General features: G+C 68.6%; 53 protein-coding genes and 1 pseudogene (1 of these 54 running past the window's edge). 24 read left to right on the top strand and 30 right to left on the bottom strand.

Going from position 1 to position 57671, the window contains the following annotated elements; genetic code table 11:
* Positions 1 to 363, top strand: the final stretch of a protein-coding gene (locus ACFULV_RS29875) for a serine hydrolase domain-containing protein (protein ID WP_378662462.1). Its footprint begins 705 nt before the window's first position; 363 of the gene's 1068 nt are visible here — the last part of the coding sequence; its start codon lies off the left edge, out of view; it ends in the stop codon at positions 361 to 363.
* Between the two features lie 81 nt (positions 364 to 444).
* Here the strand turns inward: ACFULV_RS29875 and pyrF are convergent, their stop codons facing one another.
* The 8 genes from pyrF to ACFULV_RS29835 form a co-directional block, all read right to left on the bottom strand.
* A complete protein-coding gene (pyrF, locus tag ACFULV_RS29870; protein ID WP_378662506.1) occupies positions 445 to 1266 on the bottom strand; it encodes an orotidine-5'-phosphate decarboxylase in 822 nt (273 codons plus the stop codon).
* Position 1267: 1 nt separating this feature from the next.
* Positions 1268 to 4630: a carbamoyl-phosphate synthase large subunit gene (gene carB, locus ACFULV_RS29865; protein WP_378662459.1), complete on the bottom strand. Its 3363-nt coding sequence runs from the start codon at positions 4628 to 4630 to the stop codon at positions 1268 to 1270.
* A complete protein-coding gene (gene carA / locus ACFULV_RS29860) occupies positions 4630 to 5745 on the bottom strand; it encodes a glutamine-hydrolyzing carbamoyl-phosphate synthase small subunit (RefSeq protein WP_378662456.1) in 1116 nt (371 codons plus the stop codon). The genes carB and carA overlap by 1 nt, the downstream gene beginning before the upstream one ends.
* Entirely contained in the window at positions 5742 to 6248 is a 507-nt protein-coding gene (locus tag ACFULV_RS29855) for a transporter (protein WP_378662455.1), read from the bottom strand. The genes carA and ACFULV_RS29855 overlap by 4 nt, the downstream gene beginning before the upstream one ends.
* A 12-nt stretch (positions 6249 to 6260) precedes the next feature.
* Entirely contained in the window at positions 6261 to 7559 is a 1299-nt protein-coding gene (locus ACFULV_RS29850; protein ID WP_378662452.1) for a dihydroorotase, read from the bottom strand.
* The gene (locus tag ACFULV_RS29845) at positions 7556 to 8509 is read right to left on the bottom strand and encodes an aspartate carbamoyltransferase catalytic subunit (protein WP_378662449.1); all 954 of its coding nucleotides are present in this window, start codon (positions 8507 to 8509) and stop codon (positions 7556 to 7558) included. Before ACFULV_RS29845 ends, ACFULV_RS29850 begins: the two co-directional genes overlap by 4 nt.
* A 76-nt stretch (positions 8510 to 8585) precedes the next feature.
* A complete protein-coding gene (gene pyrR / locus ACFULV_RS29840; protein ID WP_378627016.1) occupies positions 8586 to 9221 on the bottom strand; it encodes a bifunctional pyr operon transcriptional regulator/uracil phosphoribosyltransferase PyrR in 636 nt (211 codons plus the stop codon).
* A gap of 307 nt (positions 9222 to 9528) precedes the next feature.
* Positions 9529 to 10377 carry an SAM-dependent methyltransferase gene (locus ACFULV_RS29835; protein ID WP_378662447.1) on the bottom strand — a complete coding sequence of 283 codons (849 nt, stop codon included), beginning with the start codon at positions 10375 to 10377 and terminating at the stop codon, positions 9529 to 9531.
* 99 nt (positions 10378 to 10476) lie between these two features.
* Here ACFULV_RS29835 and ACFULV_RS29830 point away from each other — a divergent pair, with 99 nt between their 5' ends.
* Together ACFULV_RS29830 and ACFULV_RS29825 are read left to right on the top strand one after the other, a co-directional pair.
* The gene (locus ACFULV_RS29830) at positions 10477 to 11034 is read left to right on the top strand and encodes a TetR/AcrR family transcriptional regulator (RefSeq protein ID WP_378627013.1); all 558 of its coding nucleotides are present in this window, start codon (positions 10477 to 10479) and stop codon (positions 11032 to 11034) included.
* A 393-nt stretch (positions 11035 to 11427) separates the two neighbouring features.
* Complete coding sequence (locus ACFULV_RS29825; RefSeq protein WP_378627009.1) at positions 11428 to 11718, top strand: hypothetical protein; 291 nt, start codon at positions 11428 to 11430, stop codon at positions 11716 to 11718.
* Between the two features lie 139 nt (positions 11719 to 11857).
* Here the strand turns inward: ACFULV_RS29825 and ACFULV_RS29820 are convergent, their stop codons facing one another.
* From ACFULV_RS29820 to ACFULV_RS29800, 5 genes are all read right to left on the bottom strand, one after another.
* Positions 11858 to 12769: a DMT family transporter gene (locus tag ACFULV_RS29820; protein WP_378662445.1), complete on the bottom strand. Its 912-nt coding sequence runs from the start codon at positions 12767 to 12769 to the stop codon at positions 11858 to 11860.
* A 140-nt stretch (positions 12770 to 12909) separates the two neighbouring features.
* Positions 12910 to 14442, bottom strand: a complete 1533-nt coding sequence (locus tag ACFULV_RS29815) for an FAD-dependent monooxygenase (RefSeq protein WP_378662442.1) — start codon at positions 14440 to 14442, stop codon at positions 12910 to 12912.
* Positions 14443 to 14593: 151 nt separating this feature from the next.
* Positions 14594 to 15769 (bottom strand): tetratricopeptide repeat protein, encoded by a 1176-nt coding sequence (locus ACFULV_RS29810; protein ID WP_378662440.1) that lies wholly within the window; start codon positions 15767 to 15769, stop codon positions 14594 to 14596.
* Positions 15770 to 15897: 128 nt separating this feature from the next.
* Positions 15898 to 17232: a DoxX family protein gene (locus ACFULV_RS29805; protein ID WP_378662505.1), complete on the bottom strand. Its 1335-nt coding sequence runs from the start codon at positions 17230 to 17232 to the stop codon at positions 15898 to 15900.
* The gene (locus tag ACFULV_RS29800) at positions 17232 to 17825 is read right to left on the bottom strand and encodes a M15 family metallopeptidase (RefSeq protein ID WP_378662437.1); all 594 of its coding nucleotides are present in this window, start codon (positions 17823 to 17825) and stop codon (positions 17232 to 17234) included. The genes ACFULV_RS29805 and ACFULV_RS29800 overlap by 1 nt, the downstream gene beginning before the upstream one ends.
* 90 nt (positions 17826 to 17915) lie before the next feature.
* On the opposite strand from ACFULV_RS29800, the gene ACFULV_RS29795 reads away from it, so the two are divergent.
* Both ACFULV_RS29795 and ACFULV_RS29790 read left to right on the top strand, forming a co-directional pair.
* Positions 17916 to 18590, top strand: coding sequence for a response regulator transcription factor (locus ACFULV_RS29795; RefSeq protein ID WP_378662435.1), 675 nt, complete (start codon positions 17916 to 17918; stop codon positions 18588 to 18590).
* A gap of 10 nt (positions 18591 to 18600) precedes the next feature.
* Positions 18601 to 19686, top strand: coding sequence for a sensor histidine kinase (locus ACFULV_RS29790; protein ID WP_378662432.1), 1086 nt, complete (start codon positions 18601 to 18603; stop codon positions 19684 to 19686).
* 22 nt (positions 19687 to 19708) lie between these two features.
* Here the strand turns inward: ACFULV_RS29790 and ACFULV_RS29785 are convergent, their stop codons facing one another.
* Complete coding sequence (locus tag ACFULV_RS29785) at positions 19709 to 20284, bottom strand: TetR/AcrR family transcriptional regulator (RefSeq protein WP_378662430.1); 576 nt, start codon at positions 20282 to 20284, stop codon at positions 19709 to 19711.
* Between the two features lie 99 nt (positions 20285 to 20383).
* On the opposite strand from ACFULV_RS29785, the gene ACFULV_RS29780 reads away from it, so the two are divergent.
* Complete coding sequence (locus ACFULV_RS29780; protein WP_378662428.1) at positions 20384 to 21349, top strand: zinc-binding alcohol dehydrogenase family protein; 966 nt, start codon at positions 20384 to 20386, stop codon at positions 21347 to 21349.
* A gap of 32 nt (positions 21350 to 21381) precedes the next feature.
* Here ACFULV_RS29780 and ACFULV_RS29775 read toward each other — a convergent pair whose 3' ends face one another.
* Entirely contained in the window at positions 21382 to 21522 is a 141-nt protein-coding gene (locus tag ACFULV_RS29775; protein ID WP_378662425.1) for a hypothetical protein, read from the bottom strand.
* A gap of 24 nt (positions 21523 to 21546) precedes the next feature.
* Here ACFULV_RS29775 and ACFULV_RS29770 point away from each other — a divergent pair, with 24 nt between their 5' ends.
* The 6 genes from ACFULV_RS29770 to ACFULV_RS29745 all read left to right on the top strand — a co-directional run bounded on the left by ACFULV_RS29770 (position 21547) and on the right by ACFULV_RS29745 (position 28883).
* Positions 21547 to 21840, top strand: a complete 294-nt coding sequence (locus tag ACFULV_RS29770) for a hypothetical protein (protein WP_378662423.1) — start codon at positions 21547 to 21549, stop codon at positions 21838 to 21840.
* Positions 21841 to 22088: 248 nt separating this feature from the next.
* Positions 22089 to 22526, top strand: coding sequence for a VOC family protein (locus ACFULV_RS29765; protein WP_378662503.1), 438 nt, complete (start codon positions 22089 to 22091; stop codon positions 22524 to 22526).
* 61 nt (positions 22527 to 22587) lie between these two features.
* Positions 22588 to 23211 (top strand): alpha-ketoglutarate-dependent dioxygenase AlkB, encoded by a 624-nt coding sequence (locus ACFULV_RS29760; protein ID WP_378626992.1) that lies wholly within the window; start codon positions 22588 to 22590, stop codon positions 23209 to 23211.
* 107 nt (positions 23212 to 23318) lie between these two features.
* On the top strand, positions 23319 to 25292 hold the full coding sequence (locus ACFULV_RS29755; protein WP_378662420.1) for a UvrD-helicase domain-containing protein: 1974 nt from the start codon (positions 23319 to 23321) through the stop codon (positions 25290 to 25292).
* A 51-nt stretch (positions 25293 to 25343) separates the two neighbouring features.
* Positions 25344 to 26537 carry a serpin family protein gene (locus ACFULV_RS29750; RefSeq protein WP_378662417.1) on the top strand — a complete coding sequence of 398 codons (1194 nt, stop codon included), beginning with the start codon at positions 25344 to 25346 and terminating at the stop codon, positions 26535 to 26537.
* Positions 26538 to 26648: 111 nt separating this feature from the next.
* Positions 26649 to 28883, top strand: a complete 2235-nt coding sequence (locus ACFULV_RS29745) for an NERD domain-containing protein (protein WP_378662414.1) — start codon at positions 26649 to 26651, stop codon at positions 28881 to 28883.
* 154 nt (positions 28884 to 29037) lie between these two features.
* On the opposite strand, the gene ACFULV_RS29740 is transcribed toward ACFULV_RS29745, so the two are convergent.
* The 5 genes from ACFULV_RS29740 to ACFULV_RS29720 all read right to left on the bottom strand — a co-directional run bounded on the left by ACFULV_RS29740 (position 29038) and on the right by ACFULV_RS29720 (position 32774).
* On the bottom strand, positions 29038 to 29994 hold the full coding sequence (locus tag ACFULV_RS29740) for a hypothetical protein (RefSeq protein WP_378662411.1): 957 nt from the start codon (positions 29992 to 29994) through the stop codon (positions 29038 to 29040).
* Positions 29995 to 30233: 239 nt separating this feature from the next.
* On the bottom strand, positions 30234 to 30500 hold the full coding sequence (locus ACFULV_RS29735) for a YciI family protein (protein WP_378626984.1): 267 nt from the start codon (positions 30498 to 30500) through the stop codon (positions 30234 to 30236).
* A gap of 3 nt (positions 30501 to 30503) precedes the next feature.
* Complete coding sequence (nusB, locus tag ACFULV_RS29730; protein ID WP_378626982.1) at positions 30504 to 31022, bottom strand: transcription antitermination factor NusB; 519 nt, start codon at positions 31020 to 31022, stop codon at positions 30504 to 30506.
* 2 nt (positions 31023 to 31024) lie between these two features.
* Positions 31025 to 31588 carry an elongation factor P gene (gene efp / locus ACFULV_RS29725; protein WP_067452307.1) on the bottom strand — a complete coding sequence of 188 codons (564 nt, stop codon included), beginning with the start codon at positions 31586 to 31588 and terminating at the stop codon, positions 31025 to 31027.
* Positions 31589 to 31652: 64 nt separating this feature from the next.
* The gene (locus ACFULV_RS29720) at positions 31653 to 32774 is read right to left on the bottom strand and encodes a M24 family metallopeptidase (RefSeq protein ID WP_378662410.1); all 1122 of its coding nucleotides are present in this window, start codon (positions 32772 to 32774) and stop codon (positions 31653 to 31655) included.
* Positions 32775 to 32935: 161 nt separating this feature from the next.
* Here ACFULV_RS29720 and ACFULV_RS29715 point away from each other — a divergent pair, with 161 nt between their 5' ends.
* The 4 genes and pseudogenes from ACFULV_RS29715 (at position 32936) to aroB (ending at position 37417) form a co-directional block, all read left to right on the top strand.
* On the top strand, positions 32936 to 33409 hold the full coding sequence (locus ACFULV_RS29715; RefSeq protein WP_378662407.1) for a prepilin peptidase: 474 nt from the start codon (positions 32936 to 32938) through the stop codon (positions 33407 to 33409).
* 182 nt (positions 33410 to 33591) lie between these two features.
* Positions 33592 to 34800 carry a chorismate synthase gene (aroC, locus tag ACFULV_RS29710; protein WP_378662404.1) on the top strand — a complete coding sequence of 403 codons (1209 nt, stop codon included), beginning with the start codon at positions 33592 to 33594 and terminating at the stop codon, positions 34798 to 34800.
* A 116-nt stretch (positions 34801 to 34916) separates the two neighbouring features.
* Positions 34917 to 35414: pseudogene (locus ACFULV_RS29705) on the top strand (shikimate kinase); the annotation flags it as partial.
* Positions 35415 to 36298: 884 nt separating this feature from the next.
* Positions 36299 to 37417 carry a 3-dehydroquinate synthase gene (gene aroB / locus ACFULV_RS29700; RefSeq protein WP_378662401.1) on the top strand — a complete coding sequence of 373 codons (1119 nt, stop codon included), beginning with the start codon at positions 36299 to 36301 and terminating at the stop codon, positions 37415 to 37417.
* Between the two features lie 106 nt (positions 37418 to 37523).
* Here aroB and ACFULV_RS29695 read toward each other — a convergent pair whose 3' ends face one another.
* The 5 genes from ACFULV_RS29695 to alaS all read right to left on the bottom strand — a co-directional run bounded on the left by ACFULV_RS29695 (position 37524) and on the right by alaS (position 43629).
* Positions 37524 to 37967, bottom strand: a complete 444-nt coding sequence (locus ACFULV_RS29695) for a B-4DMT family transporter (RefSeq protein WP_378626976.1) — start codon at positions 37965 to 37967, stop codon at positions 37524 to 37526.
* Positions 37968 to 38074: 107 nt separating this feature from the next.
* Positions 38075 to 38893 (bottom strand): shikimate dehydrogenase, encoded by an 819-nt coding sequence (locus tag ACFULV_RS29690; RefSeq protein ID WP_378662398.1) that lies wholly within the window; start codon positions 38891 to 38893, stop codon positions 38075 to 38077.
* Between the two features lies 1 nt (position 38894).
* Entirely contained in the window at positions 38895 to 40421 is a 1527-nt protein-coding gene (mltG, locus tag ACFULV_RS29685; RefSeq protein WP_378626974.1) for an endolytic transglycosylase MltG, read from the bottom strand.
* Entirely contained in the window at positions 40418 to 40966 is a 549-nt protein-coding gene (gene ruvX / locus ACFULV_RS29680; protein ID WP_378626973.1) for a Holliday junction resolvase RuvX, read from the bottom strand. The genes mltG and ruvX overlap by 4 nt, the downstream gene beginning before the upstream one ends.
* Positions 40966 to 43629 (bottom strand): alanine--tRNA ligase, encoded by a 2664-nt coding sequence (gene alaS, locus ACFULV_RS29675; RefSeq protein WP_378662395.1) that lies wholly within the window; start codon positions 43627 to 43629, stop codon positions 40966 to 40968. Before alaS ends, ruvX begins: the two co-directional genes overlap by 1 nt.
* Before the next feature lie 96 nt (positions 43630 to 43725).
* Between alaS and ACFULV_RS29670 the strand changes: the two genes are divergently transcribed.
* Both ACFULV_RS29670 and ACFULV_RS29665 read left to right on the top strand, forming a co-directional pair.
* Complete coding sequence (locus ACFULV_RS29670) at positions 43726 to 44442, top strand: helix-turn-helix transcriptional regulator (protein ID WP_378662392.1); 717 nt, start codon at positions 43726 to 43728, stop codon at positions 44440 to 44442.
* A 56-nt stretch (positions 44443 to 44498) separates the two neighbouring features.
* On the top strand, positions 44499 to 44894 hold the full coding sequence (locus tag ACFULV_RS29665; protein ID WP_378662390.1) for a hypothetical protein: 396 nt from the start codon (positions 44499 to 44501) through the stop codon (positions 44892 to 44894).
* A gap of 12 nt (positions 44895 to 44906) precedes the next feature.
* Here the strand turns inward: ACFULV_RS29665 and ACFULV_RS29660 are convergent, their stop codons facing one another.
* Positions 44907 to 46283 (bottom strand): replication-associated recombination protein A, encoded by a 1377-nt coding sequence (locus tag ACFULV_RS29660; protein ID WP_378662387.1) that lies wholly within the window; start codon positions 46281 to 46283, stop codon positions 44907 to 44909.
* Between the two features lie 229 nt (positions 46284 to 46512).
* Between ACFULV_RS29660 and ACFULV_RS29655 the strand changes: the two genes are divergently transcribed.
* The 3 genes from ACFULV_RS29655 (at position 46513) to ACFULV_RS29645 (ending at position 49802) form a co-directional block, all read left to right on the top strand.
* Positions 46513 to 48072 (top strand): alkaline phosphatase D family protein, encoded by a 1560-nt coding sequence (locus tag ACFULV_RS29655; protein ID WP_378662502.1) that lies wholly within the window; start codon positions 46513 to 46515, stop codon positions 48070 to 48072.
* Between the two features lie 132 nt (positions 48073 to 48204).
* Positions 48205 to 48558, top strand: a complete 354-nt coding sequence (locus ACFULV_RS29650) for a YciI family protein (RefSeq protein WP_378626966.1) — start codon at positions 48205 to 48207, stop codon at positions 48556 to 48558.
* Positions 48555 to 49802 carry an RNA polymerase sigma factor gene (locus tag ACFULV_RS29645; RefSeq protein ID WP_378662385.1) on the top strand — a complete coding sequence of 416 codons (1248 nt, stop codon included), beginning with the start codon at positions 48555 to 48557 and terminating at the stop codon, positions 49800 to 49802. Before ACFULV_RS29650 ends, ACFULV_RS29645 begins: the two co-directional genes overlap by 4 nt.
* 21 nt (positions 49803 to 49823) lie before the next feature.
* Here ACFULV_RS29645 and ACFULV_RS29640 read toward each other — a convergent pair whose 3' ends face one another.
* Both ACFULV_RS29640 and ACFULV_RS29635 read right to left on the bottom strand, forming a co-directional pair.
* Positions 49824 to 50645, bottom strand: coding sequence for a siderophore-interacting protein (locus ACFULV_RS29640; protein WP_378662382.1), 822 nt, complete (start codon positions 50643 to 50645; stop codon positions 49824 to 49826).
* Positions 50646 to 50721: 76 nt separating this feature from the next.
* The gene (locus ACFULV_RS29635) at positions 50722 to 51891 is read right to left on the bottom strand and encodes a phosphotransferase family protein (protein ID WP_378626962.1); all 1170 of its coding nucleotides are present in this window, start codon (positions 51889 to 51891) and stop codon (positions 50722 to 50724) included.
* A gap of 193 nt (positions 51892 to 52084) precedes the next feature.
* Between ACFULV_RS29635 and ACFULV_RS29630 the strand changes: the two genes are divergently transcribed.
* The gene (locus ACFULV_RS29630; protein ID WP_378626961.1) at positions 52085 to 53095 is read left to right on the top strand and encodes a hypothetical protein; all 1011 of its coding nucleotides are present in this window, start codon (positions 52085 to 52087) and stop codon (positions 53093 to 53095) included.
* A 2-nt stretch (positions 53096 to 53097) separates the two neighbouring features.
* Here the strand turns inward: ACFULV_RS29630 and ACFULV_RS29625 are convergent, their stop codons facing one another.
* On the bottom strand, positions 53098 to 54066 hold the full coding sequence (locus ACFULV_RS29625; RefSeq protein ID WP_378662379.1) for a DUF389 domain-containing protein: 969 nt from the start codon (positions 54064 to 54066) through the stop codon (positions 53098 to 53100).
* A 75-nt stretch (positions 54067 to 54141) separates the two neighbouring features.
* Complete coding sequence (aspS, locus tag ACFULV_RS29620) at positions 54142 to 55956, bottom strand: aspartate--tRNA ligase (protein ID WP_378662377.1); 1815 nt, start codon at positions 55954 to 55956, stop codon at positions 54142 to 54144.
* A 209-nt stretch (positions 55957 to 56165) separates the two neighbouring features.
* On the opposite strand from aspS, the gene ACFULV_RS29615 reads away from it, so the two are divergent.
* On the top strand, positions 56166 to 57092 hold the full coding sequence (locus tag ACFULV_RS29615; protein WP_378626957.1) for a neutral zinc metallopeptidase: 927 nt from the start codon (positions 56166 to 56168) through the stop codon (positions 57090 to 57092).
* Between the two features lie 47 nt (positions 57093 to 57139).
* Positions 57140 to 57634, top strand: coding sequence for a hypothetical protein (locus ACFULV_RS29610; protein ID WP_378626956.1), 495 nt, complete (start codon positions 57140 to 57142; stop codon positions 57632 to 57634).
* Positions 57635 to 57671 lie beyond the last annotated feature (37 nt).

Below are 57671 nucleotides of genomic sequence, written 5' to 3'. Positions count from 1 at the left end.
GATGTGACCGAGATGAACCCCTCACTGGACTGGGCCGCAGGCGAAATGATCTCCACCACAGCCGATCTCGACGCGTTCTTCGCCGCACTGCTCGGTGGGCGCCTGCTGAGCCCCGCGTCGTTGGACCGGATGCGGGAGACGGTCCCGATGGGCATGGGTTTCCACTACGGCCTCGGCCTGCAGCGTTTCGAACCTCCGTGTGGCGCCGACCTGTGGGGACACGGCGGTGAACTGCTCGGCTACGTCTCGTACGCGTTCCGTTCGACCGGCGGCCGGTCGCTGACGATGGTTCTCGGCTCGGCGGCGTCCTCGGACGCACTGTCGCTGTTCGCCACGGTCACCGCCACCTACTGCCTCGCCTGACGGAGTTCTCGCCTCACAGTGGGGCGCGACGACGACGAGGCCGGGGCAGCGTGTCGCTACCCCGGCCCGCGATGGCGTTCATCAGCGCTGCAGGAAGGCGAACTCCTCCTGCAACTGAGCCGTCTTGTCGCACAGCGCCGTCACCGACGGACCCGCGTTGAGAACCTCGCGCGACACCGCGGGGACGGCGGCGGCGAAGTTCGCCTCGGTGACCAGGGCGCGGATGGAGTCAGCCCCCCCGCCCTGAGCGCCGACACCGGGCATCAGGATCGGGCCGTTGAGGGCCGACAGGTCGGGCGCCTCGGTGAGCGTCGCACCGACGACCACGCCGACGGAACCGAAACCGGACCCGGCATTGCGGGCCGCGGCCTCGTCGACCATCGTCTGCGCGATGGTGCGCCCGTCCGCGGCGGTGATCCGCTGCAGTTGCGCCCCTTCGGGATTCGAGGTCGCCGCGAGCACGAAAACCCCGCGGTGATTGTCCTTCGCCAGGCTCAGAGCCGGGTCGAGGGAGCCGAAGCCGAGGTACGGCGACACCGTCACAGCGTCCGAACCCAGCGGTCCGTCGCCGAGCCAGGCATGGGCGTAGGCATCCATGGTGGAGCCGATGTCGCCACGCTTGGCATCGGCCAGCACCAAGGTGCCCGAGGCCCGTAGCACCGAGATGGTGCGCTCGAGCACCGCGATGCCGCCGGACCCGTAGGTCTCGAAGAACGCGACCTGCGGCTTCACCAGGGCGACCCGCCCGTCGAAGGCCTCGACGCAGATCTCGGCGAATGCCTCGAGCCCGTCGACGTCTTCGGTGAGCCCCCACGCCCGCAGCAGCGCGGGGTGGGGGTCGATGCCGACGCACACGGGTCCGAACTGCCGCATGGCGTGCTGCAACCGGTGACCGAAGCTCATGTCAGCCACGCAGTTTCGAGTGCAGTTCCTGCAGCGAGCGCACCCCGATACCGCCGTTGATGCCGGCCTCGATGCCCTGCACCGCCGCGGCAGCGCCCTGCACGGTGGTGATGCACGGGATGTTCGCGCCCACGGCGGCGGTGCGGATCTCGTAGCCGTCCACGCGGGGGCCCGAGTTGCCGTAGGGGGTGTTGAACACGATGTCGATCTCGCCGTCGCGGATCTGCTCCACGATCGAGGCCTCCGGCATGCCGGTGGCCGGATCGGTGGATTCCGGATCCGAGTGCTTGCGTGCCTGTTCGCACGGAATGCCGTTGCGGCGCAGGGTTTCCGCGGTGCCCTCGGTGGCGAGGATGCGGAAGCCCAGGTCGTGCAGACGCTTGATCGGGAACACCATGGCGCGCTTGTCGCGGTTGGCGATCGAGACGAACACGGTGCCCTCGGTCGGCAGCGAGCCGTAGGCGGCGGCCTGGCTCTTGGCGAAGGCGGTGCCGAAGTCGGCGTCGATGCCCATGACCTCACCGGTGGACTTCATCTCCGGGGAGAGCAGCGAGTCGATGCCGGAGCCGTCGGCGCGACGGAACCGGTGGAAGGGCAGCACGGCTTCCTTCACCGCGACCGGCGCGTCCAGCGGCACGTGACCGCCGTCGCCCTCGGGCGGCAGCATGCCTTCCTTGCGCAGGTCGGCGATAGTGGCGCCGAGCATGACGCGCGCACACGCCTTGGCCAGCGGAACCGCGGTGGCCTTGGAGACGAACGGAACCGTCCGGCTCGCCCGGGGATTGGCTTCCAGGACGTAGAGCACGTCGTCCTTGAGGGCGTACTGCACGTTGAGCAGGCCCTTGACGCCGATGCCCTTGGCCAGCGCGATGGTGGAGCGACGAACGGCCTCGATGTCGCTGCGGCCCAAGGTGATCGGGGGCAGCGCGCAGGCGGAGTCACCGGAGTGGATACCGGCCTCCTCGATGTGTTCCATCACGCCGCCGAGGTAGACCTCGTCGCCGTCGCACAGCGCGTCGACGTCGATCTCGATGGCGTCTTCGAGGAATCGGTCGACCAGCACCGGGTGGTCCGGGTTCAGCTCGGTGGCGCGGGAGATGTAGCCCTCGAGGGACTGCTCGTCGTAGACGATCTCCATGCCGCGCCCGCCCAGCACGTAGGACGGGCGGACCAGCACCGGGTAGCCGATCTCGTTCGCGATCTTCTTGGCCTGGGCCACCGTGGTGGCGGTGCCGTACTTGGGCGCGGGCAGTCCGGCGGCGACGAGCACGTCACCGAATTCGCCACGGTCCTCGGCCAGGTCGATCGCGGCCGCGGAGGTGCCGACCACGGGCACGCCGGCGTCGGTGAGCCGCTGCGCCAGACCCAGCGGGGTCTGTCCGCCGAGCTGCACGATCACACCGGCGACGGTGCCCGACTCGGCTTCGGCGTTGTACACCTCGAGGACGTCCTCGAAGGTGAGCGGCTCGAAGTAGAGACGATCGGCGGTGTCGTAGTCGGTGGAGACGGTCTCGGGGTTGCAGTTGACCATCACGGTCTCGTACCCGGCGGCCGACAGGGTCTGTGCCGCGTGCACACACGAGTAGTCGAACTCGATGCCCTGACCGATGCGGTTCGGGCCCGAGCCCAGGATGATGACCTTCTCGCGCTCACGCTGCGGCGCGACCTCGGACTCCGCGCCGGGATCCAGCTCATAGGTGCTGTAGTGGTACGGGGTCTTGGCCTCGAACTCCGCGGCGCAGGTGTCGACGGTCTTGTAGACCGGGCGCACCTGGAGGCGGTGACGCAGCGAGCGCACGCCCGCCTCGCCCGCCAGCTCGGGGCGCAGTGCCGCCAGCTGACGGTCCGACAGGCCGTAGTGCTTGGCGCGACGCAGCAGATCCTCGTCGAGGACGGGCGCGTCGAGAACTTCCAGACGCAGCTCGACCAGGCCGAGCACCTCGGCGACGAACCACGGGTCGACACCGGAGGCCAGCGCGACCTCTTCGACACTCGCGCCGTAGCGCAGTGCGCGTTCGACCTGGTAGATGCGACCTTCGGTGGGCACGCGCAGGTCGGCGAGGATGGCTTCGATCGCCTCGCGCACCGAGGCCGGATCGCTGGGATCGGCCGGGGCCCACTGGCCGTCGTCGGTGGTCCAGAAGCTGGCGGCCTTGGTCTCGAGCGAGCGCAGTACCTTGCCGAGTGCCTCGGAGAAGTTGCGGCCCATCGACATCGCCTCGCCCACCGACTTCATGGTGGTGGTCAGCGTGGCGTCGGCGCCGGGGAACTTCTCGAACGCGAACCGCGGCGCCTTCACCACGACGTAGTCGAGGGTCGGCTCGAACGATGCCGGGGTCTCGCCGGTGATGTCGTTGACGATCTCGTCGAGGGTGTAGCCGATGGCCAGCTTGGCGGCGATCTTGGCGATCGGGAAGCCGGTGGCCTTCGACGCCAGCGCCGAGGAGCGCGAGACGCGCGGGTTCATCTCGATGACGATCAGGCGACCGTCGGCCGGGTCCACCGCGAACTGGATGTTGCAGCCGCCGGTGTCGACGCCGACCTCGCGCAGGATCGCGATGCCCAGATCGCGCATCTTCTGGTACTCGCGGTCGGTGAGGGTCATCGCGGGGGCGACGGTGACCGAGTCACCGGTGTGCACACCCATCGGGTCGACGTTCTCGATCGAGCAGACGATGACCACATTGTCGTTGCGGTCGCGCATGAGCTCGAGCTCGAACTCCTTCCAGCCGAGGATGGATTCCTCGATCAGGACGTTCGCGGTCGGCGAGGCGGACAGGCCGCCACCGGCGATGCGGTCGAGGTCTTCCTCGTTGTAGGCCATGCCCGAGCCGAGGCCACCCATGGTGAACGAGGGACGCACGACCACGGGGTAGCCGAGGTCGGCGACGGTCTCGCGCACCTCGTCCATGGTGTAACAGACGGCGCTGCGAGCACTCTCGCCGCCGACCTTGGCGACGATGTCCTTGAACTTCTGCCGGTCCTCACCGCGCTGGATGGCGTCGAAGTCGGCGCCGATCAGCTCGACGTTGTACTTCTGCAGCACACCGTTCTCGTGCAGCGCGACGGCAGTGTTGAGCGCGGTCTGCCCACCGAGGGTGGCCAGGATGGCGTCGGGGCGTTCCTTCTCGATGACCTTCTCGACGAACTCCGGGGTGATCGGCTCGACGTAGGTGGCGTCGGCGAACTCCGGGTCGGTCATGATGGTCGCCGGGTTGGAGTTCACCAGCGACACGCGCAGTCCCTCGGACCGCAGCACCCGGCACGCCTGGGTACCGGAGTAGTCGAATTCGCACGCCTGGCCGATCACGATCGGGCCAGAGCCGATCACCAGGATGTGCTTCAGATCCTCGCGGCGAGGCATCAGGCTCCTTCCATGAGACCGGCGAAACGGTCGAACAGATATGCGGCGTCGTGCGGGCCTGCGGCGGCCTCGGGGTGGTACTGCACCGAGAAGGCGCGGCCGTCGATCAGCCGGACCCCTTCGACGGTGCCGTCATTGGCGCAGATATGGGAGACCTCGGCCTTGCCGAACGGGGTGTCGAACACCTCGCCGCGCTCGCCCTCGAGGGCGAAGCCGTGGTTCTGGGCGGTGATGGACACGCGGCCCGTGCCCTCTTCGATCACCGGGATGTTGATGCCGCGGTGGCCGAACTTCATCTTGTAGGTGCTGCGGCCCAGTGCCCGGCCCAGGATCTGGTTGCCGAAGCAGATGCCGAACAGCGGGATTCCGCGCTCGAGCACGCCCTGGGTGAGCGCGATGGCGCCGGTCTGGGTGGCCGGGTCGCCGGGGCCGTTGGACAGGAACACGCCGTTGGGGTTCAGCGCGAGAATGTCGTCGAGGGAGGTGTTCGACGGCACCACGTGGGTGCGCACGCCGCGCTCGGCGAACATACGCGGGGTGTTGGTCTTGATGCCCAGGTCGACCGCGACGACAGTGAACCTGTGGTCGCCCACCGGTTCGATCGTGTACATCGCGTCGGTGCTGACCTCTTCGGCGAGGTCGGCGCCCAGCATCGAGGCCTGGCCGTTGACCCGCGCGAGGAGTTCCTCGTCGGCGGCCAGCGCGGCGCCGGAGAAGATGCCCGCCTTCATCGAACCGCGGCTGCGCAGGTGGCGGACCACCGCGCGGGTGTCGATGCCGGCGATGCCGACCACGTCCTGGCGGTCGAGCTCGTCGGTCAGCGTGCCGGTGGCGCGCCAGTTGGAGGAAACCCGCGAGGGGTCGCGCACGGCGTAACCGGCGACCCAGATCTTGGCGGACTCGTCGTCCTCGTCGTTCCAGCCGGTGTTGCCGATCTGCGGGGCCGTGGCCACCACGATCTGACGGGCGTAGCTGGGATCGGTCAGGGTTTCCTGGTACCCGGTCATCGCCGTGCAGAACACGGCCTCACCGAGTGTCTGTCCCTCGGCGCCGAAGGCGGTACCGCGGAATACGCGGCCGTCCTCGAGCACCAAGGCTGCCTTTACTGTGCTCATTCATCGTCTCCCGTCGTCACCCTGGTCGCATCCGCAGTCCATGCCGGGTACACCGTCTTGTCGTCGCCCCGGAAACCGGTATCGATCTCGGTTCCGGTCGGCAGTGTCCAGCGAATTACCAGCACACCATTTTCCGTCATCACTTTGCCCGCGTGCCCACGTTCGGTACGCACGGCTGTCACCGATTCCTGCGGAATCCAGATCACCGTGGCGCCGTCGCGTTCGAGCAGAATTCCGCGTTCGAACCGCGTCAGTTCGGCGGTCGCCCGGAAGCCCAGGTCACCGACCGCGATCCGGTCCTGCCAGCTGGGCGCGATGGTGCTGCCCAGGTACATGCCGGTGGTCGGTTCCAGTAGTTGTGCGCCCAGTTCGGCCGGCACCGTCGGCAGTTCGCCGATCCGTGCCTGCTGTCGCGTGGCCTTCTTCTGCCAAGCCCGGTACATCAGCCACAGGCACACAATGAAAAATGCCAGCAGCCCGACTACCCACAGCGTTCTCTCCACGTCCTGGCCTCCCTAGATCCCGACCGCCTTGCCCTCGCGGGCAGTTACCCGGCCGCGCAGCACAGTGGCTGTGACCTCGGCCGGGAACGTCATGTCCTCGAACGGTGTGTTGTTCGAGATACTCGCCAGTTCGGCGCCGCGCACCGTCCACTCGGCGTCGGGGTCGATCAGCGTGAGGTTGGCCGGCTCGCCGACCGCGATCGGGCGGCCGTGGTCGTCGAGGCCGACGATCGCGGCGGGCTTCTCGCTCATCACCTTCGCGACGCCGCGCCAGTCGAGCAGGCCGGGCTGGACCATCGTCTGCACGATGATCGACAGCGCCGTCTCCAGGCCGAGCATGCCGGGGCGGGCGGCCGCGAATTCGCAGCACTTGTCCTGTTCGGCGTGCGGAGCGTGATCGGTGGCGACACAGTCGATGATGCCGTCGGCCAGGGCCTGGCGCAGGGCTGCCACGTCGGTGGATTCGCGCAGCGGCGGGTTCACCTTGTTGACCGCGTCGTAGGTCTCCAGGCGCGAGTCATCGAGCAGCAGGTGGTGCGGGGTGACCTCGGCGGTGATCGAGATGCCCTGGGACTTGGCCCATTTCACCAGTTCGACGGTGCCCGCGGTGGAGGCGTGGCAGATGTGCACGCGGGCGTTCGCGTCGCGGGCCAGCAGTGCGTCACGCGCGACGATCGACTCCTCGGCGGCGCGCGGCCAGCCGTGCAGTCCGAGGCGCGCGGCGTTGGGGCCTTCGTGCGCGATGGCGTTCTTGGTCAGGCGCGGTTCCTCGGCGTGCTGGGCGATGAGCACTCCCAGCGAGTTCGCGTATTCGAGGGCGCGACGCATGATCAGCGGGTCGTCGACGCAGTGGCCGTCGTCGGAGAACATCCTGACCTGGCCGATACCGGCGGCCATGGTGCCCATCTCGGCGAGCTGTTTGCCCTGGAGGCCGACCGTGACGGCACCGACCGGAAACACGTCGACGAGGCCGACTTCCTGGCCGCGGCGCCACACGTGGTCGGTGATGACGACCGAGTCGGCGACCGGGCTGGTGTTGGCCATCGCGAACACCGCGGTGTAACCGCCCAGTGCGGCGGCGGCGGAACCGGTTTCGATGGTCTCGGTGTCTTCGCGGCCGGGTTCCCGCAGGTGCGTGTGCAGGTCGACGAAGCCGGGCAGCAGGATCTGGCCGTTGCCCTCGATCACCTCGGCATCGTCGGACGCCGTCAGACCGGTGCCGATATCGGCGATGCGGGTGTCGCGCACCAGGACGTCGACGGGGTCGCCTTCACCGTAGGGCTTGACGTTCTTGATCAGCAGCTCACTCATACCGTTTCCTCCTGACCGACGAGCAGCCGGAACAACACGGCCATCCGCATGTGCACTCCGTTCGAGACCTGCTGCAGCACAGCAGACTTCGGCGAATCCGCGACCGCGGAGGCGATTTCCATACCGCGCAGCATCGGGCCGGGGTGCAGGACCACCGCGTCGTCGCCGAGCAGGGCGAGCCTGCGCTCGGACAGTCCGTAATTGATCGAATATTCGCGGGCCGACGGGAAGAACCCGCCGTTCATCCGCTCCGCCTGCACCCGAAGCATCATTACCGCGTCGGCGCCGGGCAGTTCCGCGTCCAGCGAGGACGAGACCCGGCAGGGCCAGGCCTCCACGCCGACCGGCAGCAGCGTGCGCGGCGCCACCAGGACCACTTCGGCACCGAGGGTGTTGAGCAGGGAGACGTTCGAGCGGGCGACCCGGCTGTGCAGGATGTCGCCGACCAGCACGATCCGCTTGCCCTCGACGTCGCCGAGGCGCTGGCGCAGAGTGAGGGCGTCGAGCAGGGCCTGAGTGGGGTGCTGGTGGGTGCCGTCACCCGCGTTGATGATCGACGGGGCGACGCGGTTCTCCTCGCGCGCCCACTGCTCCATCCAGCGCGCGATCTGGTGCGCGGCGCCCGAGGCCGGGTGGCGCACGATCAGCGCGTCGGCGCCCGCCGCGTGCAGGGTGAGGGCGGTGTCGCGCAGCGATTCACCTTTGGAGACAGAGGAACTCGACGCGCTCACGTTGATCACGTCGGCACTCATCCACTTGCCCGCGACCTCGAAGGACACGCGGGTGCGGGTGGAGTTCTCGTAGAACACCGTCATCACGGTGCGCCCGCGCAGGGTCGGCAGCTTCTTCACCTCGCGGCCGAGCAGGGCCTGTTCGAAGCGCTCGGCCTCGTCGAGGAGTTCGGTGGCGGTGCCGCGATCCAGGTCGGCAACCGTCAGCAAATGCTTCACGCCTCCACCTCGCTGACGCTCGGCTCCGGCGTGAACCATTGGATGGCTGTGTTCATGGTTCGGTCGCTACGCTCCCTCACTGCTCTTGACCTTCCTGATGCAGATACACACCGTCACGACCGTCGTGCTCGACCATCAGCACCGAGATGTCCTCGGCGCGCGAGGTCGGCACGTTCTTGCCCACGTAGTCTGCGCGGATCGGCAGTTCGCGGTGGCCGCGGTCGATGAGCACAGCCAGCTGCACGGCGCGGGGGCGGCCGAGGTCGCGCAGGCCGTCGAGGGCGGAGCGGACCGTCCTGCCGGAGAACAGCACGTCGTCGACGAGAACCACCAGGGAGTTCTCGATACCGCCGTCGGGCACCGAGGTACGTTCGAGCGGGCGGTGCGGGCGACTGCGCAGGTCGTCGCGGTACAGCGTGATGTCGAGGGAGCCGAGGGCGGGGCGCACACCGGAGAATTCCTCGATCTTGTCCGCCAGCCGGTTGGCCAGGGTGGTGCCGCGCGTCGGGATTCCCATGAGAACCACCCGCGGTGCATCGGCGTCGCCGGAATCCAAGGCGGTCTTCTCGATGATCTGATGCGCGATACGCGCTACGGTCCTGGTGACGTCCGATGGCGACAACAGCTCGCGTCCGGCCGCCACCCACTCGGGGGTGTGCCGCTGCGATGTTTCGCCCGCGCCGGTTTTGGCCGCCCGTTCGGGCACAGCCATGCCGACCTCCTTCCCCGCCTCACCGGACGGTCCGTTAAAGGATGCCTAACTCGCCCGTCAGCCTATCAGCGCCGCGAGGTGCCTTTGACCAGGTAGGCCCACCTGTGAGCGCGACCACGGAGCGCCGGTGGGCGACCGCTGCCGTGTCGGTGCTCACAGGCACGCCGAAAGTGCAGCGAGCGCGCATGTTTCACCCTCACGCGAGCTCGCGGTGACCGCCCCGAGGCGGGCGGTCGGTGATGGTGTTCACGTCGCCGGAGCGACCTCCACAACCACCGCCGCCCCGACGCGACATGGTTGCCTTCCGTCACACCCGCTCGGCGAGCACGACGCCGACCTTCGGGTCGTTCACCGCCACGTCTCTGCCGAGGGGAACGATCATGTCGTCCCAAGCGCGGAACCGGGTGTGCCAGCCGTGCCCGAGGAGCCACTGCTCCCCCGGGCGCCCGGCGTCCAGCGGCGGCATACCGGCGTCGTCACCGCCGACGAGTCGACGCAATTCTGCGTAGGGCGGAGCCTCGGGATCGACCGCGAACCGGCTGAGACCGAATCGGCTGCCGGGCGCGGACAGCGTCGTCAGCGTCGCCACCGTGCGGAGATGATCCTCGGGTGGGAGGTACGGGAGCGCGCCCTCGTCGATCCAGTGAGTCGGCAGCTCGGGCCGAAATCCCCGCTCGCGCAGCGGAACAGCCCAGTCGGTGCGCAGGTCGATCGGCAGGACGTGTCGTTGCGTGGTCGGCGTGGCTCGCACTGCGCGCAGTACCGGCTCCTTGAAGGCGAACAGCTCGGGCAGGTCCAGTTCGTAGACGGTGACGTCGGCGGGCAGACCCATCCGGAACGCGCGGGTGTCCAGACCGGCGCCGAGCAGAACGATCTGCCTGCATCCGGCGGCGACGGCCTCGGTCACCCGGTCGTCGACCAGACGGACCCCGACGGATCTTCCCGCGAAGAACTGTTCGGCCACGGCCTCGACTCGCTCCCATTTCGCGGCGCCTTCCCCGGTGCGGGTGAAGTCACGCCGCGCCGCGTCGACGAACTCCGTAGCGAGCGGGTCGGCGTAGAGCCGATCCGGCCTGCGCGACTCCCGCTCACGGATCAGCGCGACGCCGATCGCTGTCAGCGCCACCCCTGCGGTAGGTGCGTTCACGTGTGTCATCTGCCCCTCCTTCAAACTAACTTGCCGACCGGCTAGTGATCTCGGTCATGATCCGACGGTAGGCTCCCCCTAGCCGGTCGTCAAGCAAAGGAAAGCCCCGTGGACGGACGTCGTAGCGACACCAGGGAACGCATTCGCACGGTGGCGATGGAACTGTTCTCTGAGCGCGGGTACGAGAAGACCTCGCTGCGCGAGATCGCCGAGCGGCTCGGTGTGACCAAAGCCGCGCTGTACTACCACTTCCGGACCAAGGAAGACATCGTCGTCAGCCTGTCCGACGATCTGCGCCGTGGCATCGACGACATCGTCACCTGGGCCGAACAGGCACCGCCGGGTTCCGAACGCGCCGAGCAGATCCTGCGCCGCTACAGCGCGCTGCTGCACAGTCTCGGCCGTGACATGGTGCGGTTCTGGCACGAGAACCAGCCCGCGTTCCGCGACCTCGGTTTCGGCGCGGGTCTGCGCTACCAGTTCCGCGTGCTCGCCGACCTCATGACCGCGCCCGACGCCGCCGCGCTGGACGTCTATCACGCACGGCAAGCGCTGCTCGCGATCAGCTGGAGCCTGTCGATGATGGGCGATCTCGACCTGACCGACGACCAGATGCACACCGCCGCAACGGATATCGCGATCGATATCCTCGCCAGGATCCACTGACCGCACGTCGTCGAGCCCTCCCCCACATCGGTCGCGTCGAAATCCATTGCGACGCGGCCAACGTCCGCAGCGCGGCTGTTCCTCAGCGACTCGGATACGAGCTGGTCAGCACTGCACCACGCCCGCGCACAGCACCCGCCGACTCCGGCATCGGCATGGTCTGGTCGACCATCGAGGACCCTCGGGCGCGCTGAGGACATCGCTTGTCGCTCGATGACCCCCGGACTAGACTGTGACGCGCACCACATCGCGACGGCGGGTTCGCACCGTCGCCCAGAGCGATCGTGATCCGATCGGAGCGCCGGGTCACGGTGTTCGATCGCGACCCCCCGCTCGTCGGGCCGGGCCCGAAGTCACTCCAACCCCGCTCGACCGCGCAAGGAGATGACCGTCATGGCGGTTGCCGTCGAACTCGAATTCACCGGCTCGACCCTCGAACAGTACGACCAGGCCCTCGAGAAGATGGGCTTCGTGCACGGCGGCTCCGGCGGCCCCGGCCTCCTGTTCCACCTGGTCAGGAAGACCGACACCGGATTCCACGTCACCGACGTGTGGGAAACCCCCGAGCAGTTCCAGAGCTTCGCCGAATCCACCCTCGGCCCCATCGGCATGGAAGTAGGCATGCCCAACCAGCCCACCATCGAAGTCCACGAAATCTACAACTACCTGGCGCAGGGAAACTGACACATGCCCCGTGCGAGTTCCGCGTCGAGAGCTCGCACGGCGTGCTTTCCGATGAAGCGTAGGGCAGGATCCGTAGCTTCACTCCACCTGGCGGAGCACATCCCGGAGCCGGCGTTTCGAGCGTGATCGGGTCGAACGGTCACAGCGGTGCGGGCGGTTCCGGCGCGGCGTGGCGGGTGGGCAGGGCGCTGATCGTCAATGCCAGCATGACCAGTGCGATGCCCGCGAGTTCCAGCAGGGTGGGGCGTTGCGCGAGGGCGATCGCGCCGACGACGGTCGCGGTCGCCGGGAGCAACGCGAGCAGTAAGGCGAATCGGGCGCGTCCCACCGCGGTCAGCACCACCTGGTCCAGCGCGTAGGGCACGGCACTCGACAGCACGCCGACGCCGAGACCGAGCAGCCAGGTCCGCGGGTCGGCGAATACCGCGGCATCGATCGTCAGCTGCGGAATCAGCACGAACGGCGCCAGCAGCACCGCCGCGGCCGCCATACCGACAGCGAGGGAATCCTGGCCGTCACCGGTGTCGGCGACGCGCTTGCCGACCAGGATGTACGCCGCCCACAGGACCGCCGAGGCGAGAGCGAACCCCACTCCGACCGGCTCGACGTCGAACTGCACGCCGGCCAGCAACACCACACCGACCGCCACCAGCGCCACGGCGATCAGGTCGCGCGCCCGCCGCGACCCGAGCGTCGCGACGGCGACCGGACCGAGGAATTCGATGGCGACGGCGGTGCCGAGCGGGATACGCGCGATGGCCTCGTAGAACACGATGTTCATCGATACGGTGACGATGCCGAAGCCGGCGGCCGTCGCGATGCCCCGCCGTGTCCAGCGGGTTCGCCACGGCCGCCGCCAGGCCAGCAACGCGACCCCCGCCGCCGCGGCCCGCAACCAGGCGACAGTGGACGGCTCAGTGGTGTCGAACAGGAAGACGCCGAGTGCCGCACCCACATATTGCGAGGTCGCCGCGATGATGAACACCATCGGCACCGACCAGCCGGGCAGCGCGCGCGTCGCCGGCTGGTCGGTTGTCGAGATCGCATTCATCCCAGGAGTAATCCACAGACGGGCACGGATTTCAACGCGAACCGGCCCAGGATCGAATGATCGAGGGCCGGTTCGCAATACCGGTCACGTGGCTGCCGGAAAGTCGACGCCGGCAGCTGCGGAGTTTCGCGTTCGCGCGACTACCGGACGCCGAACCACCTGGTCAGCGCCGCGCGCAGATCAGCTGCGGCGGTGTCCGGTGCCTCGTCGATCGTCGCCGCCCAGGCGATGTGACCGTCGGGGCGGATCAGGAGTGCGTCGGCGGGACGATCGCCGGTCTTGGCCCTGTGGATGTCGACGCGCTGCGCCCACTCCCCGACGATCTCCCGCAGGTCGGCACGGTCGGCCAGGTCGAGGAAGACCGGTCGCGCGGCGCGCATGATCTCGGCGACGGCGGTGGTGCCCTGGTCGGTGTGCAGACTCAGGTCGGGAGCGAAAGTGCCGGTGAGCGACGGGGTTCCGGGTGCCGGGTAGCGCAGATCGGTGCCCGCGACGAGGGCTCCCATACGGCGCAGCGCGGGTTCGTCGGAGAGCAGTTCCTGGAATACCGTGCGCAGCGCCTCGGCGGCAGGGTCCTGACCCTGGCGAAGTGCCGCCTGGGCGCGGGTCTGCAGCAGTGCGCGACCACCGCCGAAGTGGCGTTCGTCGTGGTAGGTGTCGAGCAGGCCGGCCGGTGCCCAACCGTGGATGTCCGCGGCCAGCTTCCAGGCCAGGTTCACCGAATCGGTCATGCCGAGATTCATCGCGGCGCCGGTGGCGGGCAGCAGGTGGGCGGCATCACCGGCCAGGAAAACCCTACCCACACGGTAGTTTTCGGCCTGGCGGTCCTGGAACTGGTAGCGCGACAAGCGAGTCGGCGCACCGAGCGGAACCTCCGCGCCCAGCACACGCCGGACGCTGTGGCCGAGTTCGGCCATGGTCAGTGGTTCGTCGTTGTCGTATTCGGCGTCGTCGTTCTCGGTGGTCTGGAAGAACATCACGCGGTCCTCGGAGCTGACCCGTCCCAGCGCGAACACCCCGGTGTCGGTGTGGGTGAAGCCCGGATCGATCCGGCCGAAACCGGGCACCTCGAGGCCGCCGTCGTCGAGCACGGTCACCGACTCGTGCACGGCGACCACGGCCAGCCGGTTGACCTCCGGATAGGTGCTGCCGGGGAACCCGATTCCCGCCAGTTCGCGAATCCGGCTGCGGCCGCCGTCGCAGCCGACCAGGTAGCGGGCGCGCACCCGGTACGGTCCGTCCGGCCCGTTCACTTCCGCGATCACCGCGTCGTCGTCCTGGGTCACCGCGACCACTTCGTGTCCGCGCCGGATCTCGGCACCGAGGTCGACGGCGTCCTCGGCGAGCAGTTCCTCGACCCGCGCCTGCGGAATCGCCATGGCGTGCATCGGAGTTTCGTCGAGGCCGGTGAAGTCCAGGTACACCCCGCCGAAGGGGAAGATCGGTTTCGGACTCGGGTCGCCGCTGACCGCCGTCATCCGGTCGAGCAGTCCTCGATAGCGCAGCACGTCCAGAATCCGCCCGCCGAGACCACTGGCCTTCTGCGCGGTGCCCGGCTGTTCACGACGTTCGAGCACCAGCGGACGCACCCCGGCCCGCCCCAGCTCCCCCGCGAGCATCAACCCGGCCGGCCCAGCCCCGACAACGATCACGTCGGTGGTCATCTCTTGCATCTGGTCACTCCCGAATGTGGCTGGTCCCTGCATTGCCCAGCGATTCTGCAGCACCACCGGGGCCTTGCCGCAAGCCCCGGGGTGAGCTATAAGTTAGAAGGGGCAAGGAGATCCCGACTCCGACGATCCGCTGCGAACGGCCTCGACGACCTCAGCGCTGACGGTCATGCCGCAGTCGTGTGATGGCCTGCCGAATCCAGCTCTCGCGGTTCGCATCAGGCAGTTGTCGCTGTTCGAATTCGATCAGACCCTCGGCGGAGGCGTGATCGCCCATCACCATGGCGAGCAGTGTCTGGTAGTTGTCCGGCAGCACGGGAGTGGGTCGAGGCGTGGCAGTCCGCGTGGGTGGGGACGCGCGGCGGTCGGCCGGGGCGAGGGTCCGGTGCGGTAACCGCTGCAGGTTTTGCCGCGCCGCCGCGCTGCCCGCGGCGGCGGCACGCCGCCACCAGCGTTCGGCTTCCGCGTAGTCACCTCGGTCGAAGAGCAGCATCCCGAGGTTGTTCATGGTGCTGCGGTCACCGGCGTCGATGGCTCGGCGATACCACCGCTCGGCCTCCTCGTGCTGTCCGTCCTCGTCGAACAGCGCGCCGAGTGCGGCCATCGCGTCGGTGTCGCCCGCATCGGCGGCTTCGAGGAACCAGTGCAGGGCTTCGGCTGCGCGGTTCGCGGTGGCAGTGCGGTGCAGCAAGCGCGAGAACAAGCGCTGCGCGGCGTTGCGATCGTGCAGCAGGCGACCCAACCTGTTCATGGCCGAAGCACTGCCGAGGCCGGCGCCTTGGCGATACCAGCTCTCAGCCTCGGCGACGTCACCTCGACGCTCACACTGCCGTCCGAATTCCGCCATGGTGTCGCCCCGGCGGGAATCGGCGGGGGTGGGGCTCGGCTCCTCGGCAGCTGGGTCGACGATCGCAGCCGACGAGGTCAGCGCCGGTATGCGTCGAAAGGTTTCAGCTCGGGGACGCCGCCGGGACGACTGCGTGGCAGCCCATCTGGCGTCCAGCACACCGCCCACGTAGGCGCCGGCGAAGACGACGACGAGGCTTCCGCCGATCATCGCGCCGCCGCCCTTCACCAGACCGATCCCGATCTCGTGGCTGTCACGCTGTTGGCGCAGCACCTCCCGGTATGGCGTGCTGCTGGTGCCGGTGCGGGAGGACTCGATGCAGACGGTCCCTCGTTCCATCGGCCTGTCACCGCACATCGGAGCCGCGGCCGGGTCCTCGAGCAACTTGATCACCCCGACGACTATCGGGACGAAGCCGAGGAAGAAGACCAGTAACGCGCCGACCATCAGTAGACCGATGGCACCGCTGACGAATTGCCGCACTGTCTCACCCCCTCCCCCGAGTGCGCCGATCGTCGGCCGCCTCGGCGCGAACACCTACGCGCCACGGGTCCGGCATCGCAGGGCCGCGACGTATTCTAGCGAAAGCCGCACGGGGACAGCCTGTCCCGCTAGCGGAAGTACACATAGTCCTGGACCCAGTGGAATCCGCGGCTGCGCAAGGTGAAGGTGTCGGGGTCCTTGCGGTCCAGGGTGATCGTGATCGGGCGGTCGTGCAGTATTCCGCGTAGCAGCAGTCGGTCCGGGGTGGGTTTCTCGCAGGACAGTGTCGCGAACGGTGGTCCGGGGTCGACCGTGCCCATGGCGTTCATCGAGGTGAGCTCCACGTGTCCGTCGGGGCGGAAGTGGGCGTGCGCGGGTACCAGTTCGCCGTTCATCCGCTGGTAGGCGGCTTGCTGCGGGTCATCGAAAACCAGTCGCTGCCACCGTGTCTCGTCGGTGGTCAGCGGCGGGATCGGCAGCCCGTCGACGGTGAAATCCCGCACCTCCCAGATTCCGTACAGCGCCGATTTGGGGCTCGCGGCACCGGATTGTTCGTGCCAGACCACCCAGCGGTCGTAGCCGCTCCCCAGCGCGACCCACAGGCCCAACGCCGCCACCGCCCAGATCGCGAGGCGGTTCTTCCTGGCGTCGGTGAACAGCGCGGGCTGGGTCAGTGGCGCGCATGCGCCTTCCCGCACGAAGACATCAGTCAGGCGCCGCAGGTACGGAGCGAGCAGGAACACGCTGATCAGCAGCAGGTGCGCGGCGAGCAGTTTCTCCGGTATGTCGAACGTCATGTTCAGCAGGAGAATCTGCGCGGTACTCGCCAGCGTCAACGCGGCGCCGAGCACGGCGGTCCTGGACACGAACAGCAGCAGCCCCGCCACCACTTCCACCCCGCCGAGAGCCATCTCGTACGGATACGAGCTGCCGACCTGCAGCCACAACACCGAGGCGGGGCTCATCTCGCCGTACGGCCGCAACAGCTGAGCCAGTCCGGGTGCCGGCATCTGGGTGGGGATCAGTTTGGCGAACCCGAACCCGATCATCTGCCCGCCCAGAGCCAGCCGCAGGAACAGCGAGAACCAGGCGAGCGCGCGGGCGGGTACGGGACGACGGTCGACGGCTGTCCACACCGCGGCGCCCGTCGCCGCGACGACCAGCAGACAGAACACCAGTACCCAGACGGCGGTCTGGTCGCCCGCTCCGGAGTCCTGGTGTAACTCAGCGTCGACCCCGAAGACCGCTCGACCGACCGGCCCGGTGACGGGGTCGGTGATGGGCATGTTCCACGGCCCCGGGTATTCGCGAATCCACCGGCCGAGGATGCCGAGCAGCGCGAACGGGATATAGGTCAGGAGCAGGCAGAGCAGGCCGAAATAGATGATGGAGAATCGGAGGACGATCTGGGTCGGCACAGGCCGACCGGCCCGTGCTGCGACGGGGGCCGACGCTGTCGTGATCACTGCTGCATCCTCGGATCGTGGGTCGGGTCGGCGTACAGGGGCGGACAGCCGAGTTCCCCCGCGTCGGAGCGAAGTTCGTAATGCCACGGTTCGTTCGCGTAGATCTGGCACAACCCGTAGGCGGCGCCGTGCGCGGACAGCCATGCCGCGCCGTCGGTCGGCCCGATATCGACCGCCTCGCCCGCTACGTGAGCGGACGTGGAAGGGGTTGCCACCCACCGAGCGGCTTCGGTTTCCGAGCCGTATTTCGAGACTGCCTCGCGCAGCAGCTGTTCCTGGTATTCCGGCGACCGCCAGCCACTGTTGACGACGAGCTCGACCCCGTCGTCCGCGGCATCGGCGGCAGCGGAGCGCAGGGCGGCGAGCAGATCGGAGTCGAGGTTGCCCACGGACGGATTCCCGTCGTCGAAGAGCGTCGCGCCGGGCGGACCGCGGTGGCCGCCGACCAAGGTGTCGATGGATCGTGCGACCGTGGACATGGTCGGCAACGACTGGTAAACGAGGACACCGACAGACGCCGCACTGACGATGACAACGGCGGCGAGGGCGGTCGATCGGAGACGGCGGATCGCCGGTTCACGGTGGTTCATGCCCCTCAGTCAAGGCAGCATGGTGTTGCCGACGCGTATGCGCTTTCGGATACGCCGACGATATCCCCCGGCTGGGAGAATCGAGCGTCTATGCGTGTACTGATCGTCGAGGACGAACCCTATCTGGCGGACGCCATCCGCGATGGCCTGCGCCTGGACGCGATCGCCGCCGACATCGCGGGTGACGGCGATACCGCGCTGGAGCTGCTGAGCGTCAACACCTACGACATCGCCGTCCTGGACCGTGACATCCCGGGTCCCTCCGGTGACGAGATCGCCGAACACATCGTCGCCTCCGGTAGCGGGCTGCCGATCCTGATGCTCACCGCCGCCGATCGGCTCGACGACAAGGCGAGCGGTTTCGGGCTCGGCGCCGACGACTACCTCACCAAGCCGTTCGAACTCCGCGAACTCGTCCTCCGGCTCAGAGCGCTCGACCGCAGGCGCGCGCACAACCGGCCACCAGTGCGCGAGATCGCCGGGCTGCGTCTGGACGCGTTCCGCCGGGAGGTCTACCGCGACGGCCGCTACATCGCTCTGACCCGGAAGCAGTTCGCGGTGCTCGAAGTGCTCATCGCCGCCGAAGGCGGTGTCGTGAGCGCCGAGGAACTCCTGGAACGGGCGTGGGACGAGAACGCGGACCCGTTCACCAACGCGGTGCGGATCACCGTCTCCGCGCTACGCAAACGCCTGGGCGAACCGTGGGTCATCGCCACCGTGGCCGGTGTCGGGTACCGCATCAGCGACGGGCGAGACCGTGGGTAGGGCGCCCGGATTGAGTGTTCGCCTCAAACTCACCCTCAGCTACGCCGGCTTCATCATGGTCGTGGGTTCGCTGCTCATCGCCGCCGTGGGTGTCTACTACCTGTGGTACCTGCCCGAGGGCTGGATCTACACCAGCAGCGGCGATTTCTGGATCGATCGCGGCATGCTGCTGCGCTCCTTCGCGCCGTTCGTGACCATCGTGATGGCTTTCCTGCTGGCGATCGGTCTGGTGGGCGGATGGTTTCTCGCCGGTTGGATGCTCACCCCGCTGACCCGCATCACCGCCGCCACCCGGACGGCCGCGAACGGCTCACTCAGCCACCGAATCCGGCTGCCGGGCCGCAGCGACGAGTTCCGCGAACTCGCCGACGCCTTCGACGTGATGTTCGCCCGGTTGGAAGCACACGTCAACGAACAGCGCCGCTTCGCCGCCAACGCCTCCCACGAACTGCGCACGCCGCTGGCGATCACCCAGACCCTGCTCGACGTGGCCCGCGATGACCGCACCCACGACACCGGCGAACTGGTCGACCGCCTCCACGCCGTCAACACCCGGGCGATCGACCTCACCGAGGCATTGCTGCTGCTCAGCCGCGCCGATCAGCGGTCTTTCACCCGGGAACACGTCGACCTTTCCCTGCTCGCGGAACAAGCCGCCGAAACGCTGCTCGCCCTCGCCGAAGAACATGGCGTGATCCTGGAGACCTCGGGCGAGGTGACCCCCACCATCGGCTCCCACGCCCTGCTGTTGCAGCTGACGACGAATCTCGTGCACAACGCGATCGTCCACAATCTGCCCGCAGGCGGCATCGTGTGGGTCACGACCGGACTGCGCCCCGAGACGGTGGTGCTCACCGTCGAGAACACGGGCCCGGTCCTGCACCCCATGGTGGTTTCCACACTGGTCGAGCCGTTTCAGCGCGGCACCGAACGCGTTCGCGCCGACCACGCGGGCATCGGCCTGGGCCTGGCGATCGTCAACAGCATCACCGCGGCACACGGTGGAACCCTCGCACTCGATCCGCGTCCGGCCGGCGGACTCCGCGTCACGGTCCAGCTTCCACGTCGGCCACTACCGCCGGCAGCACGGCGGTGACGGCTCCGGCACGGCAGGGCGTTCAGGGAGTGCGCAGCACCGAACGCACCAATTCCGCGACCGCCGCACGCAAACGGTCGACCTCGCCCGCCCTGGCCAGTTGCTGTGCGAGTTCCCCGCCGACCGTCGACAACAACAGCGCGCCCACGGTGTCGGCGTCGATATCGGGACGGACCTCGCGCAGGAGCGTGCCGATGTGCTGCGCCCAGAACGTGTGGAATTCGGCGCTGCGCGGATGTGGCGGCATCGCCTGATAAGCCGCGATCAGTTCCACGTCGTCGGTGACCATGCACGTCATCGCGTCGAAGAAGGCGAGTAGCCGGTCGGTCGCCGGTGCGCCCGGTCCCAGTGGCGGTGGGCCGCTCGACACCGCCGCCATCAACGCGACGGCACCCTCGGCGACGAGCTCGTAGAGCAGGCCCGCGCGGCTGCCGAACCGGTGGAAGATGGTGCCCTTTCCGACACCCGCCGCCGCGGCCACCCGATCCATCGTCACCCCGGCCGCGCCGTGTTCGGCCAGCAGCGCGGCGGTGGCATCGAGGATCGCTCGACGGTTGCGCGCGGCGTCGGCGCGTTCGGTGGGACGTCGGTCGGTCATCGCACCCGCTTTCTCGGCACCCGCCGATCCGTTGACAAGTTGACCGACGGTCCATATCGTTCGAGATATCTGGACCGACAGTCAACTTATGGAGTTCTGATGCAGGCAATCGTAATGACCCGGACCGGCACACCCGACGTTCTGGTGGTGCGCGAGGTCGGCGACCCTCGCCCGGGCGACGGGCAGGTCGTCCTCCGGACCGAGGTGGTGCCGGTGCTCTACCCGGAGACCAAGGTTCGCGCGGGCACGTTTCCATTTCCCGCGCCGCTACCCGAGGTCTTCGGGTTCCAGGCGGCGGGCACGGTGATCGATATCGGCGCGGGCGTCGATCAGCAATTGCTCGGCTCCCGGGTGGTCGCGTCGACCAGCGGGTTCGGCGCCTACGCCGAACTCGTTGTCGCCGAAGCTGATTCGGTGACAACGATCCCTGCCGACCTGACCACCGAGCACGCTGCCGCGATCCTCATGCCGGGGTCGGTGGCACTGGCGCTGATGCGGACGGCGGGTGTCACGGCGGGCGAGACCGTCCTGGTCGAAGCGGCGGCCACCGGTGTCGGCAGCTGCCTCACCCAGCTGTGCGCCGCCGCGGGCGTGCGCGTCATCGGTACCGCGGGCGGGGAACAGAAGGCCCGGCTCGCGCGCGACAGCGGCGCGCACGAGGTGCTCGATCACACCGCGCCCGACTGGGCGGATCAGCTGGCCGATCTCCTCGCGGGCGGCACGGTCGACGTCGTGTTCGATTCCATCGGGGGCGCATCGCTGACGCCGCTGCTCGACCTGATCACGCCACTGGGTGGCCGAATCCTCAGCTACGGCTGGCTCGACGGCGCACCCGCACAGCTGGGTGCCACCGAGCTGATCCTGCGCGGACTCACGCTCACCGGCTGCGCGGGCACCGCCTGGCTCGGCGAAGTCGCCCAGCAGCGATCGGCGGCACTCACGGCGACAGCACAGGGCCTGCTGACACCCGTGATCGACTCGATCCTTTCCCTCGCCGACGCCGCGCGGGCGCACCGAATGCTGGAGGACAGGACCGCTTTCGGCACCGTGCTGTTGCGGCCATAAACCTTCAGTCTCCTTGAAACTCAGCGTATGCTTCAACCAACCTGAAGGTTGGTGGGCGTCACGCAACCCGGGCACGCCGAATCGACGGCGCGGATTTCGCGGCCGAGTTCCTCGAAGCGCAGGGCATCGACGATGAGCGCGTCGACATCATCTGGGACGCCATCGCCGCGCACACGACCGGCCTCAGCGACTCACCCGTGTACCGCCGTCGTCGACCCGCCGCCATCTGGATCGCGGTCACCGGCATCGGCCTCGACGTCGGCGGCGGCCCCGATGATCTGCCCCCGGGATTCGCGGACCTGGTCCACGCCTCCTATCCACGCCTCGGCGGTACGCGGGCCCTCACCGACATCATCGAACGTCAGGCGGTCGGCGACCCGCGCAAGGCACCGCTGGGCTCGCTGCCGGGCGAGATCCTCCGGCTGCGTCATCCGGAACTGGTGCCGTACACGTGGGACACGGTTCTCGACACGAGCGGCTGGCAGGACTGAGCCCGCTGCCGGGATCGGCACCTGGTCGGCCGACAGTGCCCTCGGCGGACTCGGTCGACCGGGCTTCCGACGCGTCGCGATGCTCTGCGCGAAAAATCTGGCAATTCATGCGCCGGGGATGTCGAGAATGCTCGGGCGACTCCGTCCCAGGGATACGAGAGCCGAACGGGCCTCGAGACGACGAGCGTCAGCGCGTCCGAAAATACGATCCGGCCAGAATGAGCCGCAACGAACCCGAGGAGAACATCATGACGGTCCACCGGATGGATCATGTCGGCATCGTGGTCGAAGATCTCGCGGCTGCTGTCGCGTTCTTCGTAGCACTGGGCCTGGAGCTGGAGGGCGAAGCGACAGTCGGGGGCCAATGGGCAGACGACTTGCTCGGACTGACGGGCGTCCGAGCCGACATGGCCGTCGTTCGGACACCCGACGGCCACAGCCGGGTCGAGCTCTCGACCTTCCGCTCGCCGACGACCACCCTCGCCGCACCGAACGCGCCAGTGAACATCCCCGGCATCCCACGCCTGACATTCGTCGTCGACGATGTCGAGAACGTCCTCGACCGCCTGCGCGCCCACGGCGCCGAACTCGTGGGCACGGTCGCCCGCTACGAAGACATCTGCCGCTACGCCTACGTGCGCGGCCCCGACGGCGTCCTCATCGGGCTGGTCGAGGAACTCCGCTGAGCGACACTCACCACGAGCCGTCTATCGAACATACATTCGAATACGTTGTAGACTGGCGCTCATGTCGCTGCCCCTGCAAGGTTCACTGTTCGACGGTGACGCGATTGCCCTGGGTTCCATCGAGGCGATCCGGCGCACCCCACTCGACGCGACCAGCTGGGTCGATGTGCTGCCAGGCTGGCTGAGCGGCGCGAGCCGGCTGTTCGATCGACTGGCCGAACGCGTCCCCTGGCACGCCGAACGCAGGCCGATGTACGACCGGGTCGTGGACGTGCCACGGCTGGTGTCGTTCTTCGGGGAGAACGACCCGCTCCCCGATCACATTCTGGTCGATGCGCGGGCGGCATTGACCGCGCATTACGCGGCGGAACTCGGTGAACCGTTCCGCACGGCCGGGCTGTGTTTCTACCGCGACGGCCGCGACAGCGTCGCCTGGCACGGAGACACGATCGGCCGCGGCGCCACCCACGACACGATGGTCGCGATCGTCTCGGTCGGAGCGCCGCGCTCTCTGCTGCTACGCCCGCGCGGCGGTGGCGCGAGCGTACGGTTCACGGCCGGGCACGGGGATCTCCTGGTGATGGGCGGGGCATGTCAGCGCACCTGGGAACACGCGGTCCCCAAGACCGCACGCCCCGTCGGACCCCGCATCAGCATCCAGTTCCGCCCCCGCGGGGTCCGGTGACCCGACCACGTCCGTTGGACTGATTCGGTCGAAACACTTTCTGTTGCTTGGTAATTCACCGATACTCGAAAGAACGGAGTATTACGGACCAAGCGGGGGTGGCCGAGATGACGTCCGGTAATGATGAGGAATTCCTGCGTCTGCGCGCGGAAGAGGCGCTCGCGCAGAGCGTCGTCGGGCTGACCGGGCGTTTGCGTGGCGTCTACACAGCGTTGCTGTTGGCGGGTAGACAGCGATGGCGGCTGTCGGTGTACCGGACCCAGCCCGCTCCGACTGGTCGGTGTGACGCGCTGCTCATCGGGCCCGGTGGAGTGTTCGCGCTCGCCGTGGTCGACGAGCTGCCGGACGACGACCAGGTGCGGCGGCTGCGCGCACAGGCCGAACAGCTGTTTGCCGGTGTGTCGATCGGACCGAATCGCAATGAGTTCGTCCGGGAGACAGTCGAGTTGGTGTTCGTTCTGCCGCCTGGCCGACGTGCCGGCGGCGATGGCCGGTTCGTGGTCGTCACCGACGCGACGGTGCGCACACTGATGGGCCGGCGATCGGTGATGCCCGCACGGTTGGCCGGCGACCTCGCCGAGCACACCGCCCAGCGCCATCGCGACTATCGTCCGATCGCCCGGCTCGCCCCCGCGCAGCCGCCCGCCGAGACAGACGGCCTGCTGGAGGTGGAAACGCTACATACCGACCACCTTGCCGGTGCGCTGGCCAAGCCGTTCCCGACCTGGCTGGCTTTCCTCGATCCCGCCCAGCTCGCGTTGGTAACCCGCAATCACAACGGTCCGGCACGGATCGTGGGTCCGGCGGGGTCGGGGAAAACGGTACTGGCGCTACACCGGATGGCACATCGTGCCCGCCGCAGCACCGGGCCGCTGCTGTTCACCACGTTGGTGAAGAACCTGCCGCCGTGCCAGGAGTCGGCGTTCGCGCGGTTGCTGCCCGATGCGGCCGGGCGGGCGGAGTTCACGAACCTGCACGCGTGGGCGCAGGCGTTCCTGACCGAGCGCGGGATTCCGATGAGAATGGAGCTCAAGCGGGCCGACACAGCCTTCAACCTCGCGTGGGGGCGAGTCGGCAGGTCGGGCCCACTGGCGGAGATCTCGCCCGCGCTCCCCTACTGGCGAGAGGAAGTCGATCGGGTGATCAAGGGGCGTGGACTCGCCTGCGACGACGCCGGGTTCACCGCCTATGCCGAGGTGGATCGGCGTGGTCGCCGAGTGTCGTTGCGTACCGGTCAGCGCCGACACGTGTGGGAGCTGTACCAGGCCTATGAGGCATACCGGACCGAGTGGGGATGCTTCGACGGAAACGATGTCATCACCGCAGCGCTCGACGAACTGCGCGCGCGTCCCCTCCGGCAGCCGTACGCGATGGTCGTCGTCGACGAAATGCAGGACATGACCGTGCAGAGCGTGCGGCTGGTTCACGCGCTGACCGGCGACGAACCCAACTCTCTGCTGTTCGTCGGCGACCGCCAGCAGCAGATCTACGCGGGCGGCTGGCGATTCGTCGATGCCGAAGTCAATATCGTCGGGCGCAGCGAGAAGCTCACCAAGAACTACCGCAACCGCCGGGAGGTCCTGCGACTCGCGGCGAGCCTGCCGGGCGCACGACCCGTCGAGGACCTCGATACCAGCGAACGGCAGAGCCTCGATCTCACCGACGCCGCCCTTCCCGACGGCTACGCCGGACGGCAGTACTGTGCGCGGGCCGAGCTGCACGGTCACATTCGTCGCCAGCTGGACAATATTGTCGCCCAGGGCATCTCGCTGTCGGACACCGCGATCATCACCATCACCAACGCCGAAGCGGAAGCCGTGCTCCGCCTATTGCGCCGCTGGGGAATCGCCGCGCAGGAGCTCGTCGAGTATCGCTGCGCCGACACCGACAGCGGCGTCAAGGTCGGCACGGTCTATCGCGCGAAGGGCTTGGATTTCCGCGCGGTGATCCATCCGTTCGTCGAGCCGGCGCCGCCGGGTACCGACGCCGAACGGGAGCGTCAGGATTTGATTATGCGCCAGCAGTTCGTCGCGGTCACGCGGGCCAGGGACTATGTCTGGCTGGGGATCGTCCGGGGCTGACGGAATTCGGCGACGTGGCGGATTGTCGGTGGCTGGTCGTAGGATCCGGGGATGGGGAGTTCACTTCTGCCGCATGTGCGGGCATCGAATGCGCTGACAGGGCGGTGGTGCGAAACATTCGGGGGCGGGGACGCGGTGGTGTCGGGGGCCGGATTGTGGCCACTACTCGCCGTGTTGGCGGGGGCTGCTTCCGGACGGGCGAGAGATGAGCTCGCCGCGGCGGTGGGGGTTCCGGCGGAGCAGGCCCATTCGGCGGGGCTGGACATGCTGAAATCGCTGGATACTTCGCGGGAGGTATCGACGGCGATCGGGGCGTGGGTTCGGCCGGGGCTGACCCTGCGCGAGGAGTGGGTTCGCAGTATGCCCACCGGGACGGTCGGTGAGCTGGGCGATCCGGCAGCACTCGATGCGTGGGCGAACGAGCAGACCCGGGGGTTGATCAAGAAATTTCCGGTGCCGATCACCTCGGACACGGCGCTCGCGCTGGCGACCGCGCTGATGGCACGCACCCGCTGGGTGCAGGCGTTCGACGAGATCCTCTACACACCGGAAACCGGTCCGTGGCAAGGACATCGGGGACCCGGCCTGTACCGCACGAGCCATCCCGACGGCAGCGTGTCGGTACTCGACGACGAAGTGACCCGGGTGATCGTCACCGGCAAGGGCGAACTCGACGTGCACCTGCTGATCGGCACGAATTCGCGGCACGGTCTGGCCACCGGCCTGGCGGCTCTGGACGGGACCGTCGATGTGCGGACAGAACTGCCTGTCGACACGACGGCGCCCTGTCTGTCGGTGAGTCGACGGGAGACCTTTGGCGGTGGCGACTCCGTGGTGCTGACCATGCCGCCGTTCGAGGTGGAGAACAAGCACAACCTCGCTCGCCATGCGGCGATGTTCGGCCTGTCCACCTCGATGAACGTTCCCGGTTCCCATTTCGCCGGACTCGCAGCGGATCCGCTGGCGCTGGATGCCGCGGGTCAGGACGTCATCGCACGCTTCGACGCCGAAGGCTTCGAAGCGGCTGCCGTCACGGCCGTGGCAATGCGCCTCGGCAGCATTCCGCAGAAGACATGGTCGACGATCACATCGGTGAACATCGACCGCCCCTTCGGATTCATCGCGGTAGACCGGCCGACCGGCCTCGTCTTGGTCGCAGGTCAGATCACGAAGCCGCCGGTGGAATGGGTTCGGCCGGTCGGTGCGGAACCGGCGGGCAGACGAAACTCGGGGCCGCCGTGGTGAGATCGGTAATCGACATTGCCGAAGCCGTTGCTCAGCAACAGGATTCGGTTTCGATACGGCTAGTGGAGGCCGTATCCTGGTAGCAGTCCGCAGTCAGGTGCACAGGGGGTCGTGGTGATCGTCGTTGTCGCGGACGAGAGCGAACTCGAAGGCGCGGAACAGATCGTCGGCGCGGCGCTCCGTGACCAGGCGTTTCGGGCGGGCGGCGTCGCCGTGTTCCGCTGTCACGTACCGGAGAGCCGGGGCGGGTCGGTCGAGGTCGACGCGTTGGTGTGCACGCCGCAGAGCGTGACCATCGTGGAGGTGAAGGGATTCACCGCCCGTCAGGAAGGCACCCTCGCCACCCCTCCGAACGGGCCGTGGACCATCGACGGCGAACCGGCCGCGCTCTATCACGCCGTCCGGGTGCCCAACCCGTTCGTCCAGGTGCGCCGACAGGTCTTCGCGGCCAAGAGCCTGCTGCAGCAGTCGGGGATCTTCGGCTGGGTGAACGCGGTGATCGCGCTGGTCGCCCAGCCCGGCGCCGAGATCACCATCGAGGAAACCAGGATCGCCGACGGGTACCGCGCGGTGCTGATCGATCGCGACGACGCCGGCGCACTGCACGACTATTTCCAGGCCGAGAGCGGGCGCACGGTCCGGCTCAGCATCGATGACGTCACCCGGGTGTTCGGTGCGTTGAACCTGGGCCATCTGTTGCCTTCCCCCGATGAACTGACAGCACAGGGCTTTCCGGCTGCTCTCGACCCGGCGACTACTTCCCGGCCCATCGCCCCGACCGCTGTGGAGCTCGGCTCCCCCTCGGGGACAGCTGATTCCGGCACCGCATCGAGTTCCCCTGCGGCGTCGACCGGTTCGGCTCGCGCATCTACACCCGCATTTCTCGCCGCGATCGACAGGCTCGCCCATCGACCCCCTACGGCGGTTCGCCCCGAGGATCCGACGTCGGCCCGCGCTGAAGGCGAGACGGAATCCCCTTCTTCGAGTGACGGTTTCATCAGCGCGCAGGCCGACGACGTGGCGTTATCGGCCACAGCGATCGGACCACCCGACGAGCCGACAACCGACGCCGAACCCGCCGAACAGGTGACTGACGAGACTTCGCCCCCCGACAGTGCCGAACTGGACTCGCCCCGGGACGACACCCCTGAGCATGAGCCAACCGCCGAGGGCGCTGCTCCGGAGAGCGAAAGCGCCACACGCGCTGAGACTTTCGACGACGACACGATCGACCTGGACGAGCCCGCACTCGGCGAAGTAGCCGAGTCATCGGACGGTCAGTCCGAAAGCACCGTCTCGCTGAGCAAATCCGTCGTCGGCAATGAATCGGGCGCGATCGACGATCCACCGACCATCGACCGCCACGAACCCACGCCCGGGGGCGAGGTGGCCGCTGCGGGCGCACCTGCTGGTACCGACGAAAGCCCGACTGCCGAGTCGGTTCCCGCGGTCGGTACAGCGGCCGCGTTGGGCACTGCCGCCGTGGTCGGTGCCGCCGGGTCGACCCGCGAGACCGAATCGCGGAGTACCCCTTCACAGGCGTACACCCCCGCCGTCGCACCGTCGTATCGTTCCCCGGAAACCCCAGCTCCCCAGCAACACTCGGAGCACTGGTCCGATTGGGTCGAACGCGACCGAACGACGCGACAGCCGACCCTCTCGGAAAGGTGGCGGTCATGGCGGCGCGGGAACGGCCCGTCGCTGCGCGAGCGGTGGCACAACCGTCCCGTTCGGGAGCGGAGTACGCCCAGGCGGGGCCTACGGGTCGGGCCAGGTGTCGCCTTGCTGCTGTTCATCGCGCTGTTCGGAGCCGGGTTCTTCGCGATCGCGGCGGTGCAGGCGAGCCGATTCGAGATGTCGGACTACGACCGGATGTGTGGCGAGGACAAGAAGCCGTTCCCGAACGCCGCGCCCTATGAGCGCGACGGCGCGCGCCCGATCTATCTGTCCGGTGACCTCACGACCATGGTCCACCCGGACGATCCGACCGCGTGGAACCCGGACGATCCGTCGACCGTGCAGCTCATCGCCTGCATGAAGCAGCTGGAACTGCGTGACCTCGTGCAGACCTGCCAGTACGGCCCCTCCCCCGGCGCACCGGTGGGGCGCACCGTCAACCTCTTCCGCGCCACCTACGAGATCGTCGTCTACGAACTCCACACCGGACGCGAGGTCGCCAAGGCCACCATGCTCGGCGAACGCTATTCCGACAACCCGGCCAACACCGACCAGGACCGCTGCCGGGCAGCCGCCGACGCCCCCGACTACCTCGGCCGCCGCCTCGGCCAACCCTCGACAGCCCAGCTCACCGGCTTCCTCGCCCCACTGGTCCACGCCCCCCGCTGAACCGCTTGACCTCGAGCGCACTCGAGGTAGCAGGATTCACCTCGTGCCCCGAGCACAACCCGACACCGCGCCTACCCAGCGACGGTCGCGCCTCCGCCGGTTTCCTCGTACACCCACCGGCGGAGGCCGTCGGACTCTTCCCGGGTAGTCACCTCTACGGTGCCGCGGGGCCCGGTTCTGTGGTCGGCTGCTCGCTGGATGCCGCCTCACCGGCAGGCTGCTCGCCGGTCGCGTGCTCATCGGTGCCGAGTTGCAGTGCGCGAGCGAGTTTCACCTGAGCTCGCCGCAGGTCCTGGCCCACGATCTGCAGGGTGTGCGGCTCCGCGAGGCCGCGCTCACGGATCAGTTCGGTCACGTTCTCCAGACGCAGCAATGAGGCCTCGAGATAACCCTGCAGGACGGCGATCCGATCGGCGGGCACTGTCTGAACAGTCCTGCTCGCCAGCGATTCCAGATCGCGCTGCGCCTTGAGGGTGTCGGAGGTGAGCACCGCGAAGACGCCCCAGAGGTCGTCGACCGCCACACCCGCGATCTGAGCGCGCAGCGACTCGTACGATTCGTTGCGGCGTGCCGAGGCTTCTCTGACGTCGCGCAGCGCATCGTTGAGGTGCGATTTCATCGCGTCCGGAATGCGATAGACCTGATTGACCTCGGCTGTTCCGATTCGCTCGGCGACCCGGCTCACAATCGCCAGCGCGTCGTCGATATCGGTGAGCGCCACACGCAGCAGAGGCGCGGTCGCGTGAAACCGTGGATCCATCGCCTGCAGATCGTAGAACTCGTTGATCCGCTTGCCCGCCACCGCGATGTCGCGGCTGAGCAGTGCGATGTTCTCGTGCAGCCCCATGGCGTGCAGTCGCTGACCGACTGCGACATCCAGTGCCGCGGCGACATTGGGGTCGCTCGGTTCGTGGATGTGGTGGACTGCCGACGCGATCCCCGAACGAGAGAACGCCTTGGTGAAGAAGATCGTGCTGATCGACAAGGACAGACCGAGCAGGAAATCCGGTTCCGCCTTGAAGACGTGGCCGATGTTCCCCCGTGCCGAAATCAAGCTGACGCCGATCATCACAAGACCCAGTGCGGCCCAGAGATATTGCGCCCTCGTCATGTGCCGGCTACTCAGCGCCTGGTTGTCGCCCATCTTCTCCCCCACTGCAGCGGCCGTACGCAGCCGCGACTATCTCACTACGCATCCTCCTGCACGACACCGTGATTCGCACCCCCGATCACGAAACCGCCGCCCCGCGATCGTCGCGTCCCGCCCCGTCGGGTGGTGTGCGAGATCCGCGGCGGTAAGACGACAACAGCCGCACGTTCACTCGGAACGTGCGGCTGCGCGAACGGGATTCACGCCGAAACGGTGATTTCCCATTCGTGGATCGTCAGGTCCGAGGCGCCGGTGGTGTGCAGCGGGTCGGAGTGGGCGATTGTCGTTGCGGCGGTGAGGCTTTCGGCCAGGATGACATAGGCGCCGCCGGTGCCGTCGGTGAAGCCGCCGCTTTCCTGGAGCTGACCCTCAGCGAGCAGTTCCTGCAGGAAGCTGCGGTGCGGTTCGATCACCGAGGCATCGAACGCCGGGGTGCGTTCGGCCATCACGAGGTACTTGCGCGCCACGCCTCAGGACTCCGACTCGCCGCGCGCGGCCTTCGTGGCGGCCGTCGCGGCCGCGGCGGCGCGGACCTGCGGCGCCACCTGCACGACCTGGCCGAGCACGCCGTTCACGAACGACGGGGAGTCGTCGGTGGACAGTTCCTTGGCCAGCTCGACAGCCTCGTCGACCGCGACGACCGGGGGCACATCGGTGGCGTGGAACAGTTCCCACACCGCGATCCGCAGAATGGCCCGGTCGACCGCGGGCAGCCGCTGCAGGGTCCAGTCCTGGAGGTAACCCTCGATGGTGCCGTCGACCCGGTCGAGATCGTCGGCGACGCCCTCGACGAGGGTGGTGGTGTAGGCGTGCACGGGGGCCACGCTCTGGTCGCGGGTCGCCAGCTCAGCGCGATCCGAGAGCAGCACGGAGACGTCGACATCGCGCGCCTCCGCCTCGAACAGCAGGTCCACGGCCCGGCGGCGCGCCTTGTGGCGCGCGCCGAGCTTCTTGAACGAGCCCTTCTTGTCTGCCGGGGAGTCGGTCACGATCAGCCGTTGACGCGGCCGAGGTAGCTGCCGTCGCGCGAGTCGATTTTCAGCTTGTCACCGGTGTTGATGAACAGCGGAACGGCAACCTCGGCGCCGGTCTCCAGGGTGGCGGGCTTGGTGCCGCCGGTGGAGCGGTCGCCCTGCAGGCCGATGTCGGTGTGCTGCACGACCAGCTCGATGGTGACGGGGAGCTCCACGAACAGCGGCGCGTCCTCGTGCACGGCAACCTGCACGCCCATGTTCTCCAGCAGGAAGCGGGCACCGTCACCGATGGTGGCCTCCGGGATGGAGATCTGGTCGTAGGTGTCACCGTCCATGAAGATGTAGTCGGTGCCGTCGTGGTACAGGTAGGTCATGTCGCGACGGTCGACGGTCGCGGTCTCGACCTTGACACCCGCATTGAAGGTCTTGTCGACGACCTTGCCGGACACGACGTTCTTCAGCTTGGTCCGCACGAACGCGGGGCCTTTGCCCGGCTTCACGTGCTGGAATTCGATGATCTGCTGGAGCTGACCGTCGATCTTCAGCACAAGGCCGTTCTTGAAGTCGCTGGTGTCCGCCACTGTCCTCGGATCTCCTCGTTCGTATTACTGCGTACTGGGGGTTACTGCGTTCTGCGCGCCGACGTCAGTCGACGACGATCAAGTCCTTGCTGGTGCGGGTGAGCAGTTCCGGGCCCGCTTCGCGCACCACGAGCGTGTCCTCGATCCGGACCCCGCCGCGGCCGGGAAGGTATACACCAGGTTCGACGGTCACCGCCACACCAGCCAGAAGTGTACCGGTACTCGTTTTCGCCACTCCGGGTGCTTCATGGATCTGCAGCCCGACGCCGTGACCGAGACCGTGCACGAACTGCGGGCCGTACCCCGCTTCTTCGATGATCATCCGGGCCGCCGCGTCGACCTCGCTGGTCTGCGCGCCGGGTTTGAGCGCCTCGGTGCCCGCGCGTTGCGAGCGGGCGACCAGTTCGTAGATCTCCCGCTGCCAGTCGGCGGGGGTCCCCAGGACCAGGGTGCGGGTCATGTCGGAGTGGTAGCCGTTGACCACCGCGCCGAAATCGAACTTCACGAAGTCGCCGGTGGCCAGGACGGCGCCGGTCGGCCGGTGGTGCGGGATGGCCGAATGGGCGCCCGCGGCGACGATCGTCTCGAACGAGATCGCGTCGGCACCGTGCTCGAACATCGCCCATTCGAGGTCGCGGGCGACCTGCCTCTCGGTGCGGCCCGGACGCAGCAGGCCCCGCTCGAGCAGAGTGGCCAGCGCCTTGTCGGCTGCCGTGCACGCCGCGCCGAGCTGGTCGACCTCGTAGGGATCCTTGACCATGCGCAGCTGTTCGACCAGACCCGAGGTGGGGACGAGTTGCAGCCCGGTGCGCAGTTCCTGGAACGAGGTGTGCTGATCGACGGTCACCACGTGGCTCTCGAAGCCGACGCGACCGAGCTGCCATTCCCCGGTCAGCTCGAGAACGCGGCGCGCGGTGGCCCGGCAGATCTCGGCCTGCAGATCGGGGACCTGTTCGGCGACCTGAGCGGAGTACCGGCCGTCGGTACCGATGACGGTGCGGTCCTCGGCTCCGCGCATATCCCACGAATGCACCAGCACAACGGCATTGGATCCGGTGAAGCCGGTCAGGTACCGGATGTTGACCAGATCGGTCACCAGCAACGCGTCGACACCGTTTTCCACCAGCAGGCTCCGCAGGGCACCGCGCCGGGCCGCGTAATCGGGAGCCGTGTAGTCAGCACACATGGGTCAACGCTACCGCCCGACGGGCGACACGTCGGCACGCGATGCCCAGGATTTCGTGTCGGTGGGCGAGGTGGATACGGCATTGTTCACATGCGCGGACGTTATCCACATTCTCGGGTACGGCCCACTTTCGGCGGTCGCGGCCCAGCACGATCGATCCCATGACCACTGCCGCGTTCTGTTGCCTCATCGCCTGGTGCCTGCTGCTGGGCGTCATCGACATCCATGCCCGTCGCCTTCCCAACGCGCTGACCGGCGTGGGTGCGGCCGCGGTGTTCCTGTTCGCCTTCTCGACAGGGGAATTGGAGACCGCGGTGATCGGGGCCGCGCTGTTGACGATGCCGTATCTGATCACCCACCTGCTCTCCCCGGCCGCACTCGGCGCGGGTGATGTGAAGCTCGCGGTGTCGCTCGGAGCTGCCGCGGCGATCGCCGGACCACCCGCCTGGGTGTGGGCCGCGCTGGCCGCACCACTGCTCACCGCCGCGGCCGCGGTGGTGCTGCTCGGCGGTGATCGGCTGCGTACGGCGCTGGGTCGTGGTCCGCGGCAGGTGCGCGCGGCACCGGCACGACGGCTGGTGCCACACGGCCCCGCGATGTGCCTGGCCACCGTCACCGCGATGGCACTGGCATGACCGGCGGCGCGACGCGCCGAGACGATCCCGGGGACGGGGTGTTGCCGGCGGTCCGGAACAGGCCGGTTCGGCCGGATCAGGGCGGCGGCCGCCACCGCGCGGCCCGGCTCGGTGCCGACGTGCCGCTCGTCACGTCGGCCCGCGTTCCCGACTACACGTGTCGACATGGGAAGATAGTCGGCGTGTTGCGCTGGATAACTGCCGGAGAATCCCATGGTCCCGCTCTCGTCGCCCTCCTGGAAGGGATGGTCGCCGGAGTCGAGGTGACATCGGACGATGTCTCCGCACAGCTCGCCCGCCGCCGGCTCGGTTACGGGCGCGGCGCCCGGATGAAATTCGAGGCCGACAAGGTCACCCTGGTCGGTGGCGTTCGCCACGGCCGCACCATGGGTGGACCGGTCGCGATCGAGATCGCCAACTCCGAGTGGCCCAAGTGGACCGAAGTGATGTCGGCCGATCCGATCGACGAGACCGAGCTCGCGGGAATGGCGCGTAACGCGCCGCTCACCCGCCCGCGCCCCGGTCACGCCGATTACTCCGGGATGCTCAAGTACGGCTTCGACGATGCCCGTCCGGTGCTCGAGCGGGCCAGCGCCCGGGAGACCGCGGCTCGGGTCGCGGCCGGCACACTCGCGCGCAACTTCCTGCGTCAGGCCTTCGGTGTCGAGGTCATCTCGCATGTGGTGTCGATCGGGACCGCCGCCAACACCACCGGTGTCACGCCGGGCCCGGCCGATCTCGACGCGATCGACGCCAGCCCCGTGCGGGCGTTCGACGCCGACGCCGAGGCGGCCATGATCGCCGAGATCGAAGCAGCCAAGAAGGACGGCGACACCCTCGGCGGCGTCGTCGAGGTGATCGTGGACGGCCTGCCCATCGGGCTCGGTTCGTTCGTCAGCGGTGAGCAGCGTCTGGATTCGCGCCTGGCCGCCGCCCTCATGGGCATCCAGGCGATCAAGGGTGTCGAGGTGGGCGACGGGTTCGAGACCGCGCGCCGACGCGGCAGCCAGGCCCACGACGAGATGCGTCCCGGCCCCGACGGCGTCCTGCGCTCGACCAACCGCGCGGGTGGCCTCGAAGGCGGCATGACCAACGGCGAGGCACTGCGGGTGCGCGCCGCCATGAAACCGATCTCGACCGTGCCGCGCGCGCTGTCGACGGTCGACATGTCCAGCGGTGAGGAAGCCGTCGCCATCCACCAGCGCTCGGACGTGTGCGCGGTGCCCGCGGCGGCCGTGGTCGCGGAGTCGATGGTGGCCCTGGTGCTGGCGCAGGCCGCGCTGGAGAAGTTCGGCGGCGACTCGCTGGCCGAGACCGTCGACAACATCACCAGTTACGTCAAGCGGATCGGTAGCCGCCCACACGTGCCCGCGGACAGCCGTATCCCGTGACCGAGCAGGGGCAGGAGGGGACCGCGCCGGAGAGCGACGCGGGCCCCTCACCGGCGATCGTCGAGCCCGGAGCTCCTGACACCGGCGGTGACCACCGGACCGCGCCGGCGGCACGCGTGGTACTGGTCGGGTTGCCCGGCTCGGGGAAGTCGACCATCGGGCGCAAGCTGGCCAGGGAACTCGGGGTGGAGCTCTACGACACCGACGCGGGCATCGAGGCCGATACCGGCCGCACGATTCCCGATATCTTCGCCACCGACGGTGAGACGGAGTTCCGCCGGATCGAGGAACAGGTGGTGCGCCGCGCCGTGCTCGAGCACGACGGCGTGGTTTCCCTCGGCGGCGGTTCGGTGCTGTCCGAACGGACCAGGGACCTGCTGCGGGACGCTCTCGTCGTCTACCTGGAAATCAGTGTGTCCGAAGGGGTTCGGCGCACCGGCGCCAGCAGTACCCGTCCACTGCTCAACGGAGTCGACCCCGCAGCCAAGTATCGGGATCTGATGCGCGAGCGTCGCCCGCTCTACCGCGAGATCGCCTCCGTGCGTGTGCGGACCGATGGGCGGAGTCCTGGTCGGGTGGTGCGGATGATCCTGACCAAGCTCGGTCTCGAATCGGTGCGCACCGATCTGCCATCTCCCCGTGTGAACGCCGGAAACACCTCGCCCGCTTCGGGTTCGGTCACCGGCAGGCCCGGAACGGGCAGCAATCGGTCCAAGAACCGGCGACGTGCCAGGGCGCGCGCCGCCGCCGCGCGCCGAAGCGGTGCCGACCAGACGGGTGTGGCGGCCGTCGAACGCCGCGACGCCCCGGATGATCGGAACCGTTCGGGGGCAACACCATCCGCGACCGATCGGACGGCAGTCGACGACACCACCGGCGCCACCCGCACGGCGGGTGCGGCGCAGAGTGAGTCACGCACGACCGCCGGTCGACGGTCCCGGCGTAGCAGGTCGCGCCGAGGCGGTGCGCGGATCCGGCCGGCAACCACCGTTGCCACCCGGGAAACCGGCGGCACGGTGGCCGAGAGCCCGGAGAGCCGCGCGAGCTCGAAATCAGAGGGCCGCGCGGGTACAGCCGAAAACCCGCCGGGCAACCGCACTACCGACGCAAGCCAGCCAGGCAACCGCGCTGCCGGCGCCGGGGGTCGGGCGGGCAACCGCAGCACGCCGGGTAGTCGAGTAGGCGGCCGCAGCCCGGTCGCGGGAAGCCAGGCGGCCGGTCGCAATGCCGGTCGCGGCAGGCGGGCGGCGAGCCGCGAGGCAGGCGCCCCGACGCGGGCCGGCCAGCGCGGTGGCGAGTCTGCCGGACCGTCGAGTACGACCACCGCAGATCCTTCGCCGGAAAGCCGGACCGGGGCACCACAACAGGTGCAGCGGGCCGGACCATCCGGTGACGCGGATCGTGGGACCGCCGCCAACGAACGTCGACGACGCGGGCAACCGCGGCGACGCGGCGGGCGACGCAATAACAATGACCAGAAAGAATCGGAGCAGCGCACGTGACAGAGCCGACCATCATCCAGGTTCGCACCGCCGACCCGTACCCGGTGATCATCGGCCGCGGGCTGCTCGGCGATCTCGTCGAAGCGGTCAACGCGGGCAACGCCGTGCGGACCGTGGCGATCTTCCATCAGCCGCCGCTGGCCGAAACCGCCGAGGCGGTGCGTAAAGCACTGGCCGACACCGGGATCGACGCGCATCGCATCGAGATCCCTGACGCCGAGGACGGCAAGGAACTGGCCGTGGCCGGGTTCTGCTGGGAGGTGCTCGGCCGGATCGGCCTGACCCGCAACGACGCCATCGTGAGTCTCGGCGGTGGCGCCGCCACCGACCTGGCCGGCTTCGTCGCCGCCACCTGGATGCGCGGGGTGCGCATCGTGCACGTGCCGACCACGCTGCTGGCGATGGTCGACGCCGCGGTCGGCGGCAAGACCGGCATCAACACCGAGGCGGGTAAGAACCTCGTGGGCAGCTTCCACGAGCCCAGCGCCGTGCTGGTCGACCTCGCGACCCTGGAAACGGTGCCGCGCAACGAGATCGTGGCGGGCATGGCCGAGATCATCAAGGCCGGTTTCATCGCCGACCCGGTGATCCTCGATCTCATCGAGGCCGATCCCGAGGCTGCCCTCGACCCCACCGGCGATGTGCTGCCCGAACTGATCCGCCGCGCCATCCAGGTCAAGGCCGACGTGGTCGCCGCCGACCTCAAGGAATCGAGCCTGCGCGAGATCCTGAACTACGGCCACACCCTCGGCCACGCTGTGGAGCGCCGCGAGCGCTACCGCTGGCGTCACGGCGCCGCGGTGTCCGTCGGCTTGGTCTTCGCCGCCGAACTCGGCCGACTGGCCGGCCGTCTCGACGACGCCACCGCCGATCGGCACCGCACCATCCTGGAAAGCGTCGGCCTGCCCGTCTCCTACGACGGCGATGCGCTCCCCCACCTGATGGACGCGATGCAAACCGACAAGAAGACCCGATCCGGTGTGCTGCGTTTCGTGATCCTGGACGGTCTGGCCAAGCCCGGCCGACTCGAGGGCCCTGATCCGTCGCTGCTGGCCGCCGCCTACTCGGCCATCGCCCGCGACACCACCCCGGGCACGTCGCCGATCATGCTCTGAGATCCGAACTCTGGCCCCTGTTCGCGCCCCGACACCATGGTGGGGCGCGAACAGGTGCGCAGGGTCTGCCTCCCGGCCGGTGCCGTTCCGGAGAGAACGACTCCGCTCAGTTCGCGGTGGCGAATTCGGGTTCCGCAGCGCCGGTGGCGGATTCGCTCGAACGGCGCGACCGTGCGTAGCCGAAGGCGATACCCGCCAGCGCGGGCAGGAAGATCAGCAGCAGGATGAACGAGGCCGCGGAGGTCAGTTCGTAGAGGATCCCGGCGTCGCCGAGTTCGATTCCGGGCACCTGATCGAGGACCCAGCACACGGCCGAGCTGGCCAGGCCCGCGCCGAACCCGGCAGCCAACCAGCGGACGGTGAGGCCGTCGGCGCGCGTGCGGCCGTCGCGCACGCCCCAAACGACAACCACGGCGACGATGGCGAGCAGGCAGGCCGCGCGCCAGAAGGTCCCGTACGTGGGCCAGGAGGCCATGGCGAGGCCGAGCAAAACGCGCAGGGCGACGACCAGCGCGCCGAGGACGGTGGCTCGTAACACCCAAGCGGTCATGAGGAACACCTTAGCGGTCCAAAACTAGAACCGGTGTCAATTCGACGGATCGGTCGGTGACGTCGAGGATCCAGCACGCACTCGGCGCCAGCCACCGGAGCCGTCGCCTACTGCTGGGGAAGGGACGCTTCCAGCGCCGCGGCCATCGCCGCGCGCGGCGCAGGCTGACCGGTGAACAGTTCGACCTGTCCATATGCCTGATTCAGCAACATCTGCAGGCCGCTGACCACTGTGTGCCCGGCGGCCTCGACCGCCGTTGCGAGGGGGGTCGGCCACGGGTTGTAGATCGCGTCGAGCACGACCGGTGCCACGGCTACATCTGATGCGATCACCGCGGCCGCCTCGGCGGGCACCGTGCTCACCACCGCTCCGGCCGACGCGCACGCCGCGCGCACCTGCTCCCTGTCCAGCGGCACGACCGTGGCCCGCAGGCCGAGACGGTCCGCCAATTCCAGTGCGCTGCGCGCCCGTCCGGCATCACGGGCGATCACCGTGACCTTCTTCGCCCCGAGTTCGGACAGGGCAAGCAACGCGGGCCTGGCCGTTCCGCCGGCACCGAGCACGACAGCCTCGTCGATCGTCGAGACACCACCACCGCGCAGCGCACCGAGTACGCCGTCGACATCGGTGCAGTCCGCCGACCACCCGGCATCGACGCGCACGAGGGTATTGGCCGAGCCGACCAGCACCGCGCGCTCGGTGCGCTCGGCGGCCACCGCCAGCGCCGCTTCCTTGCCCGGCATCGTCACCGACAGCCCGACCCATTCCGGGCCCAGCTCACCGACGAGCCCGGGCAGCCGCGCGGCGTCGCATTCGATCCGCTCGTAACTCCAGTCGAGGCCCAGCGCGCGGTAAGCGGCCAGGTGCAGCTGGGGCGAGCGCGAATGCGCGATCGGCTGACCGAGGACAGCGGCCTTGCGACCCATCTCAGCGCCCACTGTCGAGAATGCCGCTCTGCTCGGCCTTCACGATATTGCGCAGGTGCTCGGAGTAGCTCTCGGTGAACAGGGTGGTGCCCTTCTTGTCGATCGTGACGAAGTACAGCCACTTCCCCGGCTCCGGATTCTCCATCGCCTGCAGGGCTTTGAGCGAGGGTGCGGAGATCGGATTGGCGGGCAGGCCCGACATCGCGTAGGTGTTCCACGGCGTGACGGTGTTGCGGTCGGAGTCGGTGGTGGCGACCTCGGTCTCCTCCAGCGAATAGTTCACCGTCGAGTCGAACTGCAACGGCTGGTCGATCCGCAGCCGGTTGACGATGACCCGCGCGACCTTCGGCATGTCCGGCGCCAGCGCTTCGCGTTCGACCAACGACGCCGCGATCAACGTCTGATAAGGATTGAGCTGGGTTTCGGCGCCCGAACGCAACAACCCGGTGGATTCGTAGAGCGCCGCGCTCGCGGTGATCAGCTGACGCAGGATCTGCACCGCCCCGCCGCTGGGATCGAAATCCAGGGTGCCCGCGGAGATCAGCCCGTCGAGCTGCCTGCGCCGATCGGGGGCGGCCGCGACCGACGCCTTGGCCCAGTCGGGCACGCCGAGAGCGGCCAGGTCGGCACTGGCGCCCGCGGCATCGAGTTGCTCGTAGGTGACGCACTTGGCGGCGGAACCGGCGCCGAGGCAACTGGCGGCGGCGATCTTGGTGTAGATGCCTTCCGTGGGGGCGCCGGTGTGGACGTCGCGCCGGTTGTGCAGCTGACGCCCCTCCGAGATCACGACGTTGCCGACGCGCGAGCCCTTCGACACCAGCGAGGTCACCGCGTGTGCGGCGGGGCTGTTCTTCTGGACCGCGTAATACCCGGGCTGCACGCTGTTCATGTTCGAATTGCGCACGGCCGCTTCGTAGAACGCTTCCGAACTGGCGACGACACCCTTTTCCTTCATGGTGTCGGCGATCTGAGTGGCGGTGTCACCGGAATGCACCTGGACCACCACGAGTTCGCCGGGCGGGCCCGCGAAATCCTCGGCGGGCGCGAGACTGCCCATCAGTTTGTACCCGGCGAAACCGGCGGCGGAGACGACCAGCACGACGAACACGGCCGCGATCACCCACATATTGCGGCGGCGCTTCTTGCGCTCGGCCGCCTTCCGCGAGGCGATCCGTGATTTGGCGCGTCCCGACGGCTTGTTCCGGCCGGGCGGCTTGTTCCGGCCGGACCCCGCGCGAGGACGGCCACGCTCGGCCGTCGGGGCGCGCTGCCCGACGCGACGCGGCGCAACGACCGGCTCCGGCTCGGGTTCCGGTTCGAGAACGTCGTCCAGGATCTGGTCGTCGTAGACCTCGTCCTCGTAGCGCGGGATGACGTCGGTGCCGTCCTCGTCCCACTCGCCGCGATCCGGCGCCGCGTCCTCGCGCACGGTGCGGGGATCGAGCCCCCAGTCGTCGCGGCGGGGGTAGCGCCGATCAGCTTCCCGTGCCCGGTAGCGTTCCTCGGCTCTGGTCCATCGGTCGGTCATGCATCGTCTCCGACCCTCGCCGTATCTGCTGCGTCCTTCAACACCGAACTCCGCTCGTCCAACCATCCTTGCAGAATCGACACGGCTGCCGCCTGATCGATCATCTGCCGCTGGCCACGTGCGCGAACTCCACTGTCGCGCAGCGCACGTGCAGCAGACACCGTAGTCAAACGTTCGTCGGAAAGGCGTATCGGAATCGGGTCGATCACCCGGCGCAACTGCTTGGCAAACTTACGCGCGATGGCGGCGGCGGTGCCGTTTTCGCCGCGCAACGTGCGTGGCAGACCGATGATCACCTCGACCGCTTCGTATTCCCGCACAATGTCGGCAATTCTTGCGATATCGGCGGGTGGGCCCGCTCGCCCACCGGATTTGGCGCGCGCGACGGTCTCGACGGGGGTGGCGAGGATGCCGTCCGGGTCGCTCGAGGCGACGCCGATGCGCACGCTACCGACGTCGATCGCGATCCGGCGGCCCCGGCCCGGGTCGGTCTCCGGGTCGGGGCGGTCGGCGGATTCCTCGCTGGACGAACCAGGGGTGGTCATCAGCCGGCGAGTTCGGCCACCCGGGCACGGACCGCGGTCAAACCGGCCGGGATGCCCGACGGATCCGAGCCCGCGCCCTGCGCCATCTCCGGCTTGCCGCCACCACGCCCGGCGATACTCGGCCCGAAGGCCGCGACCAGATCGCCGGACTTGAAGCCGAGATCCTGGGCGGCCTTGTTCACGGTCACCACGAACGGCGCCTTGCCCTCGACGTTGCCGAGCAGCACGACCACGGCGGCCTCGCTGCCGAGACGGCCACGGATATCGGTGGCCAGCGTCCGCAGGTCACCAGCCGACACACCCTCGGGCGCCGCGGCGGCCACCAGACGCACCGACCCGACCCGCTCGGCCTGCTCGGCGAATGTGCCCGCCGACGACAGCACCGCGGCGATCTTGGTGCGCTCCAGTTCCTTCTCGGCCACCTTGAGCCGCTCCACGAGCTGCTCCACGCGCCCTGGCACCTCGTCGGAGGGCACCTTCAGCGACGACGCGACACCGGCCAGCAGCGCCCGCTCCTTGGCCAGGTACCTGTAGGAGTCGAGGCCGACGAAGGCCTCGATGCGACGCACCCCGGAACCGACCGAGGCCTCACCCAGCAGGGTGATCGGGCCGATCTGCGAGGAGTGCTCCACGTGGGTGCCGCCGCACAGCTCCATCGAGAACGGCCCGCCGATCTCCACGACGCGCACCTCGTCGCCGTAGTTCTCGCCGAACAGCGCCATAGCGCCCATCTTCTTGGCATTGGGCAGATCGGTGACAAAGGTGTTCACCGGGAAGTTCGCGCCGACAGCGTCATTGGAGACGGCCTCGATATCGGCCTTCTGCTGCTCCGACAGCGCGCCCTGCCAGTTGAAGTCGAACCGCAGGTAGCCCGGCTTGTTCAGCGAACCCGCCTGCACGGCGTTGGGGCCGAGGATCTGGCGCAGCGCGGCGTGCACCATGTGCGTGCCGGAGTGGCCCTGGGTGGCGCCGCGACGCCAGGCCGGATCCGCTTGCGCGAGCACGACATCGCCCTCGGTGAGCTGGCCCGACTCGACGGTGGCCTTGTGCACCCAGACCTTCTTGGCGATCTTCTGCACGTCGTTGACCTGCAGCTTCACACCCGAGGCGGTGATGGTGCCGCGGTCGGCGATCTGACCGCCGGACTCGGCGTACATCGGGCTGCGATCGAGGATGACCTCGATGTCCTGGCCTGCCGTGGCCACCGGGACGCGCACGCCGTCGGCGATCAGGGCCAGCACAGTGGCCTCGGAGGTCAGCTCGTCGAACCCGGTGAACTCGGTGGCGCCACGGTCGACCAGTTCCTTGTAGACGGTGAGGTCGGCGTGGGCGTGCTTGCGCGCCTGGGCGTCGTCCTTGGCGCGCTTGCGCTGCTCGGCCATGAGCGAGCGGAAACCGTCCTCGTCCACGGACAGGCCCGCCTCGGCGGCCATTTCGAGGGTGAGGTCGATCGGGAAGCCGTAGGTGTCGTGCAGGGCGAACGCGTCGGAGCCGGTGATCTGCTTGCCGCCCTTGGACTTCACCGCGGTGGCGGCGTTGTCGAACAGGGTCTCGCCGGTGTTGAGGGTCTTGAGGAACGCCATCTCCTCGCCGACCGACACGGTCTCGATGCGCGAGAAGTCGGTGGCCAGCTCGGGGTAGGACGGCGCCATCAGGTCGGTGACGACCTTGATCAGCTCGGCCATCACCGGCTTCTCGGCGCCGAGCAGGCGTGCCGAACGCACGATGCGGCGCAGCAGGCGGCGCAGCACATACCCGCGGCCGTCGTTGCCGGGGTTCACGCCGTCGGCGATGAGCATCGCGGCGGTACGGGCGTGGTCGGCGATCACACGGAAGCGCACGTCGTCGGTGTGGTCGACGCCGTAGGAGCGGCCGGTGAGTTCCTCGGCCTTGTCGATGATCGGGCGCATCAGGTCGGTCTCGTAGACGTTGTCCACGCCCTGGAGCAGGAACGCGACCCGCTCGACGCCCATGCCGGTGTCGATGTTCTGCTTGGGCAGCGGGCCGAGGATCTCGAAGTTGTCCTTGGAGATGCCGGCGCCGCGCTCGTTCTGCATGAACACGAGATTCCAGATCTCGATGTAGCGGTCCTCGTCGGCCTCGGGGCCGCCCTCGACGCCGTATTCGGGGCCGCGGTCGTAGTAGATCTCCGAACACGGGCCACACGGGCCGGGGATGCCCATCGACCAGTAGTTGTCGGCCATGCCGCGACGCTGGATGCGGTCGGCGGGCACGCCCATCTCGAGCCACATCCGCTCGGCCTCGTCGTCGTCGAGGTAGACGGTGACCCATAGGCGCTCGGGATCGAAACCGTAGCCGCCGTCCTCGACGCTGTCGGTGAGCAACGTCCAGGCCAGCGTGATGGCTTCACGCTTGAAGTAGTCGCCGAAGCTGAAGTTGCCCGCCATCTGGAAGAACGTGTTGTGGCGGGTGGTGATGCCGACGTTCTCGATGTCGAGGGTGCGCACGCACTTCTGCACGCTGGTCGCGGTGGCGTACGGCGGGGTCTGCTGACCGAGGAAATACGGAACGAACTGGACCATGCCTGCGTTGACGAACAACAGGTTGGGGTCGGCCAGGATCAGCGAAGCACTGGGGACCTCGGTGTGTCCGGCACGGACGAAATGGTCCAGGAACCGTCGTCGAATCTCGTGGGTCTGCACAAATACCCAGCCTACCGGGCCGGTGCGCGTTGTTTTGAATCGACCGGGGTGGTCCACGCCACGCCGCTGAGACGGCGGATCGACGACAATCGCGCCGTGACGAAAACCGAGCGGCTCTACGCACTCGCCGAGGAACTGCGGGCCTACAGCCCGCGGCCGCGGACCGCCCGGCAACTCGCGGCCCGCTTCGAGGTGTCGACCCGCACGATCGAACGCGATCTTGCCGCATTGGCCCAGGCCGGGGTGCCGATCATGACCGTGCCCGGGCGCGCGGGCGGGTACGCGCTCGATCGGCATCGGACGCTCGCTCCGGTGAGTCTGACGACGGCCGAGGCCACTGCCCTCGCGGTGGCGTTGCCACGGTTGGCCGGTACGCCGTTCGCCGCGGCGGCTTCGGCGGTACACAAGATCGTGGCGGTGCTGCCCGAACAGGACCGGGTGCGCGCTACCGCACTGGTGGAGCGGATCCGGTTGCTGCCGGTGGATCCGGCGAGAGCGGTCTCGCCCGCGATTCTCGACGCGGTGATCCGGCGGCGGGTGCTGCGCTTGGACTACGCCGACCGCGAGGGCGTGACCACTTCGCGGGAAGTGGAACCGCTGGCCTTCCTGGCGGGCGACGAGTGGTTTCTGTACGCCTGGTGCCGGATGCGGACGGGACTGCGGGGATTTCGACTCGATCGGGTGCTCGCCGCGCACGTACTGGACGAGGCGAGTCCCGAACGCGAGGTGGACCTGTCGACGATCCCGACGGGCTTCGGCACGCTCATCGATGTGACCGCGATCACCGACACACCGTTGTCGCGCAACGACTGAATTCTGGATGGCGCAGGCCGCCGCACCCGCCGCGGCCCGACTCGAAGGAGCAGTCCATGACAACCACGACCGTCACCGCCGATCAGCTCGCCGCGACCTGGACCGAGCTGTGGAACGGCAGCACCGAACTCGCGACGGCGTTGCTCACCGACGACTTCGGCATCCGGTTCGCCTCGCCGACCCGCGACATCACCGACGCGCTGCGCGGGCCCGCGGCGTTCGCCTCGTTCGTCACCGAATATCGGGCACAGCGACCGGACGTCGGGTTCGTCGTCGATTCCGACGCGGTCGGCGGTCTCGATGCCACCGGCACCGGAACATTCGCTGTCCGTTGGCATTCAGCGCACGACGACATTCCCGCGCACGGCGGGATCGACATCTTCGAAGCGGTCGGCGGGCGACTGCGCAGGGTGTGGTCGGTCGGTGGCGCCGCTCCGTTCACGCTCGACTGACCGCACCCCGCCTCACTTGCCGCGGATGATGCGGCGCAGCTTTTCCAGACGCGGGGCGATCGTGCGTTCGTTGCCGTGGTCGGTGGGCAGGTAGTAGTCGGTACCGACCAGTTCGTCGGGTGGGTACTGCTGGGCAACGACGCCCTCGCGGTACTTGTGCGGGAACTTGTAGCCCTGGGCGTTGCCCAGCAGGGCGGCGCCCGCGTAGTGACCGTCGCGCAGGTACGGCGGCACGGCACCGGCCTTGCCGCGCGAGACATCGGCCATCGCCGTGCCGATCGCGGTGGTCACCGCACCGGATTTCGGGGCGGTCGCGAGATGGATGGTGGCCTGCGCCAGGGCGAGTTTGCATTCGGGGAGGCCGACCTGCTGGACGACCTGGGCTGCCGCGGTCGCGGTCTGCAGGGCCATCGGGTCGGCCATGCCGATGTCCTCGCTCGCGTGGATCATCAAGCGGCGCGCGATGAAGCGGGGGTCCTCGCCCGCGGCGAGCATGCGCGCCAGATAGTGCACGGCGGCGTCGACATCGGAGCCGCGAATGGACTTGATGAACGCGCTGATCACGTCGTAGTGCTGGTCGCCCGCGCGGTCGTAGCGGACGGCGGCCTTGTCGACGGTCGCCTCGACCGTTTCCAGGTCGACGGCGCCCTCGGTCGCCGACTCGGCCGACGCCTCCAAGGCGGTGAGCGCGCGGCGAGCATCGCCGCCCGCGATCCGCACGATGTGCTCGATCGCCTCGTCGCTGACGGTGTAGGCGTCGGCGAGACCGCGCGGGTCGCTGATCGCGCGGGCGAGGACCGCGCGGATGTCGTCGGGAGTGAGCGGTTGCAGTTGCAGGACGAGCGAGCGCGACAGCAACGGGGACACGACGGAGAACGAGGGGTTCTCGGTGGTCGCGCCGACCAGCAACACGACCCGGTTCTCGACGGCGGCCAGCAGCGCGTCCTGCTGGGTCTTGGAGAAGCGATGGATCTCGTCGATGAACAGCACGGTCTGCTCGCCCGCGGCGAGCCTGCGCCGGGCGAGGTCGATCACCGCCCGCACCTCCTTCACGCCGGCTGACAGCGCCGACAGCGCTTCGAACCGACGGCCGGTGGCTTGCGAGAGCAACGAGGCCAGCGTGGTCTTTCCGGTGCCGGGCGGCCCGTAGAGCAGCACCGATGCCGCACCGGACCCTTCGACGAGCCGGCGCAGCGGAGACCCGGGACCGAGCAGATGCGTCTGGCCGATCACCTCGTCCAGGTTCGCCGGGCGCATGCGGACGGCGAGCGGCGCGCCGGAGTCGCGCCGGAACGCCGCGTCGGCGCCGGGTTCGGCGGACGCGTGTTCGCCGGGCACGTCGAAAAGGCTGTCGCTCACGTTGTGCAGGGTACCGAGGCCCTCGGACATGTACTGCGAAGCGCACCAACCGACCCCCGCAGATCGACCAGGACCTTCCACGCAGATGGACAGTTGACCAACAATCCTCGGGTCGACTTGCGCCGGAGCGTTTCGTGGGCTGTGATCGCTGATCGTGGTCGAAAACAACAGCGCCGTAACCTCCCAGCCGGTCGGGTTCGCCCGCCGCACCCTGTTCGCCGGTTCCACGGCGGTCGCGGCGGTCGCGGTGCTGGGCACCATGGCGCCGGCGCACGCCGCGGGTGCTGTCTTCCGGCACGGCGTCGCGTCCGGCGACCCGCTACCGAGCGCGGTCATCCTGTGGACCAGGGTCACGGTCGCCGAGGACGCCGCGCCCGGTTCCGGCCTCGGCGACGCGGCAGCGGTGCGCTGGGAGATCGCCACCGACGCCGGCTTCGGCACGCTCGCCGCATCCGGCACCGTCACCGCCTCGGCCGACACCGACCACACCGTCAAGGTCGACGCGACCGGCCTCACCCCCGGTCAGGACTACTTCTACCGTTTCACCGCGCTCGGCGAGACCTCACCCGTCGGCCGCACCAGAACAGCGCCTCCACCGGACAGCGAGGTCGACCGCCTCCGCCTCGGCCTGGTCTCCTGCGCCAACTGGGAAGCAGGCTGGTTCGGCTCCTACCGGCACCTGGCCGCGCGCACCGATCTCGACGCGATCGTGCACCTGGGCGACTACATCTACGAGTACGGCCGCGGCAAGTACACCGGCCGCAACGGCGCGGTCCGCGCACACGACCCGGCGAACGAGATCGTCACCCTCACCGACTACCGCACCCGCCACGGCCAGTACAAGACCGATCCCGACCTGATGGCCCTGCACGCGGGAGTGCCGTTCATCTGCACCTGGGACGACCACGAGTCGGCCGACAACTCCTGGCGCGAGGGCGCGGAGAACCACGACCCCGCCACCGAAGGCCCCTGGGCCGACCGTAAGGCCGCGTCCACCCGCGCCTACCTGGAGTGGATGCCGGTGCGCGCCACGCGCGCCGACGGCCAGGTGCAGATCTACCGCCGCCTGCGATTCGGCACGCTGGCGGAACTGTCGATGCTGGATCTGCGCACCTACCGTGACGAGGAGGCGGGGCCGGGCGGGGGATGGCGGCACGCCGACGACCCGTCGCGCACCATCACCGGCCGCGCCCAGATGGAGTGGCTCACCGCGGGGCTCACCTCTTCCCCCACCCGCTGGAAGCTGGTCGGCAATTCGGTGATGGTCGCGCCGCTGGTGTTCCCGCCACTGGAAGCGGCCACGACCCAGGCGATCACCGAGGCACTCGGCATTCCGCAGGGCGGCATCACCGTCAACGGCGACCAGTGGGACGGCTACACCGCCGACCGCACCACGCTGTTCCGGGCGATCGCCGACAACGAAGTGGGCGACGTCGTGTTCCTCACCGGCGACATCCACACCTCCTGGGCCGCCGACCTGCCGGTGAACGCCGCGAACTACCCGGGCGGACCGACTGTCGGCGCGGAGTTCGTGATTCCGTCGGTCACCTCCTCGAGTGTCGGCGACCTGCTCAAGATGCCCGCCCGCACCGCGTCGGTACCGGCGGAAGAGGCCATCAAGGCGGCCAACCACCACCTGCGTTACGTCGAGCTCGACTCACACGGTTTCGGCGTGCTCGAGGTGACCGCGACGCAGACGCAGATGGACTGGTTCTACGTCGCCGATGTCACCGATCCCGCGACGGGCGTGCGCCACGGCGCGTCGTTCGCCGTTCCGGCGGGCGGTCGGCTCGAACCGCGGCCGGCTCCGATGTCCTGACCGGGGTTTGCCGCGACGCCGCGGAAATCGGCGCAGAATTCTTCGGACAGGGTTGTCGATTACGCCCGTGGCCGCTCGTCGAGTGAGTACGGCACCCGACGAGCGGGCAGCCCACACCCGAAGGAGCACATCATGAGCCAGTACCTGGTCCTGATCTACGGCGACGAAGCCGCCTACGCCGCGTACTCCCCCGCCGAGTTCGACGACATGCTCGCCGCGCATCGCACCTTCCAGCAGATCGCCGGTGACGCCAATCTCGGTGGGCAGGCGTTGCAGCCCACCGCGACCGCCACCACGATCCGCCACGACGCCAACGGCGAAGTCGTCATCACCGACGGGCCGTTCGCCGAGGCGAAGGAAGCGCTCGGCGGCTACTACTTGCTGGAGGCGCCCGACCTGGATGCCGCGATCGCGATCGCCGCGCAGGTGCCTGCCCCCACCGGTGGCGTCGAGGTTCGCCCGATCCAGGTCTACCCACAGTCGTGACCACGGTGGCGGCCGCGGCCGTCGAGCAGGCGCACCGTCGTGAATGGGCCTTCGTGCTCGCCGCGACGGTGCGGCTGGTCCGCGATTTCGACCTCGCCGAAGAATGCGTCCAGGATGCCTACGCGACGGCCCTCACCGTGTGGGCGAGCGACGGTGTCCCGGCCAAGCCCGGCGCCTGGCTGACGACGGTGGCGCGACGCCGGGGCCTCGACCTGCTACGCCGCGACAGCACGTTCCGGCGGGCGCTGCCCCAGCTCGTCGTCGACGAGCCGGTCGCCGACACCGCCGATCTGGCGCTGGCCGACCTGGACGACCCGGCGATCCCCGACGACCGGTTGCGGCTGATCAGCACCTGCTGTCACCCCGCGCTCGCACCACAGGCCCAGGTCGCGCTGACCCTGCGGCTGGTCTGCGGTGTCACCACCGCCGAGGTGGCTCGCGCGTTCCTTGTGAGCGAGTCGACGATGGCCGCGCGCATCACCCGAGCCAAGAAGAAGATCGCGGTCGCGGCCATCCCGTATCGGGTGCCCTCGGTGCGGGAACTGCCGCAGCGCCTCGATTCCATCTGCGCGGTGATCCATCTGCTGTTCACCACCGGCCATACCGCGCCGGCGGGTGAGGTGCTGGTCCGTGCCGATCTCGTCGACCGGTCGCTGCAGCTGGCCAGGATGATGCACGTACTGGTCCCCGACGACCCGTCCGTGACCGGGCTGCTGGCGCTGATCCTGCTCACCGACGCCCGCCGGGCAGCGCGCGTCGACGACGACGGCAATCTGTGCACGCTCGAATACCAGGACCGCGAGCGCTGGGACCGCGCGGCCATCGTCGAGGGCATCGCGCTGGTGAAACACGCTCTGCCACATACCGACCGGTATACCTTGCAGGCCGCGATCGCCGCCGTCCACGACGAGGCGCCCACGTGGGCCGACACCGACTGGCGAGAGATCATCGGCCTGTATCGGCTGTTGCTGCGCGATTCGGCGTCGCCGGTCGCGCTGCTCAATCACGCCATCGCGGTCGGCCTCGCCGGCGATCCGGCACAGGCGCTGGCCCTACTGGATCCGCTCGGCGCGGAACCGGCGCTGGCGACCTACGGCTATCTCGACGCCGCCCGCGCCGCTTTCCTCACCGATCTCGGGCGCACCGAGGAGGCGATCGCCGCCTACGAGTCGGCCTTGCTGCTCACCGACAACGCGGTCGAACGCGCCCATCTGCGTGGCAAACTCGTCGCGCTGACGAGGTGACCGGCACAGGGCAACTCCGGGTCAGGCGCCTTCGGCCGCCAGCTCCCGCTTCCACTCGCGGAAGCCCTCCTCGGTGCGGCCGCGCCGCCAATACCCCGAGATCGAGAGCCATTTCGGCGCGACGTCACGTTCCTTACGCAGGTAGGGGCGCAGCTGACGCATCACGGCCTCGGCCTCCCCGTGCACGAACGCGTGGACCTGACCCGGCAGCCACTCGGCCGCGCGCACCGCGGCCACCAGTGGCGAGTGCGCCCCGGCGAGGTCGTCGGTGATCCGGTCCGAGGACACCCCGCGATGCACCCAGTGCAGGCGCAGGTCGGCGGGCGAGTCGAGGGCGATCTCGTCTTCGGTGCCGCCCACCTCGACGAACACCAGGGCGGGCACACCGGCGGGTAGTGCCTCGACCGCAGCCGCGATGGCGGGCAGCGCCGACTCGTCGCCGGCGAACAGGTACCAGTCGGCCGCCGGGTCGGGCGCGAACGCACCGCCGGGTCCGTTCAACCAGAACCGCGCGCCCGGCTCCACCGAGCGCGCCCAGGGCCCGGCGATGCCCTCGTCGCCGTGCACCACGAAGTCGATGCTGATCTCGCGCCGTTGCGGATCGAAGGACCGCACGGTGTAGGTGCGCAGCACGGGCTGGCTCTCCGGGCCCAGCGTCGCGCGCACGGTGTCGAGATCGAACGGCTCGGGGTAGTCGACGCCGGGCACCGGAAAGATCAACTTCACGTAGGCATCGGTGAACCCGTTAGGGCTGAATCCGTCCGAGACCGTGCCGACCACCCGCACCAGGTGCGGGGTCAACCACTGCTTGCGGACGACTGTGACGGTGACCGGTATCGGCACGGCTGCTCCCAACTCCTCAGATCCCTGCCGACGGTACTCGTGTCGCGCCGGGAAATGGGGAGCCCGCTCGGCGGCGCTACTCCGACCAGCGCTCTTCGAGCATCGCCGAGACCTGTTCGGCGAAGTCGCCGACCGCGTCGTCGCCGGTCATCCTCGCGTCCTCGGCCAGCGCCGACCACCGGTTGATCAGTGCCTCCGAGCGCGGCACCGACAGCCCGTGCTCACGCGCGGTGGCGATGCGGGCGTGGTCGGCGGGCAGGAACCAGTACGTCGACAGCCAGACCCAGATCAGCCGGGCCTCGAGGATTCGTTCGGCCAGAACGGTGTCGTCGGCCAGCGACGGCCACACACCGACTACGGCCGAACGCCAGGCCTCGACCATCTCCTTGGCACGGCTGCGCGAGAGTTCGAAATCGCACAGGCAGCCGGGGAAGGAGACCAGCGCGTAGGCGATGTCGAGGGTGGCGTCGCGGAAACCGCCCCACTCGTAGTCGAGGAACCGCGCGCCTTCCTCGTTCATGATCACGTTGTCGGGGCACAGGTCCGACGGGCTGAACGCGCGATAGCGGCCGCCGGTGAACAGGCGGTTGCCGTGCACGATGCGTTCGGCGATCTCCCCGGGCACCTCGATGCCGAACTCGGCTTCGAGCAGACCCGGGACCTCGGCGATCGCGGCCTGCGCCTGCTGGGCGATCCCGTCGACACGATGCGCCGAGTCGACCCGGCGCATCAGGGCGACGAAGTCGGGTTCGCGGCCGACGGTCGCGGCGTGCATCCGGCCGAGCGCCTGCGCGAACGCCATCAGCGAGTTGCGGGTGCCCGGCTCGACACGTGCCTGCAGCACCGAGGTGAGTAAGGCGTTCTCGCCGAGGTCCGACAGCACGAGGAGCCGGTCGGGAACGCTGTGGGCGATCAGGAAGGCTCCGGGGCGCTGTTCGCGACTCAGCGCGGTGGTGAACTGGTAGGACACCGCCTCGCGCAGGAACGCGGCGTCGATGCTGGCGACGCCGGGCGCCAGACCACCGGTGCGGCGGTCAGGACTGGAACCGCGCACCTGCTTCACGATCAGGGTGCGCGGCAACGAAAATGCGTTTTCCGCAACACGCACGCGTAGGACTGTCGTCCTACCACTGCCGCTGAGCTCCATCGGATCACTCAGCTTTACCGGAGCACCCATTCGCTTTGTGAGCAACTGTTGTGCTGCGGACACGACGTCGGCGGCGCGTTCGGCCAATAGTGCGGTCATCGCCTCTCAAGCTACTCGTACCCGGTCACTTCTAGCGAGCGGTTGGACAACCTTTCCGCGTCGCTCGGCGTGTTGGCGCCGAGGTTGCGCGTGTGTGCCTGTTCGCTTGACACATCAGCCGGTCTTCGGGTTTTCTCATCGTGAACTGCTGTGCGCCACACCGCAAACCGGTTGAGTCGAAAGGTCTATCACAGTGACCGACACTCCGTACGCCGCATCGAGCGATTCGCCGGGCGGGTCGCCTGTTCCGGGCGGTGGCGGACAGTTCGCCGGCCCCACGGGCAGACATGAGGGCACCGGGCAGCCACCGGCTCCCGGTCCGGGGCCGAGCAGGCACGGAATGGCCGGTGGCGCAGGCTATCCGCAATTCGAGGGGCCCGGCGCCGCCCAGTACGGGCAGGAGCCGGTCGAGCCGCCGCCACCGATTGCCGGACGCGGCGGGCCCACACCGCAGTACGGGCCCGCGGGCACGGGCTCCGGTTACGCGGTCCCCCAGGCGAAACCGGAGAATCCGGTATACCCCGCATCCGGCGTGTCGCAGGGCGGTGGCGGGCAGACGCCCGGTTACTACCATTCGGGAGCACAAGCCCTCGATATCGGCCGTTCGCTGAGCTACGGCTGGGAACGATTCCGGGCCAATCCGGGTCCGTGGCTCGGCGTCACCGCGGTGGGCGTGCTGATCTATCTCGGTTTCGTCGCCGTGGTCCAGATCGTCGAACCGACATCGCCGTTCAGCGTGCTGTTGCTGTTCCTGATGGTGATCGTCGCACTGTGGCTGCTGCAGGCGGCGATGGTGCGCGGCGCGCTCTACGAAACCGACGGATACCCACCGGCTTTCGGATCGTACTTCCGGTTCGTGAACGCGGGCAATGTCCTGCTCACCTCGCTGCTCGCTTTCACCGTCACGCTGCTCGCGTCGACGCTGTGCCTGCTGCCCGGCATCGTCGCCGGGTTCCTGTGCATGTTCTCGATGCACTTCGTGATCGATCAGGACTACGGTCCGGTGGAAGCGATCAAGGCGAGCGCGCAACTGGTGCTGGCGAACCTGTGGGCGGCGCTGCTGCTGGCGCTCACCATCACGCTGGTCACCCTCGTCGGCGCGATACTGTGCGGGCTCGGCCTGTTCGTCGCGGGGCCGGTGTGCGTCATCGCGGTCACCTACTCCTACCGGATGCTGACGGCGGGACCGGTCGCCCGCGTCTGAGATCAGCGGTCGAGCGCGGACCGCATGCCGATGGCCCGCTTGAATCGCCCGACCGGACCGTCGGTGTCCCCCGCCCGGGGTCGCAACTCGAGGACGATCACCCCGGCCACGACGATGCCGAGCAGGTTCACCGCGAGCTGACCGACCGATTCGAACGCGCGATGCCACTGACCGATCGTCGCCGCCACCACCGCGTAGCCCGCGGCAGGCACGGTGGTGACCGAGATGAACACCCCGATCAGGGCCGCCGACTTCGCGGTGACCAGCGACAGCATGCCTGCCGCACCGGCGAGCAGCGCCACGACCAGCGAGAACGGCCCCACCTCGTAGATGAAGTCGACATTGTGCGCGTCGATGACACCCTTGGTGGTGATCCAGCCCAGCTGCTGCCACACCAGGGTCGCGCCGAGCGTGATCACCATCGCCACCGGGAAAGCCACGGCAAGCGCGAGTACCGAACGCCGGGCCAGCCGCCAGTTACGGCGCACCAGCGCGACCGACAGCGCTGCCAGCGGCCCGAACTCCGGACCCACCACCATCGCGCCGACAATGGTGACCGGCGAGTTGGTCGCCACACCGATCGAGGCCAGCAGACAGGCGATCGTCAGAAACGCGACAAAGGTGGCGTTGAGCGAGGACTCCTCGTGCGTCTCCTTGAGCAGCTGCTCCCAGACGACCGCGTCGCTCGGGTCGCCCGGCGCGGCGTGGACCGCGCGATCGGCGGCGTCGGACAGCACCGCCGTGATCGGTTCCAGCGTGATCCCGCCGGTGTGAACGATGCCGAGCGCCTTCACATCGGCGAGGACCTTGTTGCCCGCCTCGCGCGCCACATCGGCCTGGACCAGATCGCCCGGCGGGTCGAGGGCGATCCCGCGCGCCACCGTCAGATGAGTGACACCGGCGTCCTGTTCGAGCACCCGCACCAGGGCGTCGGTCTGCTCGGGCGGGCTGATCACTCGCAGATGTAGCACCCGATGTCCTCCTGATCGGTCCCGCCGTCGCGATCGGGAACTGACCAGAAGGTACCGGGCTACCTCCGATGACCGCTATTTCTCGGCCGCAACAACTTTCGGCGCGTCGGCGGCGTCGCCCTTGCCCTTGGCCTCGGGCTTGGCGTCGATGCCCGCTTCCTTGCGCTGCTGCGCGGTGATCTGCGCGGGTGCGTCGGTGAGCGGGTCGACGCCGCCACCGGTCTTCGGGAACGCGATCACCTCGCGGATCGAGTCCTCGCCCGCCAGCAGCGCGGTGATGCGGTCCCAGCCGAAGGCGATGCCGCCCATGGGCGGGGCGCCGAAGGAGAAGGCATCGAGCAGGAAGCCGAACTTCTCCTGGGCCTCGTCGTGGTCGATACCCATCACCTTGAACACGCGTTCCTGCACGTCGCGGCGGTGGATACGGATGGAACCGCCGCCGATCTCGTTGCCGTTGCAGACGATGTCGTAGGCGTAGGCCAGCGCCGCACCGGGGTCGGTGTCGAAGGTGTCGATCGACTCCGGCTTCGGCGAGGTGAACGCGTGGTGCACCGCGGTCCAGGCCGAGTAGCCGAGGGCCACGTCGCCGCTGGCGGTGGCGTCGGCGGTGGGCTCGAACATCGGGGCGTCGACGATCCAGACGAAGGCCCAGGCGTTCGGGTCGATGAGGTCGCACTTGCGGGCGATCTCGCCGCGCGCGGCACCGAGCAAGGCACGCTGTGCTTTGGTGGGGCCTGCCGCGAAGAACACACAGTCGCCGGGTTCGGCGCCGACATGCTTGGCCAGGCCTTCACGCTCGGCATCGGTCAGGTTCTTGGCGACCGGGCCGCCGAGGGTGCCGTCTTCGTTGATCAGGATGTACGCGAGGCCCTTGGCGCCGCGCTGCTTCGCCCAGTCCTGCCACGCGTCGAGCTGGCGCCGAGGCTGGCTCGCACCACCCGGCATCACGACCGCGCCGACGTACTCCGCCTGGAACACCCGGAAGGGGGTGTCCTTGAAGTACTCGGCGCATTCGGTGATCTCGATCCCGAAGCGCAGGTCGGGCTTGTCGGAGCCGTAGCGCCGCATCGCCTCGGCGTAGGTCATGTGCGGGATCGGGGTGACGATCTCGTGGCCGACCAGCTTCCACAGCGAGGTCAGGATGTCCTCGGCCAGCAGGATCACGTCTTCCTGGCGTACGAAGCTCATCTCGATGTCGAGCTGGGTGAACTCGGGCTGACGGTCGGCGCGGAAGTCCTCGTCGCGGTAGCAGCGCGCGATCTGGTAGTACCGCTCGATGCCGCCGACCATCAGCAGCTGCTTGAACAGCTGCGGGCTCTGCGGCAGGGCGTAGAAGCTACCCGGCTGCAAGCGCGCGGGAACCAGGAAGTCGCGGGCGCCCTCGGGAGTCGAGCGGGTGAGCGTCGGGGTCTCGACCTCGACGAAGTCGTGGTTGGCCAGCACGTCGCGAGCCGCGGCGTTGACCTTGGAGCGCAGGCGGATGGCGTGGCCGGGGCCTTCGCGGCGCAGGTCCAGGTAGCGGTACTTGAGGCGGGCCTCGTCGCCGGGGGTCTCGTCGAGCTGGAACGGCAGCGGCGCGCTCTCGTTGAGCACGACCAGTTCCTTGGCGTCGACCTCGATCTGCCCGGTCGGCAGCTCCGGGTTCTCGTTGCCGTCGGGACGCCGTTCCACCACACCGGTGACCTGCACACAGTATTCCGCGCGCAGCTTGTGGGCCTGCTCGGCCGCCTCGCCCTCGCGGAAGACCACCTGCGAGACGCCCGAGGCGTCGCGCAGATCGATGAAGGTCACACCACCGTGGTCACGACGCCTCGCCACCCAGCCGGTGAGGGTGACGGTCTGACCGGCGTGCTCGCCTCGCAGCGAACCAGCCAAGTGGGTGCGCAGCACGGTATTCCTTTCGACAGACTTTCACGGACTTGTCGCACCGGCGCAGATGACCGCGTGCACTGCCATCGTAGTGAGACACGGTGCCCGGATGAAAACCGATATCTTCCTCACCGTGTCAAGCTTGTGACACCTGTCCGCCGTCGCCGCTCCCGCCGACGGTGAATCGCGCTGTGAGACAGCTGGACAACCGAGCGAAGGCGAGTACCGCGATGACCTTCAACGAAGGTATGCAGATCGATCCCGGCCGGGCTTCGTCGGGCGGCGGACCCGGCATGGGCGGCAAACTCGCCCTCGGCGGCGGCGCGGGCGGTCTGATCCTGCTGGTGATCACGTTGCTCCTCGGCGGCGATCCAGGGACGGTGCTCGGCAACTTCACCGGCGCGCAGAGCGGGCAGCAGGCACAGCCGGGGACCGCGGGAACGCCGACCCACTGCAAGACCGGCGCCGATGCGAACAAGTACGTCGACTGCCGGGTGGTGGCCACCGCGCAGAGCCTGGACGCGGTGTGGTCGGTGCAGCTGCCCAAGCAAACCGGCAAGCAGTACGTGGAGCCCGAGCTGGTGCTGTTCACCGGCGGCGTGAGCACCGGCTGCGGCAACGCCACCAGTGATGTCGGCCCGTTCTACTGCCCCGCCGACCAGACCGCCTATTTCGACACCGCCTTCTTCCAGGAACTCACCGACCGCTTCGGCGCGAGCGCGGGACCGCTGGCGCAGGAGTACGTGGTCGCGCACGAGGTCGGCCACCACATCCAGAACCAGCTCGGCGATATCGGCAAGGCTCAGCGCGATCCGCAGGGTGCGACTTCGGGCGCGGTCCGCACCGAGCTGCAGGCCGACTGCTACGCCGGTATCTGGGCCAACTTCGCCGACAAGCAGCCCTCGCCGGGCGGCGGACAGCCCTTCCTGAAGCCCCTGTCCGACAACGACATTCGCGACGCGCTGTCGGCGGCCAATGCCGTGGGCGACGACCGTATCCAGCGCTCGGCCGGTCGCGGCGTCAATCCCGAGTCGTGGACCCACGGATCCTCCGAACAGCGGCAGAAGTGGTTCCTCGTCGGCTACCGGACCGGGTCGGTGCAGGCGTGCGACACCTATTCCGCGCGTGACCTCGACAACCCGCCCGGGATACGCTGACGCCTCGAACGCGATACCAGGCACTGTCTTTCGATCGAGGGGAACCCATGCGCCCGACCATGACCGGACTGCTCGTCTGCGCTCTCGCCCTGAGCGGCGCAAGCGCACTCGCCCATGCCGATCCGGCGCCACTACCGTTGGTGAGCCTGACCACGATCCCCGACGGCTGGTCACAGCGCACCGACCTGCGTCCGGTCCTGCAGGTGTTCGCCGACGGCAAGGCCGTGCACATGCCCGACGCGGTGAGCAAGGACCGCAAACCCGAGACCGCGCCCAAGCAGGTGACCGGAAAGGTTGCCGCCGACGTGATCTCGGCCGCGCGCGAGGAGATCAACGCGCTGAAGGACACCGACTTCGGGATGCCGGCGGGCGACAACCGCGGCACCCAGATCATCGACCTGATGCCCGACGATCCGACCGATGAGGCCCACCTGGTGATCTACTCCCCCGAGGCGTCCGATGGCCTCAACCCGGAGCAGAAGGCCGCGCGCAAGCGCTTCACCGACCTCTACAAGAAGCTGGTCGACGCCTTCAAGAGCTGATCGTTCGACATCGAACCGAGAAGGGGCTCGCCGGTTT

Source organism: Nocardia sp. NPDC057272, from assembly GCF_042668615.1.
Classification (GTDB): domain Bacteria; phylum Actinomycetota; class Actinomycetes; order Mycobacteriales; family Mycobacteriaceae; genus Nocardia.
This window is presented reverse-complemented; position numbering and strand designations above follow the sequence as displayed.

Coding starts and splice junctions, on each gene's coding strand:
- ACFULV_RS29760 (WP_378626992.1), top strand. CDS start 22,588: ATGTCGCTGCCCCTGCAAGGTTCACTGTTCGACGGTGACGCGATTGCC.
- ACFULV_RS29715 (WP_378662407.1), top strand. CDS start 32,936: ATGACCACTGCCGCGTTCTGTTGCCTCATCGCCTGGTGCCTGCTGCTG.
- ACFULV_RS29795 (WP_378662435.1), top strand. CDS start 17,916: ATGCGTGTACTGATCGTCGAGGACGAACCCTATCTGGCGGACGCCATC.
- pyrF (WP_378662506.1), bottom strand. CDS start 1,266: ATGAGCTTCGGTCACCGGTTGCAGCACGCCATGCGGCAGTTCGGACCC.
- pyrR (WP_378627016.1), bottom strand. CDS start 9,221: ATGGCTGTGCCCGAACGGGCGGCCAAAACCGGCGCGGGCGAAACATCG.
- carB (WP_378662459.1), bottom strand. CDS start 4,630: ATGCCTCGCCGCGAGGATCTGAAGCACATCCTGGTGATCGGCTCTGGC.
- ACFULV_RS29800 (WP_378662437.1), bottom strand. CDS start 17,825: ATGAACCACCGTGAACCGGCGATCCGCCGTCTCCGATCGACCGCCCTC.
- ACFULV_RS29850 (WP_378662452.1), bottom strand. CDS start 7,559: ATGAGTGAGCTGCTGATCAAGAACGTCAAGCCCTACGGTGAAGGCGAC.
- ACFULV_RS29765 (WP_378662503.1), top strand. CDS start 22,089: ATGACGGTCCACCGGATGGATCATGTCGGCATCGTGGTCGAAGATCTC.
- ACFULV_RS29635 (WP_378626962.1), bottom strand. CDS start 51,891: ATGACCGCACTATTGGCCGAACGCGCCGCCGACGTCGTGTCCGCAGCA.
- ACFULV_RS29690 (WP_378662398.1), bottom strand. CDS start 38,893: ATGGGTCGCAAGGCCGCTGTCCTCGGTCAGCCGATCGCGCATTCGCGC.
- ACFULV_RS29825 (WP_378627009.1), top strand. CDS start 11,428: ATGGCGGTTGCCGTCGAACTCGAATTCACCGGCTCGACCCTCGAACAG.
- ACFULV_RS29750 (WP_378662417.1), top strand. CDS start 25,344: ATGGGGAGTTCACTTCTGCCGCATGTGCGGGCATCGAATGCGCTGACA.
- ACFULV_RS29835 (WP_378662447.1), bottom strand. CDS start 10,377: ATGACACACGTGAACGCACCTACCGCAGGGGTGGCGCTGACAGCGATC.
- ACFULV_RS29815 (WP_378662442.1), bottom strand. CDS start 14,442: ATGCAAGAGATGACCACCGACGTGATCGTTGTCGGGGCTGGGCCGGCC.
- ACFULV_RS29665 (WP_378662390.1), top strand. CDS start 44,499: ATGACAACCACGACCGTCACCGCCGATCAGCTCGCCGCGACCTGGACC.
- ACFULV_RS29785 (WP_378662430.1), bottom strand. CDS start 20,284: ATGACCGACCGACGTCCCACCGAACGCGCCGACGCCGCGCGCAACCGT.
- ACFULV_RS29655 (WP_378662502.1), top strand. CDS start 46,513: ATGGCGCCGGCGCACGCCGCGGGTGCTGTCTTCCGGCACGGCGTCGCG.
- ACFULV_RS29660 (WP_378662387.1), bottom strand. CDS start 46,283: ATGTCCGAGGGCCTCGGTACCCTGCACAACGTGAGCGACAGCCTTTTC.
- ACFULV_RS29650 (WP_378626966.1), top strand. CDS start 48,205: ATGAGCCAGTACCTGGTCCTGATCTACGGCGACGAAGCCGCCTACGCC.
- ACFULV_RS29780 (WP_378662428.1), top strand. CDS start 20,384: ATGCAGGCAATCGTAATGACCCGGACCGGCACACCCGACGTTCTGGTG.
- ACFULV_RS29610 (WP_378626956.1), top strand. CDS start 57,140: ATGCGCCCGACCATGACCGGACTGCTCGTCTGCGCTCTCGCCCTGAGC.
- ACFULV_RS29755 (WP_378662420.1), top strand. CDS start 23,319: ATGACGTCCGGTAATGATGAGGAATTCCTGCGTCTGCGCGCGGAAGAG.
- ACFULV_RS29615 (WP_378626957.1), top strand. CDS start 56,166: ATGACCTTCAACGAAGGTATGCAGATCGATCCCGGCCGGGCTTCGTCG.
- ACFULV_RS29695 (WP_378626976.1), bottom strand. CDS start 37,967: ATGACCGCTTGGGTGTTACGAGCCACCGTCCTCGGCGCGCTGGTCGTC.
- mltG (WP_378626974.1), bottom strand. CDS start 40,421: ATGACCGACCGATGGACCAGAGCCGAGGAACGCTACCGGGCACGGGAA.
- ACFULV_RS29820 (WP_378662445.1), bottom strand. CDS start 12,769: ATGAATGCGATCTCGACAACCGACCAGCCGGCGACGCGCGCGCTGCCC.
- ruvX (WP_378626973.1), bottom strand. CDS start 40,966: ATGACCACCCCTGGTTCGTCCAGCGAGGAATCCGCCGACCGCCCCGAC.
- ACFULV_RS29720 (WP_378662410.1), bottom strand. CDS start 32,774: ATGTGTGCTGACTACACGGCTCCCGATTACGCGGCCCGGCGCGGTGCC.
- ACFULV_RS29740 (WP_378662411.1), bottom strand. CDS start 29,994: ATGACGAGGGCGCAATATCTCTGGGCCGCACTGGGTCTTGTGATGATC.
- carA (WP_378662456.1), bottom strand. CDS start 5,745: ATGAGCACAGTAAAGGCAGCCTTGGTGCTCGAGGACGGCCGCGTATTC.